Below are 57,671 nucleotides of genomic sequence, written 5' to 3' on the forward strand. Positions count from 1 at the left end.
AGATGCTCTACCTCGCGATGGAGGACTTCCGCATCGACATCATGGTCGGCAAGGGTGCGGGGGCCACGAGCATCCCACTGGATCTGGCCCCGTTCACCCTCGTCGGTGCGACGACCAGATCAGGGATGCTGCCCAATCCGCTCCGCGACCGCTTCGGCTTCACGGCTCACCTGGAGTACTACGAACCGCGCGAGCTCGAAGACGTCATCGCGCGCTCGGCGACCGTCCTCGGCGTCGGGCTCCCCCCGCTTGCGCGCGCCGAGATCGCCCGGCGCTCGCGCGGCACGCCTCGCATCGCGAACCGCCTGCTCCGGCGTGTCCGCGACTACGTCATCGTGCACGGTGCGGCTGGTGCGGGGCGCGGGGGAGACGCAACAGAACGCGACGTGCAGGCGGCGCTCGAACTGTACGACGTCGATGCCATCGGTCTCGATCGTCTCGACCGAGCAGTTCTGGATGCCGTCGTCCGTCGTTTCCGGGGCGGACCCGTGGGGCTCAACACGCTCGCGGTGACCGTCGGTGAAGAAGCCGAGACGATCGAGTCGGTCGTCGAGCCCTACCTCGTGCGGATCGGATTTCTCGGACGCACGCCGCGCGGCCGAGTCGCGACGCCCGAGGCATACGCTCACCTTCGGGTGCCTCATCCGGACGGGTCGCTTCGGATCGATGACCTATAATCACTGAAGGCTCAACGGCCGATTTTCGCGCTCATCGTCTTCCGCGTCGAGCGCACTCCCCGAAAGGTGTTATCCGCATGGATTGGATTCTGCTCGTCGCCATGGCGGCACTGCTGGGCTTCATGTTCTGGAGTTCCCGTCGGCGCGCAGCACGCCTGAAGACGGAGCAGGAGAACAAGGCGCGGCAGATGGTGCCCGGTGTGAAGGTGCTTCTGCAGGGCGGGCTATACGGAACCCTCACCTCGTACGACCCCGAGGACCTGTCCGCGTCAGCCGAGGTCGAGCTGGCCCCCGGCGTGGTCGTCGAGGTGCACAGCCAGGCGATCGTGCGCGTCGTCGACCCCGAAGCCGAGGAGATCTCCGAGGAGGAGTTCGCCGAGGATCAGGAGGAGCAGGCCGAATACGAGGCCGACGTCGCGGAGGGGCTCATCGCTCCGGCGGAAGGTCGGCCCGTCGCCGGTGAAGAAGCACCCAAGGCCTGACCCGCGCGCCGTCCGCGCGTACGGACTACTCCAAGAAAGCTGACCCTCCGTGGCCACACCCACCCCTGTTCGCCACGCTCGGCGCGCACTGACCGGCCTTCTGATCGTCACTGCGGTGCTCTTCGGCGTCAACGCGCTGGGCGTGTACGGCTTCGGCAAGAGTTCGTGGACTCCTGCGCTTGCGCTCGACCTCCAGGGCGGCACGCAGATCATTCTGCAGGCGAAGACGCCGGACGGCTCGGCGCCCACGAGTGAGCAGATGGATCAGGCTGCGTCGATCATCCGCCAGCGCGTGGATGCTTCCGGTGTCGGCGAGACGGATATCACGACGCAATCGGGCAATCAGATCGTCGTGCAGATCCCGGGGCCGGCCGACGACGAGACGCGCGACCGAATCGCCTCGTCCGCACAGATGCAGTTGCGAGCGGTGCTGTACACCAGCGCCGCGAGCAACCAGTTCGTCGGCGAAGACGGGAATTCGACACCGTACCCGACGCCTGACCCCTCGCTGGAGACGACTCCCACGGCCGTGCCGACGAACGGCAGCGATCCCAGCTGGATCACACCGGCTCTGCAAGCGGAATTCCTGGCGTACGACTGCGCCGACCCCGCGAACGACCCTGCCAACGCCGCCAAAGACCTGCCGCTGATCGCGTGCGAAGGCAACGCGGCGAAGTACCTGCTCGGCCCCGTCGAGCTCGACGGTTCCTCGATTTCGGATGCCACCTTCGGCCTGAACTCCCAGAACAACCAGTGGGCGGTGAACCTGGTCTTCGACGGGGAGGGTACCCAGATCTTCGGCGAGATCAGCCAGCGTCTCTACGCTCTCACGACGCCGCAGAACCAGTTCGCATTCGTTCTCGACGGAGAGGTCATCTCTGCTCCATCGATGAACGGTGTGATTCTCAACGGACAGCCGCAGATCACCGGCAACTTCACGCAGGAGACGGCCAAGACCCTCGCCGATCAGCTGAAATACGGCGCACTGCCGCTCAGCTTCGAGGTGCAGAGCACGAATGCGATCTCGGCGACACTCGGTTCGCAGCAGCTGCAGATCGGGCTCATCGCGGGTCTGATCGGACTGGCGCTCGTCGCGCTCTACTCTCTGATCGTCTACCGTGCTCTCGGTTCCGTGATCATCACGTCGCTGCTCGTGATGGGGGTACTCACCTATATCGCCCTGACCATCCTGGCGTGGCGCATGGGCTTCCGCCTGTCACTGGCGGGCGTGGCCGGTCTCATCGTCACGATCGGATTCACCGCAGACTCCTTCATCGTGTACTTCGAACGCATTAGAGATGAGTTGCGCGACGGCAAGTCGATCACCGGAGCCGTCGAGGATGGCTGGGGGCGCGCGAAGCGCACGATCTACATCTCGAAGTCGATCAACATCCTGGCCGCCGTCGTGTTGTACATCCTGGCCGACGCGACCGTGAAGGGCTTCGCCTTCACACTGGGCCTGACAACGGTGATCGACATCGTGATCTTCATCCTGTTCACGCACCCGGTGCTGCAGCTTCTGGCCCGTACGAAATTCTTCGGCGGCGGACATCCGCTGTCGGGACTGGATCCCGACGCGCTCGGCGCCGTCTACCGAGGGCGCGCGCAGTTCCGCGCGCCCGTGGCTGCGGCCGGCGTGAAGGGCCCGGCCGCGCGCCGAGCGGGCCGCTCGCGGGGCGAAGCCGAACGTCGGCAGACCATTGCCGAGCGCAAGCAGGCCGAGAGCGCGGCCGGGAGCCGCTCGACCGCGGAGAGGGACGACTGATGCGCTCCATGAACCAGCTCGGCAACGACCTCTACACGGGAAAGACCTCGTTCCCGTTCGTCGGTCGCCGGCGCGTGTGGTTCATCATCGCCGCGGTCCTCGTGATCGGCGCCGCCCTGGTGCCGTTCATCCGCCCGGTGCAGTTCTCCATCGAATTCACCGGCGGCTCGCAGTTCACCGTCAACGCGGTCAGCAATCCCGACCAGGCAACGGCGACCGCGGCCGTGCAGGCCGTCGTGCCAGGGGCCACGACGAAGGTCACGACGATAGGCGCGGACGCCATTCGAGTGCAAACCGATCAGATGACCGAGACCGAGACCCGCGACGTCACCGCCGCCCTCGCGGAGCAGTTCGGTGTGACCATCGCGCAGGTGAGCTCATCGTTCATCGGACCCAGCTGGGGACAGGACGTCACGCGGCAGTCGCTGTGGGGTCTGGCAATCTTCCTCGCCCTGACCTTCGTCATCCTCGCGGTCTACTTCCGCACGTGGAAGATGTCGGTGGCCGCAATCATCGGTTTGGTAGATGTGCTTGTGATCACGGTCGGCGTATACGCGCTGTTCGGTTTCGAGATCTCCCCGGCGGCTGTGATCGGATTCCTCACGATCCTGTCCTACTCGCTCTACGACACGACCGTCGTCTTCGACAAGATCCGAGAAAACACTCACGAAGACGGTGAAGGATCAACGCGCACGTTCGCCGAGTCCGTCAACCTCGCCGTCAACCAGACCCTGATCCGATCGATCAACACGACCGTCGTCGCGGCGATTCCGACCGGCGCGATCCTCTTCATCGGCGCTCTCTGGCTCGGCGCGCAGACGCTCACCGACATTTCACTGTCGATCTTCGTCGGCACGATCGTCGCAGCCTATTCGACCTTGTTCGTCGCCGCGCCCCTGTACTCGCTGCTCCGCGAGAACGAGCCGGCGCTCAAGGAGCGCGACGCCCGTATCGTGGCCGCGCGCGCGGACGCGACGACTTCCGTCTGAAATCCCGGGGTTCGGCGCGGGCATAGGATTGGGAGATTCGACAAGGGTTCCGCACGGGGGTCCATGAGGCGGAGGTGATCGATTGACCGAAACGTCGTCGCCGCCCTCCCAGAACCCGCCCCAGAGCTCATCGCTGCGGCGCCTGGTTCCCCGGATCTTCTCGCGAGCGCCCGCGCGCGACGGTGTCGAACAGCTCATCCGCACCGTCCGCACGCACCACCCCAAGAGTGACGTCGCCATCATCGAGCAGGCCTACCAGGTTGCCGAGCGGGCGCACGCGTCCCAGAAGCGACAGAGTGGTGAGCCCTACATCACGCACCCGCTCGCAGTGGCGCATATCCTCGCCGACCTGGGGCTCGGGCCGCGTGCGATCGCCGCAGCGCTTCTTCACGACACCGTCGAAGACACCGACTACAGCCTGGAACAGCTGACGAGCGAATTCGGCGATGAAGTCGCCATGCTTGTTGACGGTGTCACCAAACTCGACAAGGTCAAGTACGGTGACGCGGCCCAGGCCGAGACGGTGCGCAAGATGATCATCGCGATGTCCAAGGACATCCGAGTCCTTCTCATCAAGCTGGCAGATCGTCTGCACAACGCGCGCACTTGGGGCTTCGTCCCGCCCGAGAAGGCCGCCAGGAAGGCGACCGAGACGCTCGAGATCTATGCGCCGCTGGCCAATCGTCTCGGCATCCAGGCGATCAAGAGCGAACTCGAAGAGCTGTCTTTCGCGGTGTTGCACCCCAAGCTCTACGCCGAGATCGACAGCCTCGTCACGCAGCGCACACCGCAACGTGAGCAATATGTGCAGACGGTCATCGACGCTGTCGAGCAGGATCTCCGAGACCTCCGAATCCGAGGCCGGATCATGGGTCGCCCCAAGCAGTTGTACTCGGTGTATCAGAAGATGGTCGTGCGCGGCCGCGAGTTCGACGACATCTACGACCTCATCGGCATCCGCGTGCTCGTCGGGACCGTCCGCGACTGCTACGCCGTGCTCGGATCGATCCATGCGCGCTGGACGCCCCTGCCCGGACGGTTCAAGGACTACATCGCCACGCCGAAGTTCAATCTCTACCAGTCGCTCCACACGACGGTCATCGGCCCGGGCGGTCGTACGGTCGAGATTCAGATTCGCACGAACGAGATGCATCAGCAGGCCGAGTACGGCGTCGCGGCCCACTGGAAGTACAAGGAGCGCGTCACGGGCGGCAAGACTGAGACGAAGTCGCTCGACACCGATATGGCCTGGCTCGCGCACATTTCGGACTGGCAGTCCGAGACAGCCGACCCGGGGGAGTTCCTCGATTCACTGCGCTTTGAAATCGGCGCAAAAGAGGTTTATGTCTTCACGCCGAAGGGACGCATCATCGGCCTGCCGGCCGGCGCGACCCCCGTGGACTTCGCCTACGCCGTGCACACCGAGGTCGGACATCGCACGATGGGTGCAAAGGTCAACGGACGCCTCGTGCCGCTGGAATCGTCGCTCAGCAGCGGTGACGTCGTGGAGGTCTTCACCTCGAAGAACCCGGATGCCGGGCCGAGCCAGGACTGGCTCGCGTTCGTCGCCAGTCCGCGCGCCCGCAGCAAGATCCGCGGCTGGTTCACAAAGGAGCGCCGCGAGGAAGCAGTCGAACAGGGCAAGGATGCCATCGCACGTGCGATGCGCCGCCAGAATCTGCCGCTGCAGCGGTTGATGAACCAGGGCTCGTTCACCGAAGTCGCCCACCAGCTGCGGTACGACGACGTCACGGCGCTCTATGCCGCGGTCGGCGAAGGGCATGTGTCGACGCAGTCGGTGATCGAAAAGGTGACCGCGCAGGTCGGCGCAGAAGAGAGCACCTCGACGGGGGCGATCGAGATCCCGCACGTGGGACGCTCGAAGGTGCCGCGTTCCGGCGATTCGGGTGTGCTGGTGCGCGGCGCGCCGGACATCCTCGTGAAGCTTGCGAAGTGCTGCACACCCGTGCCGGGCGACGAGATCGTCGGCTTCGTCACGCGTGGAAGCGGTGTATCTGTACATCGCGCGGACTGCACCAACGTGAAGTCATTGAAGCAAGACACCGAGCGATTGATCGAAGTCACGTGGGCCCCGACGACGAAGAGCATCTTCCTCGTTCAGATCCAGGTCGAGGCACTGGATCGTTCGGCGCTGCTCAGCGATGTCACCCGTGTGCTCAGTGAGCATCACGTCAACATCCTGTCCGCCTCGGTGTCGACCACCAACGACCGCCTCGCGCTCAGCCGGTTCGTGTTCGAGATGGGTGACATCGTCCACCTTGATCGGGTGCTGAATGCGGTCCGACGCATCGACGCTGTCTACGACGTCTACCGTGTGACGTCATCCTGAGATCGATTCTGCGCCGCGCGCCCGCAGGAAGGCGAGCGCGGGACGCTTGAAGTGCATGGGTGGTGCGCTCTCGAGCAGGGCCACGGCCTCGTCCACCAGTTCCGGTCGCCAGATGCGCATCGACTCGACGACCGTCCGGGCGCTCTCGTCACCGTGGCAGAGATCGCGGACCAGATCAGCGAGCGTGCGCGGCGGCGAAGTGACGGCGACCCCGGCGATGAAAACCACGTCACCGCTCGGGACCGGGCGGTCGCGATAGGCAAGGCGCGGGTCGCGCACATGCGCACGAGCGCTCGATAGTCGCTGGACCGTGTGACGCGCCGGCGGAGCGGAGACGGCACCGTGCACCCACGCTGCAGAGACCCGCGTGATCGCGAGGGTCCCGGGAATCAACCGGCCCAGCGACGCTGCTCGCAGGGTGTGGGTCTCAACGGCATCCGTCGGCATGAACGCCTCACCGACGTCGACGAGGTCGCCATCCAGCCGCGCCGCGGTCAACTCGGCGAGCGAGAGGCCCTCGTAGGAGAAGTACAGGAACGGCCAGCTCATGCTGGCAGTGTCTCGCACGCCCATCCGCGCACGGTTGATCGCGGTCTGATTGTGGAGAACCGGCCGCCTCCGTGGCCGGGGGAGAGGAAGTCAGCCGCCGAGAGCCTTCAACCACGCCTTACGCGCATCGAGGGCTTCGGTCGCCTGAGCGATTGCACCCCGGTCGTTCTTGGCCTTCGCGGTCGTCAGCTCTGCCTCGAGATCCGCTATGGACTCGCGCAGCTTCTGGGTCATGTCGTTCTGGCGCGCCTTGGTCTCGGGGTTGTTGCTCTTCCAGTCGGTTTCTTCGCGCTGCTTGATGCCCTGTTCGATCTTGCGCAGCTCGTCGTCGAGGCCGCGCTCGGCCTCGCGCGGGAAGACTCGACCGATCTCGTCCCAGCGACGCTGGATGCGGGTCAGCAGCTGACGCGCTTTGGCGGTGTCCCGTTCCTTCGACACCGCGGCCGCTTCGGCCAGGAGTCCCCGCTTCGCCTCGATCTTCTCCTTCGACGCTTCAGCGTCGGCTTCCTCGCGTCCGGCGCGGGCGGCGTAGAGCGCGTCGCCGGCGGCCTTGAATCGCGCCCACAGCGCGTCGTCGGCCTTCTTGCCCGCGCGACCGGCGCCTTTCCACTGGTCCAGCAGCAGCCGGTAGTCGGCGATACCGTCCTCGCCCTTGCTCACGAGCGCCTCTGCGCGCTCCACCAGCTTCGCCTTGCTGTCGCGCGAGGACTTGTGCTGCTCATCCAGATCGGAATAGAACTCGCGGCGATGCTTGTCGAGCGTCGCGCGCGCATCGCGGAAACGTTTCCACAGCTGCTGGCCGATGGTCTTGGGCAGACGCGGACCGGCGGCTTGGTGCTTCTGCCATTCTTCGAAAAGCTCCGTGACCTCGGTTGAGGTCTGCTTCCACTGGATCGACTTCGGATCGCGCGCAGCGATCGACTCGATCCGCTCGACGAGCACCGTCCGTTCGGCGATCGCGGTGTCGACGGCTTCACGCTGCGCTCTGCTCTGTTCCGCTGAGGCCCTGCTGAGCGCCGAATCCAAGCGCGTCAGGCGCGCATCCAGCGCGGCGAAATCACCGACCGCTGACGCGCCGATGACCTTCTCGCGGACGGTCTGAAGAGTACCGCGGAGCTCGGATGCCGATGCGCCGCCGCGGCGGTGGCGTGCCTCGAGCAGAGTCACCTCTCCGGCGAGTTCGAGGAATTTGCGCACGAAGTAGGCCAGCGCTTCCTCCGGCGTGCCGTCGGGGTACTGACCGACTTCGCGCCAGCCGTCGCCATCGCGCACCGAGACGGTCCCGTCGATCTCCACACGGCCGAAGGATGCCGCCGCCAACGCATCAGCTGCCGACGCCGCTGACACGGTGGGTGCAGCCGGCGCGACCGATCGGATCGCGGACGTGGGCTTGCCGGGTACCGCTCGGGGTTTCGGGGGAGTGGTCGGATCCGGTGAGGGCGCGGCTTCTTCGCCGTTCTCGGAGGGAACATCGCCATCAGCCCGCGCTGGGTCGGCCAAGGTCTGCTCGACACCACGGTCGGCGCCCTGATCGGGCACGGCCTCAACGACCGGATCGATCTCTGCGGATGGGGGAGTGGGGACGTCAGTCACGGATAGCACCTCGTCGCGGCGCACGCCGCATGGGGGTTTGGTCGGCTCACAGCCTAGTACGGTGGCCGATTCAGGGAGTGGGAGGGGGAGTCGGGAGGGGCGTCGTCAGGGGTGGCGCGGTGGGGATCGGCGTGGTGGGGATCGGCGTGGAAATGGGCTCTGGCGCGGCCCTCCCGGGACCCAGCGCGTAGTAGGCGACCTGCCCGCCGATGACCGCGAGGATGATCGCCCCGCCAGCGACCCCGGCGACGAGGTTGTCGTGTCGGCGACGGCGCACGATCCCGTCGTGGAACTCCGCCCGCGCCTGATAAAGGCGCGTCCGCTCCTTCGCGACACGCGATTCATTCTTCCCCGCACCCGTCGCCACGGGACCTCCCTCGTTCCCGGAGATCCGGGCTGCACAACGCCTGCCGTGAAGCCTACGTGTGAGCGAGCGCGCGCGACAAACGCGCCCCGTCGGTGGACGCGACTAACCTGGTCGGGTGGTATCGACATCCGCTCTGTTCCAGGGCCAGACCCCCTTGGCGGTGCGGATGAGGCCGGTTTCGCTTGATGAGGTCGCCGGTCAGGCTCATCTCTTGCACCCTGGCTCGCCGCTCGTCGCGCTCGCAGACCCGGAGGGCGCCTCCCGCACGGCCGTGTCGGTGATTCTCTGGGGCCCGCCGGGCACGGGGAAGACGACCCTGGCGCAAGCGATCGCCCGAACCTCCGGGCGCCGTTTCATCGAGCTCTCGGCGGTCACGGCAGGCGTGAAGGACGTCCGCGAGGTCATGCAGGAAGCCATGACTCAGCGCGACCTCTACGGCGCGTCGACGATCCTCTTCCTCGATGAGATTCATCGCTTCACAAAGGCCCAGCAGGACGCACTGCTGCCCGGAGTAGAGAACGGCTGGGTCATCCTCATCGCGGCGACCACCGAGAATCCATCCTTCTCGATCATCTCGCCACTGTTGTCGCGCTCACTCCTGTTGACGCTGCAGCCTCTGACCGATGAGGACCTGGGAGTTCTGATCGACCGCGCCGTGACCGATGCGCGCGGGCTCGCCGGTCACGTCAACCTGTCCGTCGAGGCGCGCGCGGCGCTGGTGCAACTCGCGTCGGGCGATGCGCGGCGGGCGCTCACGTCACTCGAAGCCGCGGCATCCATGGTCGATGCCGTTTCAGATCCGGAGGCCACCACCGGGAGGGTCGACGAGGCGGATGCCGTGCCCACCGTCACCAGGGACCACGTCGCACGGGCAGTCGATCGCGCCCTCCTGCGCTACGACCGTCAGGGCGACGAGCACTACGACGTGATCAGCGCGTTCATCAAATCGATTCGCGGATCCGACGCCGATGCCGCCGTGCACTACCTGGCACGCATGATCGAAGCGGGGGAGGACCCGCGATTCATCGCGCGGCGCCTCGTGATCTCAGCCTCCGAGGACATCGGTCTGGCCGATCCCCAGGCGCTGCAGATCGCCGTGGCCGCCGCCGACGCGGTCGCCTTCATCGGCATGCCGGAGGGGCGCATCCCCCTGGCCGAAGCGACTGTCTACCTCGCGACGACAGCGAAGTCCAACGCCGTCTACTCCGCGATCGACGCCGCGATCGCCGATGTGCGCACCGGTGGCTTCGGGCGCGTGCCCACCCATCTGCGTGACAGCCACTACCCGGGCTCGAAGCGTCTGGGGCACGGCGAGGGCTACGTCTACCCGCACGATCTGGAGATCGGCATCGCGGCGCAACAGTACCTGCCCGACGAACTGCGCGGCCGCCGCTACTACGAGCCCACGGCGCACGGGCTCGAGCGAGATATCTCCGCGCGGGTCGAGAAGATCCGGAAGATCCTGGGGGAGTGAGCCTCGAGACGGCGGAGGTGGCCTGTGCTCTCTCCAGTGACCGTCCCGCGCAGCGGTCGAGAGACCTCTGATACCCTGGGAGGGCTCGGAACCATGTTTTCGGGCATCCCCCTCTTCTGACACAGACCTCTCGGCGTGCCCCGGCGTGCAGTTTCGAGCAGGGCGAGGAGCGGGAGATACGTCCGCAGGCCGTGATGGTCACGGCCGCGTGAAGGAAGGAACACTTCGTGGCTACGAAGTCCCAGGACCGCCGCAAGGTGCGTCTGTCGCGATCCCTCGGCATCGCGTTGACCCCCAAGGCAGCCAAATACCTCGAGAAGCGGCCGTACGCTCCCGGCGAGCACGGCCGCTCGAAGCGCAAGCAGGACAGCGACTTCGCCGTCCGCCTCCGCGAGAAGCAGCGCCTGCGCGAGCAGTACGGCATCCGCGAGAAGCAGATGCGCAACACCTTCAACGAGGCCCGCCGCAAGGACGGCCTGACCGGTGAGAACCTGGTCGAGCTGCTCGAAATGCGCCTGGACGCCCTCGTCTTGCGTTCGGGCTTCGCCCGGACCACCGCGCAGGCGCGCCAGCTCGTCGTGCATCGCCACATCCTCGTGGACGGCCAGCTCGTCGACCGCCCGTCGTTCCGCGTGAAGCCGGGTCAGCTCATCCACGTCAAGCCCAAGAGCGAAGGCACCGAGCCCTTCCAGGTCGCAGCCGCCGGCGGTCACGCCGAGGTCCTGCCCCCGGTTCCCTCGTACCTCTCGGTCGAGCTCGACAAGCTCCAGGCGCGCCTCGAGCGTCGCCCGAAGCGCGCAGAGGTCCCCGTGACCTGCGACGTTCAACTCGTGGTGGAGTACTACGCGGCGCGGTGAGCGGCCCACGGCGCTGCTGGGCGGCGCGCCAACGCTTCCGCGTCACCACCGTCCTGCCGAAGGGCGCCGGTCCATCCGGCGCCCTTCGGCATTTCCGCATAACATGGATTCCATGCAAAAGATCGCGTGGTTCGTGCTGGGCATCGCCGGTGGTTTCATCGCCGCTCATCTGGTCAACAGGGATCCGCGCGGCCACGAGGTACTCGCCGACGTCGACGCCCGCATCAGCGAGTTCACCGACCGCATCGGCGAGGCGTACCGTGCGCAGGAGACGAAGATCGACGGCCTGGTCGCTGATGTGAAGGGCGCAGCGGCGGGCGCTGTGGACGCCGCGAAGAGCGTGGCGGCCGATGCGAAGGATGCCGCGGGCGACGCTGTCGAGACGGTTGCGGATGCCGTCCGCGACACCGCGGCCAAGCTCACCGACTGATCGCTCCCACCCGGACGCCCCGACGGCGACTGGTGCCGTACGCACGCCCGAGGACCCCATGAAGACCGCCGAGATCGCAGAGCGTTACCTGAACTACTTCGAAAAGAACGGGCACTCCATCGTGCCGTCCGCATCGCTGGTCACCGATGATCCCGCGCTCCTGTTCACGGTGGCGGGAATGGTTCCCTTCATCCCGTATCTGAGCGGCGACGTGCCGGCCCCGTATCGCCGTGTGGCCGACAATCAGAAGTGCATTCGCACCCTCGATATCGAAGAAGTCGGCAAGACGCCGCGGCACGGCACCTTCTTCCAGATGCTCGGCAACTGGTCCTTCGGCGACTACTTCAAGGAAGGCGCGATCCGCTATGCGTGGGAGCTGCTCACCGGTGCGGAGGACGAGGGTGGCCTCGCCTTCGATCCGAAGGACCTGTGGGTCACCGTCTACGAAGAGGACGACGAAGCACACGATCTTTGGCTGCGTCTGACCGACCTGCCCGAAGAGCGCATCCAGCGACTGGGCAAGGAGACCAATTACTGGTCCACCGGTCTTCCCGGGCCCGCCGGGCCCTGCTCCGAGATCTTCTTCGACCGCGGCCCTGCCTACGGTGTCGACGGCGGCCCGGCCACGGACGATGACCGCTACGTCGAGATCTGGAACCTCGTGTTCATGCAGTACCAGATCACCAACGTCCGTTCGAAGTACGACTTCGATGTCGTGGGCGAACTGCCCGCGAAGAACATCGACACCGGCATGGGTCTCGAGCGCATTGCGTTCATCAAGCAGGGTGTCGACAACATGTACGAGACCGACCAGGTCCGCCCGGTTCTGGATGCCGCCGTCCAGCTCTCCGGCAAGACCTATGGTGCACAGCACGAGGACGACGTCCGCTTCCGCGTCGTCGCCGACCACATCCGCTCCTCGCTCATGCTGCTTTCTGACGGCGTGACCCCCTCCAACGAGGGCCGTGGCTACATCCTGCGGCGGCTGATGCGCCGCGCAATCCGTGCGATGCGCCTCCTGGGAGTGGAGGGCCCGACCTTTGGTGTGCTGTTCGCGGCATCCCGCGATGCGATGAAGGGGGCGTACCCGGTCGTCGAGTCCGACTATGAACGCCTCGAGCAGTACGCCCTCGCCGAGGAGGCGACGTTCCTCCGCACACTCGCGGCCGGATCCGAGCTGCTCGATGAGTCGCTCATACAGGCGAAGGATGCCGGAGGCGCCCAGCTCTCCGGATCGCAGGCGTTCCTGCTCCACGACACCTACGGCTTCCCGATCGACCTGACACTGGAGATCGCCGAAGAAGCAGGGCTGTCGGTCGACCGGGCCGCGTTCGACGCGCTCATGCATGAGCAACGGGCTCGTGCGAAGGCCGATGCGCGCTCTCGCAAGCGTCAGCTCGCCGACACGAGCGTCTACCGTGCGTTCCGCGCACCGGGCGAGACGATCTTCACCGGATTCACCGAGCTCGAGACGCAGTCGAGCGTGCTGGGCCTGCTGGTGGATGGTCAGCCCGCTCAGCGGGCGAGCCAGGGACAGATCGCCGAAGTGATCCTCGCCGAGACAGCCCTCTACGCCGAGTCCGGCGGGCAGGTCGCCGATCGCGGAGTCATCGTCGGTCCCGGCTTCGAGCTCGAAGTCCTCGACGTGCAGAAGCCGGTTCCCGGCCTCATCAGCCACACCGTCGAGGTCATTTCCGGAGAAGTCGGTGTCGGTCAATCCGCTTCGACCGTCGTGGATGCCGTCAATCGCCGTGCCGCCCAGCAGGCGCATTCCGCGACTCACCTCGTGCACGCTGCCCTGCGCGACACGCTCGGGCGGAGTGCGACCCAGGCGGGATCGCTGAACCGTGCCGGCTACATGCGGTTCGACTTCTCCTGGGGTCAGGCACTCTCGGAGGCCACGAAGACCGAGATCGAGGAGATCGCCAACGCGGCGATCCGCGACAATCTCGCGGTGACCACGCGCATCCTGCCGCTGGCGGAAGCCAAAGAGCTCGGCGCAATGGCGCTGTTCGGAGAGAAGTACGGCGAGACGGTGCGCATGGTCGACATCGGCGGACCGTGGTCGCGTGAACTCTGCGGCGGCACGCACGTGGCATCGAGCGCCGAGATCAGTCTGATCAGCCTCGTGGGCGAGTCCTCCGTGGGCGCCTCGAACCGCCGTGTGGAAGCACTCGTCGGTCTCGACGCCTTCCGCGAGCTCGCCGCCGAACGAGCGCTTGTCTCCCATCTGTCGAGCGCGCTGAAGACGCCCAAGGACCAGCTGGCGGACCGTATTTCGGAGCTGGCGGCGAGCCTGAAGGCCGCTGAGAAGAAGATCGCGCAGTTCGAGGCGAAAGCCCTCGGCGAACGGCTTCCCGAGATCGTCGGGACTGCGCGGGATGTCGGCGGGTTCCGGGTCATCGCGCAGTCGATCGGCTCCGTTGCGTCGGCCGATGATCTTCGGGCTCTGGCGCTGCAGGCGCGTGAGCGCCTCGGGTCGCAGGCCGGTGTCGTCGTGCTCGGCGCCATCGTCGGTGAGCGGCCGGTGGTCATCGTCGCGACGAATGAGGCCGCGCGCGCGGCCGGCGCGAAGGCGGGCGTGCTGGCGAAGATCGCCGCATCCGTTCTCGGTGGTGGTGGCGGCGGCCGCGACGACGTCGCTCAGGGCGGTGGCACGGATGCAGCGGCGCTCCCGGCGGCGTTCTCCGCGGTCGTTCGGGACCTCCCGGCGACGGCCGCGTGAATGAATTCCGCCGCGGCGCGCGGCTGGGCATCGACGTGGGCAGAGCCCGCGTCGGCATAGCCCGTTGCGACCCCGACGGCCTGCTGGCGGTGCCGGTCGAGACGATAGCGCGCACAGAAGGCGCACCCGCGCGCATCGCGGAGCTGGCCGAAGAGCACGAGGCGCTCGAGATCCTCGTGGGACTTCCGATCGGCCTGTCCGGCCACGAGACGGCCTCCACGACGGACGCGCGGGACTTCGCCCGCGCGGTGCGCGATGCCAGCAACCGGCCGGTGCGGATGGTGGACGAGCGGTTGAGCACGGTCTCGGCGCACGCCGCGCTGCGTTCTTCCGGGCGCTCGCAGCGTTCGTCTCGTAGCATTGTCGATCAGGTCGCCGCGGTCGTCCTGCTTCAGCAGGCGATCGACGTCGAGAAGAGCACCGGGACCCCGACCGGTGAGCTGCTCTCCGATTCTCAGGAGTCCACCTGATGCCCGAAACCCCGTCGAGCGATGATCACTTCGCGGATCTGCGCAGCCAGCCGCCCGAGCCGGATCATCGGACCTCGGAGAGTCCCGCCATGGCTAGCCCTGCGGATGGAACGCCATCGACCCGCAGAGAGGCGCGTGCCGCCGCTCAGCGCGCGCACGACGCCGCCCGAGTCCCGGCCGCGAACGTCTCCCCGCACGCTGCCGGTCCTGCGACGATTGTGCCGCTGGAAGATCTGTTCGCCGCCGACGCAGGCGCACGTGCGCGCGACGAGCGCGACCGGCGCGACCGGCGCAAGAGCCGCACCGCAGCGTGGCTGGTGTTCGGCGCCATCCTCGCGCTCCTGGGCGGCCTCGCTGCCGCTGGCTTCCAGGTATGGAACACGTACGAAGACGACATCCGCGGCTTCATGGGATGGGAGGAACCGAAGGACTACGATGCCGGCACGGCAACCGGCGACGTCACCGTCACGATCGTCACCGGGGATACCGGCTCGTCGATCTCGCGCACACTGTTCGAGTCGGGCGTGACCAAAACCGCTGACGCGTTCTACGATTACCTCATCAGCTCGGCACAGGATCCCACCTTCCTCCCCGGCGTGTATTCGCTGCAGCAGCAGATGACCTCCGCTGCGGCGCTGGATGCATTGCTGGACCCCGCGAACAAGCGGGAGGACACCGCGCAGCTCCGTGAGGGACTTACCGTCGAGCAAAGCCTGCGCCTGCTCGCGGATGGCATCGGCCTCCCACTGGGTGACCTCGAGGCCGCCGTCGCCGACCCTTCGGCGTACGGTGTCCCGGCGGACTCGCTCGAAGGCTGGCTGTTCCCGGCGACGTACACGTTCGACCCCGAAGTGACGGCCTCGCAGGTCATCCGAACGCTCGTCGACCGCACCCGTACGTCCCTGGACGCCGCGGGCGTGGCGGTCGCCGATCGGCAGCAGATCCTGACGGTCGCATCGATCATCCAGCGCGAGGCCCGGCTCGAGGACGACTTCTACAAAGTGTCGCGCGTCATCGGCAACCGTCTGGCCGACGGCATGAAACTGCAGATGGATTCCACCGCTCAGTTCGGCTTCGATGAGCTGCACGACGGCACCGCCAGTTCATCGGCGGAGGCGCTCGCAGACCAGAATCCGTGGAACACCTACGTCGTCGATGGTCTGCCCGCAGGGCCGATCTCCAACCCGGGTGACATCGCGATCGATGCGGCGATGCATCCGGCCGATGGCAACTGGCTGTACTTCGTCACCTGGAACATGGACACGGGCGAGACGATCTTCTCGGACACGTACGCGGAGCACGAGAAGGCGATCGCACAATGGGACCAGTGGTGCGCAGTCAACGACAATCGCGGATGCTGACGGCATGATACGCCTGGAGGTGTGGGGGGATCCGATCGATCACAGCCTGTCTCCGGTCCTCCACCGAGCCGCGTATGCACAGCTCGGCTGGGAGTGGCGGTACGACCGTCGCCGGGTCGACGCGGCGGGGTTCCGGACGATGCTGAATGACGTTCAGCTTCGAGGAGCGTCGATCACCTTCCCCCTGAAGAACCTGGCGTGGGCGGCGGCCGCCACCCGTGACCGGCGCGCGGAGCTCACCGGCGCCGTGAACACTCTGCTCCTCGATGCGGCGCTCACCGGCGGCGATGGACCGTACGGGTTCAACACGGATGTCGGTGGAATTGTTCGAGACCTTCACGCTCACGGCATCTCCGATGCGGACGCCGCCCGGCTGATCGGCGCCGGTGCGACGGCCACATCCGCCCTGGTGGCACTCGGCGAGCTCGGCATCGAGCACGTCGACGTGCTCGCACGGCGCCCGGACGCCGCGGAACCTCTCCGGGCGCTGGGAGCACGTCTGGGCATGACGGTGACCGTCGCTCCGCTGGAGGCGCCCTCACATCCGTCTCGGCCGCTGACGATCTCGACGCTGCCCGGCGGCACGGTGTTGCCGGATTCCGTCTCGGACGCCGTCGCAGCGGGAGGCGGCGTGCTCTACGACGTCGTCTACGGTCAGTGGCCGACCGCGCTCGCCGCGGCGTGGGAGCGCATGGGGGGCCGCGCGGTCAATGGGCTCGGCATGCTTCTGCACCAGGCTGTGCTGCAGATCCGCATCTTCGCGACCGGGGATCCGGACGAGCCGCTGCCCGACGAGCCATCGGTCGTGGCCGTCATGCGTCGTGCGCTCGTGAAAGACTAGACGGATGCTCCGCGTGCTCACGGCCGGCGAATCGCACGGCCCCGAACTCGTCGCCCTCATGGAGGGACTGCCGGCGGGCGTGCCCATCTCCCGCGCGGCGATCCAGGCCGACCTCGCCCGCCGCAAGCTCGGCGATGGCAGGGGATCGCGAATGAAATTCGAGGAGGACGAGCTCACGATCTCCTCGGGTGTGCGGCACGGGGTGAGCATGGGCAGCCCCATCGCCCTCCGCATCGGAAACACCGAGTGGCCGAAATGGGTCGAGGTCATGGGCGCCGAGCCCGTCGAACTCACCGAGAGGTCGCGCGGGCGCAGCGCTGCGCTCACCCGGCCGCGGCCCGGGCATGCGGATCTCGTCGGTATGCAGAAGTACGGATTCGATGAGGCGCGTCCGATCCTCGAGCGCGCGAGCGCTCGTGAAACCGCCGCTCGCGTCGCGCTCGGGGCAATCGCGCGCGCGTTCCTGGGGGAACTCGGCATCGGACTCGTGAGCCATACCCTGTCGATCGGCACGGTACAGGTGCCCGCGGGAGCCGCGCTGCCCACGCCGGGAGACGTCGAGGTCCTCGACGCCGATCCACTCCGGTGCTTCGACCCCGCCACGTCGGTCGCGATGGTCGAGGAGGTGGACGCCGCTCGTCACGACGGCGACACTCTGGGCGGCATCGTCGAGGTGCTCGCGTACGGCCTGCCGCCGGGCCTCGGCTCGCACGTGCAGTGGGATCGTCGCCTCGACGGCAAGCTCGCGCAGGCGATCATGAGCATACAAGCGATCAAGGGCGTCGAGATCGGCGACGGCTTCGAGACGACGCGCCGCCGGGGATCGGCGGCGCACGACGAGCTGTTCGGGGCGATCGGAGGAATCACGCGATCCACCGACAGGGCTGGTGGCACGGAAGGCGGCATGTCCACCGGGACCGTGCTCCGTGTGCGCGCCGGAATGAAGCCGATCGCGACGGTGCCGCACGCGCTGCGGACGATCGACGTCGCGACGGGGGAAGCTGCCACGGCCCATCATCAGCGATCGGATGTCTGCGCCGTTCCGGCGGCGGGGGTCGTCGCCGAGGCGATGGTGGCGATCGTTCTGGCTCAGGCGATGCTGGAGAAATTCGGCGGCGACTCGGTGCCGGAGACCCGACGAAACCTTGAGTCCTATCTCGCCGCGATCCCGGACGGGCTTCGCAGCGCCCCCGGCAGCGACGCCACACTCGGATGAGGGAACCTGCGATCGTCCTCGTCGGCCCGATGGGCGCCGGGAAGACGAGCGTCGGCCGTCGCGTGGCCCGCGCCCTGCAGCTCCCGTTCGCCGACACCGACAGGATCGTCGTGCGCGACAACGGTCCGATCGCCGCGCTGTTCCAGAGCCATGGAGAAGAGCACTTCCGCGCCGCCGAGCGGGCGGCCGTGCGCGAGGCCCTCGCGGCCGGCGGCGTCGTCGCACTCGGGGGCGGTGCGGTGCTCGATGCCGACACGCGCGCCGACCTGACCCATCACCGCGTCGTCCTTCTGACCGTCCGGCCGCGCATCGTCGCCGCGCGTATCGGCGGGGACGCGCGCCCACTCCTGAGCGGTGAAGATCCCGTTGGCCGCTGGACCCGGATCTTCGACGAGCGCAGACCGATCTACGAGAGCATCGCCGATGTCACCTTCGACACCTCAAGCGGGCCGCTCGCAGACATCGTCACGAAGATCACGGACTGGGTGCGCGAGGACTCGGGCATCGTGAGCGGTGACCCGGAGGAAGACGAATGACCGAGACGACCACGATCCGCGTGAGCGGCGACAGCGAGTACGACATCCGGATCGGCCGCGGCATCCTCGGCGACGTCGCCGGTTCGCTCGCCCCCACAGTCCGGAAGGTCCTCATCGTCCACCCACCGACGCTCACCGAAGCCGCCGGTCGGCTTCGCGAGAGCCTCCAGTCGACAGGTGAGCGGCAGGTGCTGCTCGCCGAGATCCCCGATGCAGAACAGGGCAAACGGGTCGAGGTCGCTGCCTTCTGCTGGCAGGTGATGGGTCAGGCCGACTTCACCCGCACCGACGCCGTCGTCGGGTTCGGCGGCGGAGCGGTCACCGACCTCGCCGGATTCGTCGCAGCCACCTGGCTGCGCGGCGTCCAGATCGTGCAGGTGCCGACGACCATCCTCGCGATGGTGGATGCTGCCGTCGGCGGGAAGACCGGCATCAATACGGCGGAAGGAAAGAACCTCGTCGGTGCCTTCTGGGCTCCGCGGGCGGTGATCTGCGATCTCGACCTGCTCGATTCGTTGAGTGAGCACGAGCGCGTCGCGGGATTCGCCGAAGTCGTCAAGGCCGGATTCATCTGGTATCCCGAGATCCTGGATCTCATCGAGACGGATCCGAACGCGGTCGTCGACCCGCGCAGCGACGCGTTCCGGCGCTGCATCGAGCTGGCGATCGAGATGAAGGCTCGGGTCGTCGGCGACGACCTCCGTGAGGCCGGGCTGCGCGAGATCCTCAACTACGGCCACACGCTGGGCCACGCGATCGAACACGCCGAGCGGTATCGCTGGCGGCACGGCGCCGCCATCTCGGTCGGCATGCTCTTCGCCGCCGAGCTCTCGCGATTGGCCGGGAGACTGCCGGATGCCGCCGCGCAACGCCACCGGGACATCCTCGAGCTCCTGGGCCTTCCGACGACCTATCGCGCCGGTGCATGGCAGCAGCTCCTGGCAACGATGCAGCGCGACAAGAAGAGCAGGGGTGGGATGCTGCGCTTCATCGTGCTCGACGACATCGGCAAGCCCACCGTCCTGCAGGCGCCCGACGAGTCACTGCTGTTCGCCGCTTACCAGGAAGTCACCGAATGAGACGCGCCGTCACGGTGCCCCGCTGCCGGTAGGGTGCTGACGTGTCCACACCTCGACGTCTACTGCTGGTCAACGGGCCGAACCTCAACCTCCTCGGCACGCGAGAGCCGCAGATCTACGGCACCGGCACCCTTGCCGATGTCGAACAGATCGTCACGCACGCCGCCTCAGCCCTCGGCTTCGCGGTACGCGCGATCCAATCCAACCACGAGGGCGTACTGCTCGATGCGATCCATGCCGCGCGCGATGACTGCGCGGGCATCGTGATCAATCCCGGCGGACTCACCCACACGTCGATCGTGCTGCGCGACGCCCTCACGGGCGTCGCCCTCCCGATCGCCGAGGTCCATATCTCGGACGTGCGCGCGCGCGAGGAGTTCCGGCACTTCTCCTACGTACGCGACATCGCCGCCGTGCGCGTCGTAGGCGAGGGAGTCCCCGGCTACGGTCGCGCCACGCGCCTGCTCATCGAGACCATCACCGGTCGCGCCGAGGGCTGAGCCCTCCCAGATCATTCGCCTCCGATGGCGTCGGCGCCCATCCCGTAGAATCGACTGTCGGCCCGCCCCCGACCTCCGGGGCGTTGCGCCTCGCACCCTTCAGAACGGAAGAACGCTCATGGCATCCACCGCAGACATCAAGAACGGCGTCGTCCTCTCGATCGACGGACAGTTGTGGAACGTGATCGAGTTCCAGCACGTCAAGCCGGGCAAGGGCGGTGCGTTCGTGCGCACGAAGCTCAAGAACGTCGTGAGCGGCAAGGTCGTCGATCGTACCTACAACGCAGGCGCCAAGATCGACATCGAGAACGTCGACCGCCGCGACTTCACGTACCTCTACAACGACGGCGACGGTTTCGTGTTCATGGACGTCGACAACTACGACCAGCTCACCGTGGGAGCGGCGACCGTGGGCGATGCGAAGAACTTCATGCTGGAGAATCAGCAGGTCCAGATCGCACTGAACAACGACAACCCGCTGTACGTCGAGCTGCCGGCCTCCGTGATCCTCGAGATCACCTACACCGAGCCCGGACTGCAGGGCGACCGGTCGTCGGCCGGCACCAAGCCTGCCACGGTCGAGACCGGGTACGAGATCCAGGTTCCCCTGTTCGTCGAGCAGGGCACGAAAGTCAAGGTCGACACCCGGACGGGTGAATACCTCGGCCGCGTCAACTGACTTGAGCGCCCGCAGCAAGGCGCGCAAACGCGCCCTCGACATCCTGTATCAGTCCGATGTCCGAGGCGACGACCTCCGCGCGACGCTCGTGGTCGAGGCGGAGCGCGCGGCGAATGAGCCGGCACGTGAGGCGTCGTGGCTCTACGCTCGTGAGATCGTGGACGGGGTGATCGACAACCGCGACGAGATCGACGAGCAGATCATCACTCACGCGCGGGATTGGAAGCTCGAGCGGATGCCGGCCGTCGACCGTGCGATCCTCCGCATGGGCGTGTGGGAGCTCCTGTACAACGGTGAAGTGCCCGCCGCCGTTGCGATCGACGAGGCGGTGGAGCTCGCGAAGGAGTACTCCACCGACGATTCCGGAGCTTTCGTGCACGGTGTGCTGGCCCGCATCACACGCGCCAACTGATCTCTCCGCCGCCAGACAGACCCCGTGAGGAGGGAAAACGTGTCCGCCCCGCCCGTCCCCGACGCCGAGATCCGTCGTGCGGTCGGGGCGGGCGCATACGCGCGGGGTCTCGACTACGCGCGGAGCGCCGCAGTGCGTCGGATCAGCTGGGATGACGTGGATTCCACGCTCCGCGGGCTCGTCGCGGGCAGCGCATCCGCGCTGTATCGCTGCACGATCCGGCTCGATGCGACCGGTGTGACGCCGCGCATCATGACCGCATACTGCTCGTGCCCGGTCGGCGAGAACTGCAAGCACACCGTCGCCACGCTGGTGCGCAGCAACGCCGGCGCGAGCGCCGGCGTGCACGCGGATGTCGGCGCCGCTCAACCGGTTTCTCCGCCACCCTCGAGCTGGCGGGCCCTGTTGCCGCCCGATGAGTCGGCCGTCGCGGTTCGTCCCCTGGCCCTGGGCGTGGAAGTGCGCCTGCGCGAGCCGCGCGAGACTGCTCACTGGGGCGCGCGCCGGGTGCAGACTGCCACTCCCCGCGCCCTCGCTGCAGCGTTTGCCCGCGGGCGCACCGAGGACGTCTCGGTGGGGCTTCGGCCGTTGACTCGCAGCGCCGCCACGGGCGCATGGGTGCGAGCCGAGGTGTCCTGGGAGATTCTGCGCCGCAACGTCCACCAGGCGTCCCCGAACCGACACCCGCACGTCCAAGCGCGCTGGTTCACGGAGCTGTACGGCATCGCGCATGAGGCCCGACTGCTCGCCGGCGTCCACGACGATTCCACCTGGGTGACGCTCGACGCGGTCGAATCGGGGTTGCTCTGGCCGCACCTGCGATCGGCGGAGGGACTCGGAATCGCGATCGTGGCTACGGCGAAGAGCCAGACGGTCACGACCGCGGACACAGCCGACGTGGCGGTTTCCGTCGAGCGGACGGCCGCCGGGGGGTTGGCGCTGATCCCGCACGTGACGATCGACGGTGAAATCGTCGATCCTGCTGCGGTGCGCCCTGTCGGTCACGTGGGCGTGTACGCCGTTGCGGCCACCGGTTCAGGCATCCGCCTCACGCTGGCGGCGCTCGCGCTCGGCGAGATCCAGCACGCACTCCTCACCTCGCGCGCACGCGTCGTGGTTCCCTCGGAGGACACCGACGAGTTTCTCAGCCGGGTCTACCCGCGCATCGCGCGCGACGCCGATGTGATCGCGGGGGAGGGGGTGCACCTGCCCGAGCCTGAGCGCACCAGCGCCGTGGCCTCGGTGCACTTCGGTCCGTCCTCGACCGTGCGCTACACCCTGGAGTGGCACCGTCCCGGGGTCGGCCGCGCCCCCTTCGACACGACCGACGGTTCCGAAGCGGAATCAGACCTGCGCGTCGCGATCGCACGCTCGTGGAGCGACCGAGGTCTCAGTTTCATCGCCGGAGCCGCTCTCGCCGACGTGGATGCGGCTGAGTTCACCGAGCACGTGCTGCCCGCGCTCGAGGCGATCGTCGGCGTCCGGGTCGAAGTCCGCGGTCGGCGACGCGTGTTCCGTGAGCTGACGGGCGATCCGCGCATCACCGTGAAGACCGTCGAGAGCGACGACCCGGATTGGTTCGACCTCGGCGTGCTCGTGGAGATCGACGGCCACCGCATCCCCTTTCGCCCGTTGTTCTCTGCGCTCGCGACGCGGCGAAAGAACCTCCTGCTCGCCGATGGACACTACTTCTCCCTGGCGCATCCGGCGCTCGATCGCCTGCGGGACCTCATCGATGAAGCCGGCGAACTGTCGGAGTGGGAGTCGGGCCCCCGGATCAGCCGCTATCAGCTGCCGCTCTGGGACGACCTCGAAGACCTCGCCGACGAGGCACTTCCGGCTCCCCGCTGGAACACCGCCGTCCAGGCGTTCCGCGGCGCCGATGTCCAACCTGTCGACCTGCCCACGGGCCTGCGCGCCGAGCTGCGACCGTACCAGAAGGAGGGGTTCCAGCGGCTCGCGCTGTGGTGGCGACATCACCTGGGCGGGATCCTCGCTGACGATATGGGGCTCGGGAAGACCATGCAGGTGCTGGCGCTGATCCTGCACGCCCTCGAGAGCGGTGAGCGCCGACCCTTCCTGATCGTCGCTCCCACGTCGGTACTGACGACCTGGCAGACGGAGGCCGCACGATTCGCTCCGGGACTGCGCGTGCGACTCGCCGGGTCCACGGCCGCGGGGCGCGGCTTCGCGCCGGACACGAACGAAGCCGACGTGGTCGTCACTTCCTATACGGTCCTCCGGCTCGACGAAGAACGCTTTGCCGCAGCCACCTGGGCGGGTGTGATCCTCGATGAAGCGCAGTTCGTGAAGAACCCGCGCACCCGCCTGTATCACGCCGTCCAGCGCTTGCAGGCGGACACGGTTCTGGCGGTGACGGGGACCCCGCTGGAAAACTCGCTCGTCGAGCTGTGGGCGCTCCTGTCGCTCGCGTGCCCAGGTCTGTTCCCGTCGGCGCGGAGGTTCCGTGAGGAGTATGTGCGACCCATCGAACAGGGCAGAGTGCCAGAGAATCAGGAGGGCACGCCGTACCGAGAGGATCGTCTCCGCCGACTGCGCCTGCGTGTACGGCCGTTCCTGCTGCGCCGGTCCAAAGAACTGGTCGCCCCGGAGCTGCCTGCACGCCAAGAGCAGGAGCTGCACGTCGAACTGAGTCCGGCCCACCGGACCCTCTACGACACCGTGCTCCAGCGCGAGCGACAGAAGGTGCTGGGCCTGCTGGCAGACCTCGACCGCAACCGATTCATCGTGTTCCGTTCGCTGACGTTGCTGCGGCGCCTCGCCCTGGCCCCGGCGCTCGTCGGCATGGGCGGTGCGGGGATCCGCTCCAGCAAGCTCGACGCGTTGGGGGAGCGCCTGGGCGAGGTCGTGACCGAGGGCCATCGCGCGCTCGTGTTCAGCCAGTTCACGTCGTACCTGGCTCTCGTCCGCGACGAACTGGATGCCCACGGCATCCGCTACGAGTACCTCGACGGTTCGACGCGCCGCCGCGCCGACGTCGTCGACTCGTTCCGCACGGGCGACGCGCCTGTGTTCCTCATCAGCTTGAAGGCCGGCGGATTCGGATTGACACTCACCGAGGCTGACTATGTGTTCCTGCTCGACCCGTGGTGGAACCCCGCTGCCGAGGCGCAGGCCGTGGACCGCGCTCATCGGATCGGACAGAGCCGGCCGGTCAATGTGTATCGCCTCATCGCGAGCGGCACGATCGAGGAAAAGGTCCTCGCGTTGCAGCAGCGCAAGGCGCGCCTGTTCCAATCGGTCATGGGCGACGATGACATGCTGGCGCGATCGCTGACCGCCGAAGACATCCGCGGCCTCTTCGACGCGTGAGGCGCGCGCTTTGCACGGCCCGCGCGCCCGGTGCCGGCATCCGCTCCGCGTAGACTCGTCGTCGCTCGACCAGGAGGTTCCCCCCATGCGCATCACAGGACTCGGCCACGCCGGCATGTTCATCGAAACGACCGGGGGCAGCATCCTCTGCGACCCGGTCGTCGGACCAAGCTTCTTCGGATCGTGGTTCCCTTTTCCCGACAACCGAGGCTTGGACTGGCCGCGCTTCGGCGCCGCGGACTTCCTGTACATCTCGCACCGCCACCGTGATCACTTCGATCCGGCGCTGCTCCAGAGCCACGTGCGCCGCGACATCCCCGTTCTCCTGCCCGACTACCCGACCGAGGATCTTGAGAGCGATCTTCGCGCGCTCGGATTCGACAACATCGTTTACACGCAGGCCGGCGTGCCGCAGCTCTTCGGTGATCTGAGGGTCATGATCACCCCGCTTCGCGCCCCCAGCGACGGCCCGATCGGAGACTCGTCGCTGTCGGTCGACGACGGCACCGCCAGCATCCTGAATCAGAACGATTCGCACCCGCTGGATCTCGAGACGCTGCTGAGCTTCGGGACTCCGGATGCGTACTTCACCCAGACCTCCGGTGCGATCTGGTGGCCCATGGTCTACGACCTGCCCCAGGACGCGAAGCAGAATTTCGCGCACCTCAAACGCGATGCGCAGAACAAGCGCGCGCTCTACTACATCGAGAAGGTCGATGCCGCGCACGTCTTCCCGATGGCCGGTCCGCCGATGTTTCTGCGCGAGGATCTCTTCGGCTACAACGGGTGGGGCAGCGAGGAGGATTCGATCTTCACCGATCAGGCGCAGTTCCTCGCGCATATGGCGGAGGTCCGCCCTGCCCAGCAGGGGCACTTGTTCCTCCCGGGCACGCAGGTCGATCTGAACGGCAGCGCGGCACAGATCACCCAGACGCTGTACACCGAGGCGGAGATCGAGCGCGTCTTCCACGACAAGTGGAACTACCTCGCGCAACAGCGGGATGGCCGCCAGAGCGAGATCGCCGCCGAACAGGCCTCGCGTGCCCCCGTCCTGCCGCCGGCCGAGATGCTTTCCGCGCTCAAAGACTGGTGGGAGCCGCTCCTGCGCCGGGCGCGGACGATCCGCGCGGGCGTCGGCGGAAATGTCCGCTTCCGCATCGGCGAGCTGGACATGGTCGTCGACTTCCCCCGCGCAAAGGTCCGTGAGTACGCCGGGGAGGAGTGCCTCTACTGGTACACGATCCCCGCCGACCTCGTCTCGACCAACATCGCCGACCACGAAATCGACTGGTCCAACTCGATCTTCCTGTCGATGCAGTTCCAGGTCGGCCGAAGTGGAAAGTTCAACGAGTTCCTGACGACCTTTCTCAAGTGCCTGTCGCGCGACCGCATCGAGTACGTCGAGAACTGGTACGCCGAGCAGTCCGATCAGACCGAGGACACCGAACTGGGCGAGTGGACCGTCCAGCGGCGATGCCCGCACCTGCGCGCCGACCTCACCAAGACCGGCACGATCGAGGACGGCGTTCTCACGTGCTCGTTGCACGACTGGAAGTGGGACCTCGCCACCGGCCGGTGCTTGACGACACAGGGCCACCCGATCCGGGCGAGCGTCTCCGTCGACGGGGGACTCACCGAAGCCGCGACGCAGCCGACGCCGTGAACGCTCCCCGCATGGCAGCGGCGAAGAACCTGCGGCGGTTCCGTCCGGTAGTGTGGGTGACGTAAGCACAGCAACCTTTAACACCGTCCCGTGAGGCGGAGAAGGGAGCGGCCGATGAGCACCAGCGAGAACGCGCGCACCGTGCTTGAACAAGCCGACATCGCGCGCGCCCTGACTCGGATCTCTCACGAGATCCTCGAGTCGAACAAGGGTCCCGACGACCTGATGGTCCTCGGCATCCCGACCCGTGGCGTCACTCTCGCCGAGCGCATCGGGGCGCAGCTGGCCGAGATCTCCGGCCGGCCGGTTCCGGTGGGCGCCCTCGACGTCACGATGTACCGCGATGACCTGCACCGTCATCCGACGCGCACGCCCCACGCGACGCAGATCCCGCCGGGTGGGATCGATGGCAAGACGGTCATCCTCGCCGACGATGTCCTGTTCTCGGGTCGATCGATTCGCGCCGCGCTCGATGCGTTGAGCGACATCGGCAGGCCTGCGGCCGTCCGCCTCGCGATCCTCGTTGATCGCGGGCACCGCGAGCTGCCGATCCGGCCCGACTTCGTGGGCAAGAACCTGCCGAGCGCCCGACACGAACGCGTGCAGGTCCGGCTGGTCGAGGTGGACGGTGTCGACGAGGTGACGATCGCGTCATGAGGCACCTTCTGGACACCCGCACGCTCTCCCTGATCGAGGCCCTCCGTCTCCTCGATGTCTCCGAGGAGATGCGCGACACGCAGTCGCGCGAGATCCGCAAACTGCCGACACTGCGGGGGAAGACGGTCGTCAACCTCTTCTTCGAAGACTCCACCCGCACTCGCATCTCGTTCGAGGCGGCGGCCAAGCGTCTCTCCGCCGACGTCATCAATTTCGCGGCGAAGGGGTCATCGATTTCCAAGGGCGAGTCCCTGCAGGACACCGCTCAGACCCTTCAGGCGATGGGGGCGGATGCCGTTGTGATCCGCCATGGCGCCTCCGGTGCACCGCGGACCCTCGCCGCCAGCGGGTGGATCTCAGCCGGCGTCGTCAACGCCGGTGACGGCACGCACGAGCATCCGACGCAGGCTCTGCTGGACGCCTTCACGATTCGCAAGCGATTCTTCGGCGCCGACAGCCGCGGGCATGACCTGGCAGGCTTGCAGGTGACGATCGTGGGCGATGTCCTGCACTCCCGCGTCGCCCGCTCGAACGTCTGGCTGCTGACCACGCTCGGCGCCGACGTGACTCTCGTCGCGCCGCCCACCCTTGTGCCGCAGGATGTCTCGTCGTGGCCGGTGCGCATCGTCTACGACCTCGACGAGGCCATCGACGCCGGTCCCGATGCGATCATGATGCTCCGCGTCCAGCTGGAACGCATGAAGGCTGCATATTTCCCCAGTGAACGGGAGTATTCCCGCCAATGGGGGTTGGATGCGGCGCGACTGGCGCGACTGCCCGCAGATAGCATTGTGATGCACCCGGGTCCGATGAATCGGGGCATGGAGATCTCCGCCGACGCGGCCGATTCGCCGCGCTCGACCGTGCTGGAGCAGGTCGCCAACGGCGTGTCGGTGCGCATGGCGGCGCTGTACCTGCTGTTGGCAGGGGAGCGCGAGACGACGCACGAAAAGGAGGATGCCCGATGACCGCAACCACTGTGATCCGCGGGGCGCGACTGCACTCCGGCGTCTCGGTGGACATGATCGTCGAAGGCGGACGCATCGCCGAGATCGGCTCGGGCCTCTCGCGCGCGGGTGCGGACGTCGTGGATGCAGCGGGCCTGATCGCTCTTCCCGGGCTCGTCGACCTGCACACGCACCTGCGCGAGCCAGGATTCGAAGCGTCGGAGACGATCCTCAGCGGCTCGCGTGCCGCGGCCGCGGGCGGCTACACGACCGTCTTCGCGATGCCCAATACGTCGCCGGTCGCCGACACGGCCGGTGTCGTGGAGCAGGAGCTTGCCCTGGGCGAGGCCGCCGGGTACGTCCACGTGCAGCCGATCGGCGCCGTGACCGTCGGCCAGAAGGGCGAGCGGCTGGCGGAACTCGGCGCGATGGCATCGTCGAGGGCACGCGTGCGCCTCTTCAGCGACGACGGCTCCTGCGTCTTCGACCCTCTCATCATGCGCCGCGCGCTCGAGTATGTGAAGGTGTTCGACGGTGTCATCGCCCAGCACGCGCAGGATCCGCGCCTGACCGAGGGCGCTCAGATGAACGAGGGCACGGTCTCAGCCGAGCTGGGCCTGACCGGGTGGCCCGCCGTCGCGGAGGAGTCGATCATCGCCCGCGACGTTCTGCTGGCCGAGCACGTCGGCTCGCGGTTGCACGTCTGTCACCTGTCCACGGCCGGTTCGGTCGACATCATCCGCTGGGCGAAGAAGCGCGGCGTGAATGTGACCGCGGAGGTCACGCCGCATCACCTGCTGCTGACGGAAGAACTCGTGCGCGACTATGACGCACGCTTCAAGGTCAATCCGCCGCTTCGGCGCGAAGAGGACGTCCTCGCCGTCCGTGAGGGCCTCGCCGACGGCACGATCGACATCGTCGCGACCGACCATGCCCCGCACCCTGCCGAGAGCAAGTCGTGTGAGTGGCAGGCTGCCGCGAACGGAATGGTGGGGCTGGAGACGGCCCTGCGGGTCGTGCAGCAGTCCGTGGTCGACACAGGATTGCTCTCCTGGGATGACGTAGCCCGCGTGATGTCGAGCGCCCCGGCCCGCATCGGTCATCTGGAGCCGGGCACGCTCATCGCGGGAGCCGCGGCATCCCTCACGCTCTACGATCCGTCTCCGTCCCGGCCGTTCACCCGAGAGGACCTGCGGGGTCGTAGCGCGAATTCGCCCTACCTGGGTCGTGAGCTTCCGGGAGACGTGCGCTGGACGTTCTTCCGCGGGGTGGCGACGGTCGCCGACGGCCTCCTGCGCCAGGAGGTCGTCGCATGACCCGCGAGGTCGCTCTCGGGCTCGTGGTCGTCCTGGCCCTGGTCTTGGTGGGACTGGGCGTATGGGCTTGGACGAGCCGGACCCGACGCGACAGGGGGCTCACGGCCCCGGTCGGAGAGATTCCCGACGGTGCGGTGGTGGCGGGCAGCTTCGACGCCTTCTATGTCGCGACGACCGCACACGACGAGCCGCTGGAGCGTCTCGCGATCCGCGGGCTCGGGTTCCGCTCACGCGCCACGATCACCGTGACCAGCGCGGGGGTCGCGCTGGACCTCACCGGTCAGCGACGGATGTTCGTGCCCGTTTCAGCCATCGCGGGGGTCGATCTCGCGACCGTGGCGATCGACCGCGTCGTCGAGCCGGGCGGCCTCGTCCGGTTGGCTTGGCGCATCGGTGAGGCGACCGTCGACACCTTCCTTCGGGCGCAGGATGCGCACGCACGCACGCTCGAGGGCGCGATCGCCGAGATCCTGCCGCGCACCCTCGAATCGTCCACTCCGACCACCCCGACGGGAACCGACGTATGACCCCCTCCGCTTTCTCGCTCACGCTCGACCCCGCCGTGCTCGTCCTCGAAGACGGAAGCCGCCACCTCGGCCGCGCCTATGGCGCCCGCGGCAGGGCACTCGGCGAGGTCGTCTTCGCGACCGGGATGACGGGGTACCAGGAAACGCTCACCGACCCCTCGTATGCCGGCCAGATCGTCCTTCAAACGGCGCCGCACATCGGCAACACGGGGATGAACGAAGAAGACCCCGAGTCGCGGCGCATCTGGGTCGCCGGATACATCGTGCGCGACCCCTCGCGCGTGGTCTCGAGCTGGCGCGCTGTGGAATCTCTCGACGATGCGCTCGTGCGCGACGGCATCGTCGGCATCTCCGGCGTCGACACTCGTGCGATCACGCGCGTTCTGCGCTCGGCAGGCTCGATGCGCGGGGGAGTGTTCTCCGGCGACGCGGCGCATCTCGATGCGGAGGAGCAGCTCCGCATCGTCCGGGATGCACCGATCATGGCGGGTCGGAACCTGTCCGCGCAGGTGTCGGTCGCCGCCGCCGAAGTGACCCGGGCTGTCGCCGATCGGATCGGCAATCTCGCCGTCCTCGACCTTGGTGTGAAGAAAGCGACGATCGACAACCTCGCCGCGCGCGGGTTCGACGTGCACGTCCTGCCGCAGAACGTCTCGATCGAACAGATCCGCGCTATCGGACCGGTCGGAGTCTTCTACTCCAACGGCCCCGGCGACCCGGCCGCGTCCGGCGACCACGTGGCACTCTTGCGCGAAGTGCTCGATGACGGGCTGCCGTTCTTCGGCATCTGCTTCGGCAACCAGTTGCTCGGGCGCGCTCTGGGATTCGATACCTACAAACTGCCCTTCGGACACCGCGGCATCAATCAGCCCGTCCTCGATAAGCAGACCGGCCGCGTGGAGATCACGGCCCATAACCACGGCTTCGCCGTCGACGCTCCGCTCGAGGGGGAGACGCTCAGCCCGACCGGCTACGGCCGCGTCGAGGTGAGTCATGTCGGTCTCAACGACAACGTGGTGGAAGGCCTGCGAGCGCTCGACATCCCGGCCTTCAGCGTGCAGTATCACCCCGAGGCGGCCGCCGGTCCACACGACGCCAACTATCTGTTCGACCGGTTCGCCGACCTCGTCCGCACCACTCTGGAGAACAAGAACTGATGCCCAAGCGCACCGACATCAACTCCGTCCTCGTGATCGGCTCCGGCCCGATCGTCATCGGTCAGGCGTGCGAGTTCGACTACTCCGGAACTCAGGCGTGCCGCGTGCTTCGCGAGGAGGGAGTGAGGGTCATCCTCGTCAACTCCAACCCGGCGACGATCATGACCGATCCCGACTTCGCCGACGCGACCTACATCGAACCCATCACTTGGCAGGTCATCGAGACCATCATCGCCAAAGAGAAGCCCGACGCGATCCTGCCGACGCTCGGCGGGCAGACCGCTCTCAACGCTGCGATCGACCTGCACAACCACGGCGTCCTCGACAAGTATGACGTCGAGCTCATCGGCGCCGACTTCGAAGCGATCAACAAGGGCGAGGATCGCCAGATCTTCAAGCAGCTCGTGCTCGACGCGGGCGCGGAGGTCGCGGCGTCGCGCATCGCGCACACGATGGACGAGGTTCTTGCCGGTGCCGCCGAGCTCGGCTACCCGCTCGTCGTGCGCCCATCCTTCACCATGGGTGGGCTGGGCTCGGGCTTCGCCTACGGAGAGGATGACCTCCGTCGCATCGCAGGCGCCGGACTTCGCGACTCTCCCACCACCGAGGTGCTCCTCGAGGAGTCGATCCTCGGATGGAAAGAGTACGAACTCGAACTCATGCGCGACACGGCGGACAACACCGTGGTCGTCTGCTCGATCGAGAATGTCGACCCGGTAGGCGTGCATACCGGCGACTCGATCACGGTGGCGCCGGCTCTGACCCTCACCGATCGCGAGTATCAGAAGCTGCGCGACATCGGCATCGACATCATCCGTGCCGTCGGCGTCGACACGGGCGGATGCAACATCCAGTTCGCGGTGGACCCGGCATCCGGCCGCATCATCGTCATCGAGATGAACCCGCGTGTCTCCCGGTCCTCGGCACTGGCCTCCAAGGCCACCGGCTTCCCGATCGCCAAACTCGCCGCCAAACTGGCGATCGGCTATCGGCTCGACGAGGTGCCCAATGACATCACCGGGGCGACCCCAGCGAGTTTCGAGCCGACGCTCGACTACGTCGTGGTGAAGGTGCCGCGGTTCAATTTCGAGAAGTTCCCGAACGCCGACACGACGCTCACGACCACGATGAAGTCAGTCGGCGAGGCGATGGCCATCGGGCGCAACTTCACGACGGCTCTGCAGAAGGCGCTGCGTTCGCTGGAGAAGCGCGGCTCGAGCTTCCATTGGGGCGTGGATGCGCGTTCCGCCGAGGAACTGCTCGAAATCGCAGAGAAGCCCACCGACGGCCGGATCGTGGTGCTGCAGCAGGCGATGCGCAAGGGCGCCACCGCTGAGCAAGCCTTCGAGGCGACCAAGATCGACCCCTGGTTCCTCGACCAGATCGCCCTCATCAACGAAGTCGCCGAGTTCATCCGGACGGCGCCTGCGCTCGACACGGCCACTCTCCGCCTCGCGAAGGAGCACGGCTTCAGCGACGCGCAACTGGCCCAGCTCCGCGGTGACTCAGAGGCCGAGATCCGTGGCCTGCGCTGGACGCTCGGTGTTCGACCGGTCTACAAGACGGTTGACACCTGCGCGGGGGAGTTCCCGGCCCTGACGCCCTACCACTACTCCAGCTACGATCGTGAAACCGAAGTGACCGCGTCCGAACGGACCAAGGTCGTCATCATCGGCTCGGGTCCCAACCGGATCGGTCAGGGTGTCGAGTTCGACTACTCGTGCGTGCACGCCTCGTTCGCGCTGTCGGATGCCGGTTTCGAAACCATCATGGTCAACTGCAACCCCGAAACCGTCTCGACCGACTACGACACCAGCGATCGCCTGTATTTCGAGCCGCTCACCCTCGAAGACGTCCTCGAGGTGCTCCATGCCGAAGCGCAGTCCGGCGAGATTCTCGGCGTCGTGTGTCAGCTGGGAGGTCAGACGCCGCTCGGACTCGCCAAGGGCATCGAGGACGCGGGTTATACGATCCTGGGCACTTCGCCCGCCGCGATCGACATCGCGGAGGAACGTGAGCTGTTCTCTCAGCTGCTCGATCGGGCCGGGCTGATCGCTCCCCGCCACGGCACCGCGATCAACGAAGCGGGTGCCGTCGCGATCGCCGAGGAGATCGGCTATCCCGTGCTGGTACGGCCGAGCTTCGTGCTCGGGGGGCGCGGCATGGAGATCGTCTACGACACGGCGAGCCTGCGCGACTATTTCGTGCGCACTGCTGGAGAGGTCGTGATCGAAGACGGCAAGCCTCTGCTGGTCGACCGCTTCCTCGACGACGCCGTGGAACTCGATGTCGACGCGCTGTACGACGGGCAGGAGCTCTACATCGGCGGCGTCATGGAACACCTCGAAGAAGCCGGGATCCACTCCGGCGACTCCTCGTGCACGCTGCCACCCGTCTCGCTCGGACGCACCGAGATCGACCGCGTGCGGACGGCGACCCTCGCCATCGCCGAGGGCGTGGGTGTGCGGGGTCTCCTGAACGTGCAGTTCGCCGTGTCGGCGGGCGTCCTCTACGTCATCGAGGCGAACCCGCGCGCGTCGCGGACCGTGCCGTTCGTGTCGAAGGCACTGGGAATTCCGCTCGCCAAAGCTGCGGCGCGCATCATGGCGGGCGCGACGATCGACGAGCTGAAGGCGGAAGGGATGCTCCCGGCACAGGACGGTTCGCGCGTCCCGCTGGATTCGCCCGTGGCCGTCAAGGAAGCCGTGCTGCCGTTCAAGCGATTCCGCACCGCCGACGGTCACACGGTCGACTCCGTGCTCGGGCCTGAGATGAGATCGACCGGAGAAGTCATGGGCATCGACCGCGACTTCCCCACGGCGTTCGCCAAGAGCCAGGCGGCCGCATACGGCGGCATGCCGACCGAGGGCACCGTCTTCCTCTCGGTTGCCGACGACGACAAGCGCGCCGTCATCCTTCCTGCGCACCGGCTGCAGGAACTCGGCTTCCGGCTCACTGCGACGGAAGGCACCGCCGAGATCCTCGCGCGCAACGGCATCCGGGTCGAGGTCGTGAACAAGTACTCCGCGACACAGGTGACGGGCGAGCGCAATGTCGTCGACCTGATCAATGCCGGCGAGATCGACATCGTCGTGAACACCCCTTCCGGCGGCGTCGCGCGCGCCGACGGCTATGAGATCCGCGCGGCGGCCGTCGCCGCCGACAAGGCGCTTTTCACCACGATGGCCGTCCTCGGTGCCGCCGTCAGCGCTCTCCCGGTGCTGCGCACAGGCTTCGCGGTCAAGAGCCTGCAGGAGTACGCGATCGACCGCCAGAATCGGGCGGCGACGGCGTGAGCCTCCCGATTGCTCCGCGTCAGACGGAAGAGCAGACGTGAGCACGTTCGGCGCGCGTCTGCGCGCCCAGCTGGCGGCGCGGGGGCCCCTGTGCGTCGGAATCGATCCGCATGAAGCGCTCCTGCGCGACTGGGGACTTTCGGTCGATGCCACCGGCGTACGCGAGTTCGGGCTGCGCGTCGTCGATGCCGCTGCCGGTCGGGTCGCCGTCATCAAGCCCCAGGTGTCGTTCTTCGAGCGGTTCGGTGCGGCCGGATTCGCCGCTCTGGAGGAGGTGCTTGCGGCGGCACGCGCGGCGGAGCTCCTCGTGATCGCCGACGCCAAGCGCGGCGACATCGGCACGACGATGGACGCCTACGCGGCCGCATGGCTCACACCCGGCGCCCCGCTGGAGGCCGACGCACTCACGGTGAATCCCTACCTCGGCGTCGGTGCGCTGGCCTCGACTTTCGACCTCGCGCTCGCCCACGGGAAGGGCGTGTTCGTCCTCGCCGCCACGAGCAACCCCGAGGGCGAGATCCTGCAGTCCGCACAGACCGTCAGCGGCACCGTCGCCGGCTCGATCGCGGCCGCCGTCGCCGGTTACGACGCGGCCCGTTCCGTGGGCGAGTGGTCTTCGCTCGGCCTTGTGGTCGGCGCCACCGTCGATCTCGGGAAACGCGGACTGGAGGCTCCTTCCGAGGGCACCCTGGCTGTCCTGGCGCCCGGATTCGGCACCCAGGGTGCGGACCCGGAGGATCTCGATCGCATCTTCGGGCGCTTCGCACCCGGCGTCATCGCCAGTGAGAGTCGCAGCATCCTCTCCGCCGGACCCCACGCCTTGGCCGACCGTATCGAGGCCCGCTCCGCCCTGTACCGTGGAGGCTCGCATGGCTGATTCCCGCACTCCTCCCGAGGTCGATCGCGCGGCCGCATCGCGTCGCGCCGTCGCCGCGCGCCGCGAACGTGCCTCCCTCAAGCGTGACGTGGCCACCCGCGTCATCACTCCGCAGGAGCTACTTCGGCGTGCGCAGGCCGCGCCCGACTCGCCTGCAGGTGCGATGCGCGTCACCGAGTTCCTCACGGCGATTCCCGCGATCGGCGAGGGAAAGCGGGATCGCATCCTCGCCACCCTCGGGATCTCACCGGTCAAGCGGCTCGGCGGCCTCGGCGTTCGCCAGCGGTCGCTTCTTGCCGCGTTCCTGGATGAGCGATGGCCCGAGCCGCGGCCGCGCGGCGGACGCAGTCGGCTCGTCGTGCTCGCCGGTCCGACCGCGGTCGGCAAGGGCACTGTCGCCGCGCACATCAAGGAGCACCACCCCGAGCTCGTGCTGTCGGTGTCGGCGACGACCCGGCGTCCCCGCGCCGGCGAGATCGACGGAGAGCACTATTTCTTCGTCGACGATGCCGAGTTCGACCGCCTCATCGCCGCGGGCGAGCTGCTCGAGCACGCGACCGTTCACAACCAGTTCCGCTACGGCACGCCGAAGGCACCGATCGAGCAGGCTCTCGCCGACGGGCGCTCCGTCCTGCTGGAAATCGATCTGCAGGGCGCGCGGCAGGTACGGGCGGCCGCTCCGGATGCGACGCTCGTCTTCCTGCTCCCACCGAGCTGGGACGAACTGGTGAGCCGACTCGTCGACCGCGGGACCGAGGATGCCGAGGAGCGCGCTCGGCGCCTCAAGACAGCGAAAGTCGAACTGGCCTCACAGGGCGAGTTCGACTTCCGCGTCGTCAACGACGACGTCGCACGCGCCGCCGCCGAAGTGGTCTCGCTCACCGGCTGATGCCGGGCACCGGTGTCATTGACGAGGTACAATGGTCGGATGCCGCGGCTTCAGAGCCGCGCGACAGATTTCCCCGCCACCAGATCGCAGGAGGTTCCCCGTGGCCGCACGTGACCAGGGCATCATCGACCCGCCCATCGACTCACTCCTCGAGAAGGTCGACTCGAAGTACCAGCTCGTCATTTTCGCGTCCAAGCGTGCGCGTCAGATCAACGACTACTACTCCGACCTGCACGAGGGAAACCTCTTCGACAATGTCGGCCCGCTCGTGGACTCGCACGTCGAGGACAAGCCACTGACGATCGCCATGCACGAGATCCACGAGGACAAGTTGCGCCTTCGCGCCGCCGAGTGACCCGATGACGCCGTATGGCGTCATGATGCCCGTGTGCTCCGCCATGTCGGAGCGCGCGGGCATGATGATGTATACCCCCGACACCCTGGAGTATCGATGAGCGCCCTGCGTCTGTTCACGTCCGAGTCAGTGACCGAAGGCCACCCGGACAAGATCTGCGACCAGATCTCCGACAGCATCCTCGATGCACTCATCGCGGTCGACCCCGGCAGCCGCGTCGCCGTCGAAACCCTTGTGACGACGGGGCTCGTCCATGTGGCCGGTGAAGTGCGCAGCGAGGCGTACGCAGACATTCCGGGCATCGTGCGCCGTGTCGTCAATCACATCGGCTACACATCGAGCGAGACCGGGTTCGACGGCGACTCGTGCGGCGTGACGGTCTCCATCGGTGAACAGTCCGGCGATATCGCGGCCGGCGTCGACCGGGCCATCGAGCACCGCGAAGGCGGATCGGCCGACCCGATCGACGCGCTCGGCGCAGGCGATCAGGGAATCATGTTCGGGTACGCGACGAACGAGACACCCCAGCTCATGCCACTTGCGATCTGGACGGCTCACCGCCTCGCAGAGCGGCTGACCGAGGCGCGGCGCTCTGGGGCGCTCGGGTTCCTGCGGCCGGACGGCAAGACGCAGGTCACTCTCGGCTACGAGGGCGCCGTCCCACGCTCGGTCGAGACGGTTGTGCTGTCGACACAGCACCACCCCGACATCTCGATCCCGGCATTGCGCGCCGCTGTGCAGGCCGAGGTGATCGATCCCGTCCTCGCCCAGACCGGGCTCGACCTGTCGCACGTGCAGTACGTCATCAACCCCGCCGGGGCCTTCGTCACGGGCGGGCCCAAGGGCGATGCGGGCGTCACGGGTCGCAAGATCATCATCGACACCTATGGCGGCGCCGCGCGCCACGGCGGCGGCGCGTTCAGCGGAAAGGACCCGTCCAAGGTCGACCGTTCCGCCGCCTATGCCATGCGCTGGGTTGCGAAGAACGCCGTCGCGGCGGGCCTCGCCGATCGGCTGGAGGTGCAGGTCGCCTACGCGATCGGCCGCGCGGCCCCGGTCGGACTCTACGTAGAGACTTTCGGCTCGGGTCACGTCGCCGACGAGGTCATCGCCGACGCGATTCGCGATGTCTTCGATCTGCGCCCGCAGGCGATCATCGACGACCTCGACTTGCTGCGCCCGATCTACGCACAGACCGCCGCGTATGGTCATTTCGGCCGCGAGCTGCCTGACTTCACCTGGGAGCAGACCTCCCGCATCGAGGAGCTGCGCGTCGCTGCCGGCCTCTGACAGAGCCGTGGTGACCGTCGCGCGGGTGCTGATCGACTCGCCGCTGCCGCAGCTGGACCGCCTGTTCGACTACACCATCCCGGCCGAGCTTGCCGCCGACGCCGTTCCCGGGGTCCGGGTCAGGGTGCCGCTGCGGACGGCAGGCCGAGTCGTCGACGGGTATCTCGTCGAACTGGGCGAGGCTGAGCCATCCGAACGCCCGCTGTCCGAGCTCGACAGCGTCGTGTCCCCGGTCCCGGTCCTGAGACGCTCGCTCTACATCCTCGCCCGTCGGGCCGCCGACCGCGCCGCAGGAGGCGCCGGTGACATCCTCCGCTTGGCGATCCCCAAGCGCATGGTCCGGGCCGAGAAGGCCTGGCTTGCCGCTCCGGCAGCAGAGACTCCACGGGTGTCCGCGGATGCTTTGCGTTGGGTCGACGACACACTCGCGTCGTACCCGGGATTGACGCAAGGCATCAGCTCCGGTGCGCGACTCGCTCTGGACGCGCCTCCGCATCCGAGCGCGGACCGTGTGCTGGGCGCATGGGCCGAACTTCTCGGCGCCGTCGCGCTCAGGACGCTTGCCGCCGGCCGGAGCGCGCTGATCGTGGTTCCCGATCAGCGCGACCAGGATCAGGTGCTCGCCGCGCTGGCCGGGCGTGCTCCCGAGGGGGCCGTCATCCGCGACGATGCGCGCCGATCGGGGCCGGAGAGGTATTCGAGCTTCCTCCGGCTGCTCTCGTCGGTGCCAGCGATCGTGATCGGCAACCGCTCGACCGTCTATGCGCCCGCGCACGACGTCGGCTGCGTCATGCTGTGGGATGACGGCGACCCGCTCCTCGCCGAGCCGCTGAGCCCGGGGGTGCACGCACGCGACGCGGCTCTCGTGAGGCAGGAGCTCGAGGGAAGCGCACTCGTGTTTGCGGGGCACACCCGCACCACCGATGTGGAGCGGCTCGTCCAACTCGGTTGGGTCCGCGACCTTTCCGCGCAGCGGCGCGAGAGCCCCACGGTCGTGCTCTCAGCCACGCACGAAGGCGAGTCTCGCGGCGCCCGCGTCCCGTCCGCCGCTTTCGCCGCCGCCCGCGAAGCACTCCGCCACGGCCCCGTTCTTGTCCAGGTCGCGCGTCCGGGCTATGCACCCGTCTTGGTGTGTGCCGACTGCCGTACCCCAGCGCGTTGCGCCAGCTGCACCGGGCCTCTCCGCGCGAAGCGTCCGGGCGCGACACCGGACTGCGGGTGGTGTGGCCGAGCGGAACCCGTGTGGACGTGTCTGAACTGCCGTTCCACGAAGCTGCGCATGGCTTCGTCGGGCAGCGAGCGAACGGCCGAGGAACTGGGCCGAGCGTTCCCCGGCATCCGCGTCGTCCTCGCCGACGGGGGCCACCCGCTCGCCGAAGTCGACGGCCGAGCCGCGCTCGTGATCGCCACCCGCGGCGCCGAGCCGCACGCCGCGGGTGGGTATCACGCCGTCATCCTGCTCGACGGCGATCGGATGCTGATGGCCGAGCAGCTGCGCATCGGTGAGTCCTGCCTGCGGTGGTGGTCGGACGCGGCCGCCCTGGCCGCGCCCGGTGCCCCGGTCCATTTGGTCGGCGTCTCCGGTCCGGTCGCCCGGGCCCTTGCCACGTGGACGCAGCCCGCATACGCGCGCGCCGAGCTCGCCGACCGCGAGCCCCTCTCGATGCCACCGACCGTTCGCGTGGCCGCCGTGGAAGGCGCCTCGGCGACCGTGACGGCGACGGTGGAGGGTTTGCGCACCGCGGTGCCGCAGCTCGGCCCGGCCGCGGTGCTCGGACCCGTACCGCTCGAGGAGGGGGGAGTGCGTGCGCTCGTCCGCTTCGACTACGCGCACGGTGCCGCCGTTGCCGAGCACCTGCGCGCAGCGGTCGTGGCGGACGCCCTGCGGGCCCGACGCTCCACGAGGGACCGTGGGCCTCGAACTACACTCAGGGTGCGGCTCGACGTGCCCGAGCTGGATCTGTGAGGAGCCCCATGCGCATCGTCTTTGCGGGGACGCCGGCGCCTGCGACCCCGTCGCTCCGCGCCATCGCGGCGTCCGGTCACAACCTGGTCGGCGTTGTGACCCGGACCGACGCGGCAATCGGCCGCAAACGCGTCATGACGCCGTCGCCGGTCGCTGACCTCGCCGCCGGCCTCGGGATCACCACGATCAAAACCGACCATCTGGACGACGCGGCCACGCGCGCCATCGCCGATCTGGCGCCCGATCTCGGTGTGATCGTCGCCTACGGCGCTCTGGTGCGGGAGCCCCTGCTCACGACCCCACCGCTCGGCTGGATCAATCTTCACTTCTCGCTGCTTCCGCGCTGGCGCGGAGCTGCTCCTGTCCAGCGCGCGCTCATCGCGGGCGACAGGGTGACGGGCGCGAGCGTGTTCCAGCTCGTCGCCGAGCTGGATGCCGGAGACGTGTTCGATGAGGTGCGTTACACCGTTCCACACGATGCGACAGCGGGCGAGGTCCTCCACGCACTGGCGGACCTCGGCGCAGCGCTGCTGGTCGACGTCGTCGATGGGATCGAGGCGGGCACCGCTTCGCCCGAGCCGCAGTCGGGGGAGCCGAGCCTCGCCCCGAAGCTCTCGATCGGCGACGGCGCGCTGGATTTCACCGTTCCCGCTGACGAGGTCATCGACCGCTTCCGCGGCACGACGCCCGAGCCCGGGGCGCACACCTCGGTGGCCGGCCAGCGGCTGAAGGTCCTCGCTGTGCGCCGCGGACCGGACATCGACCTGGCCCCGGGTGCCCTCACCATGGGGGAGCACGACGTCGTTATCGGAACCGGCTCGGGCACGGTGCTCCTGCTCGTCGTGCAGCCTGCCGGGAAGAGCGCCATGGCCGGCTCAGACTGGTGGCGCGGACTCCGGCTCGACGACCCACGCGTCGACAGCTTCCCGGCGGACATCGCATGACCGGCTCGGCGCGCGGAGTCGCCTACGACACGCTCCGTGCCGTCAGCGAGTCGGACGCCTACGCGAACCTGCTGCTGCCGCGCGAGCTGCGGCGCGCCGGCCTGTCGGGTCCTGACGCAGCTCTGGCGACCGAACTGACGTACGGCACGCTTCGCCGTCAGGGCACCTACGATGCGATCATCTCGGATGCCGCCGGACGCCCGCCGACCGAGATCGACCCGCCGGTGCTCGACGCGCTCCGTCTCGGCGTGCATCAGCTGCTCGCGATGCGCACACCCACCCACGCGGCCGTGAACGAGACGGTCCGCCAGGTGCGCCAGGCGGCGGGCGCTTCCGCTGCAGGGTTCGCGAACGCGGTCCTGCGCCGCGTCTCCGAACGCACCGCCGAGGAGTGGGAGGAACGCCTCGAACGAGACGCTCGCTCAGACGACGAACGGCTGGGTGTGCGCCACGCGCATCCCGTGTGGATCATCCGAGCCTTCCGACGGGCACTCTCCGCCGAAGGGCGCGCCGACGAGCTCGAGGCGCTGCTCGCGGCAGACAATGCTGCCCCCTCGGTGACGATGACCGCGCTGCCCGCACTCGCCGCGCGTCCCGATGGGGCGACCGCTACGCCGTATTCGCCGATCGGCTTCCGCCTCGGCGGAGGCGACCCCGGGCCCGTGATCGCCGCGGCCGAAGGCCGTGTCCGTGTGCAGGACGAAGGCTCGCAGCTCGCGGCCCTCGCGCTCACTCGCGCCACCCCGGTGCGCCGCGGCGAGCGGTGGCTGGACCTGTGTGCAGCCCCCGGCGGGAAGACCGCCGTGCTCGCGGCCGAGGCCCTCGCCGGTGGCGCTGTCGTGGAAGCGAACGAACCTTCGGCGGCGCGGGCGAAACTCGTGCGCGATTCGGTCGTCGGCATCCCGCTGAAGGTACCCGTCTCCGAGGAGGACGGCCGCACGCGCGCCGGGCGTGGACGATACGACCGCATCCTGGTCGATGCCCCCTGCACGGGCCTCGGCGCGCTCCGCCGCCGCCCCGAGGCGCGCTGGCGCAAGAGCCCCGCCGATGTGCCCGATCTCACCGAGCTTCAGGGCGGGCTGCTGACCGCCGCAATCGAAGCGCTGGCCCCCGGCGGGATCGTGGCCTACGTCACGTGCTCGCCGCACCTGGCCGAGACCTCCGGGATCATCGCCGAAGCCCGCCGTCGGTTCGGCGGAGCGATCGAGGAGCTCGACACACGGGCAGTGCTGCAATCCATCGTGGACACGCCGATCGACCTGCCCGAACCGATCGACGGCTCCGGCCGCGCACAACTGTGGCCGCATCGGCACGGCACCGATGCCATGTCCATTTCGCTGCTGCGCCGCAGCTGACGGGTTTTCTGGAGCCGCCGATAGGGTGGATGCCGTGCCCGACAGCGTTCGCATCAACCCCAGCATCCTCGCCGCCGACTTCGTGAACATGCAGGCTGAGCTCGCGCGCATCGCCGCCGCCGACTTCGTCCACGTGGATGTCATGGACAACCATTTCGTGCCTAACCTCACATTCGGACCCCAGATGGTCGAGCGCATCCAGGCGACGAGCCCGGTTCCGCTCGACGTGCACCTCATGATCAGCGAGCCGGAACGATGGGCGCCCGCTTACGCGGAACTCGGCGCGGCCTCGGTGACCTTCCATCTCGAGGCTGCGACCGAGCCCCTCACTCTCGCGCGGCGTCTTCGCGAGATCGGTGCCCGCGCCGGCGTGGCCGTCAAGCCCGCCACATCGGTTGAGAGCCTGTTCGACATGCTCGACGGGTTCGACCAGATCCTGGTCATGACCGTTGAACCCGGATTCGGCGGTCAGAGCTTCATGGCCGACCAGATGCCCAAGCTGGCCCTGCTGCGCCAGGAGGCTCGCCGACGCGGCTCACAGGTGTGGCTGCAGGTCGACGGGGGAATCAGCGAGTCGACGATCGCCCAGGCAGCCGAAGCGGGGGCCGACACATTCGTGGCCGGCTCGGCGGTCTTCGGCGCGGCCGACCCCGCTCAGGCGATAGCGGCCCTCCGCGCCGAGGCATCCCGTCACCACCGTCACTGAACGTGCCTCAGCGGTGGCCGCCGTCGCGGTCGGTTCGGCGACGGCCACCGAGCCGGCACACTGCCGGGCGTATGCCGCCGACAGCGGCCGATGGGATTCATCGCGCGACCCGAGCGGCGGCGTGGCGCACCGCAATGCCGGTAGCCTGGGGGGGTGAAGACCTTCGATGCCCTCTTCGCGGAGCTCACCGCGATCGCCGTGGAGCGTCCCGAGGGATCCGGCACGGTTGCTCAGCTGGATCGCGGAATCCACGCCATCGGCAAGAAGATCGTCGAGGAAGCCGCCGAGGTCTGGATGGCGGCCGAGTATCAGTCCGACGACGAGACGGCCGAGGAGATCTCCCAACTCCTGTACCACCTGCAGGTGCTGATGATCTCCAAGGGCCTCACACTCGAGGACGTCGGCCGACATCTCTGAGCGCGACACCCACCGTCCGCTCCCACTCCGAAAGCCCCGCAACATGCTGCGAATCGCTGTGCCGAACAAGGGCTCGCTCGCCGAGACCTCCGCCGAAATGCTCGCCGAGGCCGGATACACCGGTCGGCGCGACCCGAAAGACCTGCACGTCATCGACCCGGTCAACGAGGTGGAGTTCTTCTACCTGCGTCCCAAGGACATCGCAACCTATGTCGGCTCCGGCGCGCTGGATGTCGGTATCACCGGGCGCGATCTGCTTCTGGATGCACGGATGCCGGGGGCGCGCGAGATCGAGGCGCTCGGCTTCGGCGCCTCGACGTTTCGTTTCGCCGGTCCGCCCGGAAAATATGCCCGGATCGCCGATCTCGAAGGCCTGCGGGTGGCAACCGCCTACCCGGGACTCGTCGACGGATTCCTCGATGAGCAGGGCGTGGCCGTCGATCTCGTTCCCCTCGACGGTGCGGTGGAGTCCGCCGTCCGGCTGGGTGTCGCCGACGCCGTCGCCGACGTCGTATCCACCGGCACGACGCTCAAGCAGGCCGGCCTGGAGATCTTCGGTCCGATCCTCCTGCAGTCCGAGGCTGTCCTCATCGGGGCTCCCGAGGAAGCGGCCGCGACCGAGACGCTGCTCCGCCGACTGCGGGGAGTGCTCGTCGCGCGGAGGTTCGTCCTCATCGACTACGATCTCCCGGCACATCTGATCGATGAGGCCACCGCCCTTGCGCCCGGCATCGAGTCCCCGACAATCTCTCCGCTGCGCGACCCCGCGTGGGTTGCGGTTCGGGTCATGAGCCCGCGCTCGAGTGTGAACCAGGTGATGGACGCCCTGTACGCGATCGGAGCGCGAGCGATCCTGGTCACTCCCATTCACAATGCGAGACTGTGATGACGCTCGCCTGCCGAGTCATCCCCTGCCTCGATGTGGCTGCGGGCCGAGTGGTCAAGGGTGTGAACTTCGCCAATCTGCGTGACATGGGCGATCCGGTCGAGCTCGCTGCGATGTACTACGCGCAGGGGGCCGACGAGCTCACATTCCTCGACGTGACCGCGACGGTCGATGACCGCTCGACGACGTACGATGTCGTCCGCCGCACCGCCGAACAGGTCTTCATACCTCTGACGGTCGGCGGCGGGGTACGCTCTGCCGACGATGTGGCACGCCTACTCGGCGTCGGCGCCGACAAGATCGGCGTCAACTCCGCCGCGATCGCGCGTCCCGGTCTCGTCGGCGAGATCGCCGATCGCTTCGGCGCGCAGGTGCTCGTTCTGAGTCTTGACGTCAAACGCTCAGATACGACACACTCCGGGTTCGTCGTGACGACTCACGGCGGCCGGACGGCCACGACGCTGGACGCCGTCGACTGGGCAAGCGAGGCGATCGATCGCGGCGCGGGCGAACTGCTCGTCAATTCGATCGATGCCGACGGCACGAAGGACGGTTTCGACCTGGAACTCATTTCCCTCATGCGCGAGCTCGCGAGCGTCCCCGTGATCGCCTCGGGAGGCGCCGGGAAGGCATCCGATTTCGCGCCCGCCGTCCACGCGGGCGCCGATGCCGTGCTCGCGGCATCCGTCTTCCACTCGGGATCGCTCACGATCGGCGACGTGAAGCGCCACCTCGCCGAGGAAGGGATTCAGGTGCGCATATGACCGACACCCGGCTGGAACGCGTGCAGTTCAACCGCGAGGGGCTCATACCCGCGATCATCCAGCAGCATGACACCCGCGAGGTCCTCATGCTGGGATGGATGGATGCCGAGGCCCTGCGCCGGACTCTGACGGAGGGTCGCGTCACATTCTGGTCCCGATCCCGCCAGGAGTACTGGCGCAAGGGAGATACGTCCGGTCACGCCCAGTTCGTGAAAGGTGCACGCCTGGACTGTGACGGAGACACCCTGCTCATCGAGGTCGACCAGGTTGGTGCGGCCTGCCACACGGGTGATCGCACCTGCTTCGATGCGGACGCCCTCTCCCCGACAGTCGGAGTGGGATGACACAGCGTGGACGCCTGCTCGCGGTCCTGGCGATCGTCATCGGCGGCGCGATCGCCATCATCTCCTCGACTCAGACCTGGGTGGAGGTGACCCTGAGCGCCGTCGCCACCGAACCCGTGCCTGTGCCCGGGGCTGCGGCGGTGAGCCTGCTCGCTCCACTGAGCCTCGCGGCGCTGGCCCTCGGGCTCGCGCTGACGATCGTCGGCCACGTCCTCCGCTACGCCTTCGGCGCGATCGCTGTGCTCATCGGATCGGCCTTGGCCTTTCTGTCGCTGAGAGTCGGATCGGCGCTCCCTCTGGACGCGATCGCCGCAACGGTGACGGCCACGACCGGGCTCGCGGGCGACGACGCCGTCTCCAGCCTCGTCGCCGTGACCGTCGCCACAGCATGGCCGTTCTTCGCGGCGCTCGCTGGTGCCCTGATCGTCGCGGGCGGCCTCCTCACTCTCACGACCGCACACCGCTGGGCAGAGGGCGGACGTCGTTACCAGACCGATGCGGGCGTCGCCGCGGCGACGCCCACATCGCGGCCCCATGACGCGATCGACTCATGGGACGATCTTTCGCGCGGCGACGACCCGACCTCCCGCTAGACTCTGAGGGAGAGTACGAGCTACCGAAGGAGAACCATGAGCGACTCGATCGACGACCCGGGCGACGGACACTCGCCGGCCGCCTGGACAGCCGTGGTGATCATGCTTCTCGCGGTGGCCCTCGGCACGCTGTTCTTCTTCCTCGACATGCCCGCACTGGTCTGGGCTTCCGTGGGGCTCCTCGTGATCGGCACCATCGTCGGCTGGGTGATGGCGCGTGCCGGCTACGGGGTGAACGGACCCAAGTACACCCCGAAGCAGCACTGACGTGCTCGACGGCCTGCTGGCCGGCGCGGTGGCAGATGCCGAGGCGCGCGCTCAGGCGCGGCCGCTCGAAATCGTCGAGAGTGCTGCGCTTGCTCAGCCGCCCGCGCGCGACGCCCTGGCGGCCCTCGCGCCTGCTGCGCGCGTGAAGATCATCGCCGAGGTGAAGCGCGCGAGCCCCTCTCGAGGCGATCTGGCTGCGATCCCTGATCCGGCCCTGCAAGCGGCGTTGTACGAACAGGGCGGCGCTTCGGCAATCTCGGTGCTCACCGAGGGCAGGAAGTTCAAGGGATCGCTCGCCGACCTCGAGGCGGTCAAGCACCGGGTGTCGCTGCCGATCCTGCGAAAGGACTTCATCGCCACGCCGTACCAGGTGCTCGAGGCGCGGGCATCCGGCGCCGATCTCGTGCTCTTGATCGTCGCGGCACTTGAGAAGGCGCTTCTCGCCGAGCTGCACGACCTGGTGCTTCAGCTCGGAATGACTCCTCTCGTCGAAACCCACTCGCGCCAGGAGCTGGACCGGGCTGCGGATCTCGGCACGAAGCTCATCGGCGTCAATGCGCGCAACCTCAGCACGTTCGAACTGGACCGCGATCTGTTCGGCTCGCTGGCGGAGCATTTCCCCGCGGATGCCGTGAGGATCGCCGAGTCGGCGGTCCTCTCCCCGGCAGACGTCCAGCACTACCGCGCGGACGGTGCCGACGTCGTTCTGGTCGGCGAGGCTCTTGTCACGAACGACCCCGTCACCACCCTGACCGCATTTCTGGAGGCCGGCACGTGAGTCTGCGCGATCAGCACGGCCCGTTCTTCGGCGAATTCGGCGGGCGGTTCATGCCCGAGTCGCTCATCGCGGCGATCGATGAGCTGACGGTGGTCTACGAGGCCGCAATGGCGGACCCCGACTTCCAGGGGGAACTGAGCGCGCTGCTGAACTCCTACGCGGGACGACCTTCGGCACTGACCGAGGTGCCGCGGTTCGCCGCTCACGCGGGGGGAGCGCGGATCTTCCTGAAGCGCGAAGACCTCAACCACACCGGTTCGCACAAGATCAACAACGTGCTCGGCCAGGCTCTGCTGACCAAGCGCCTCGGCAAGACGCGGGTCATCGCCGAGACGGGCGCGGGTCAGCACGGTGTCGCGACCGCGACAGCCGCCGCCCTGTTCGGCTTCGACTGCACGGTGTACATGGGCGAAGTCGACACCGAACGCCAAGCGCTGAACGTCGCGCGCATGCGCCTGCTCGGCGCCGATGTCGTCCCGGTGACAACCGGATCTCGGACCCTGAAGGATGCGATCAACGAGGCCAACCGGGATTGGGTTGCCACGGTCGCGACCACCAACTACATCTTCGGCACCGCCGCCGGGCCCCATCCGTTCCCGGCAATGGTGCGCGACTTCCAGAAGATCATCGGCGAGGAAGCCCGCAGGCAGCTGCTGGCCGAGACCGGCCGGCTCCCCGATGCGGTCGTGGCCTGCGTGGGCGGCGGGTCCAACGCGATCGGCATGTTCGACGCGTTCCTGGATGACGAGGACGTCCGCCTATACGGCGTCGAGGCTGCCGGCGAAGGCATCGACACGCCCAGGCACGCGGCATCCATCGAACGCGGGCGCACGGGCGTGCTCCACGGCGCACGGACCTACCTGCTGCAGGACGAGGACGGTCAGACCGTCGAATCTCACTCGATCTCGGCAGGATTGGACTATCCCGGCGTCGGACCGGAGCACGCGTGGCTCTCCGACATCGGTCGTGCCAGCTACATCCCCGCCACAGACACCGAGGCGATGGACGCCCTCCGCCTGCTCAGTCGGACGGAGGGGATCATTCCGGCGATCGAGTCGGCGCACGCGCTCGCCGGCGCATTGCGCATCGGCCGAGAACTCGGCCCCGACGCCATCATCGCCGTGAGCCTGTCCGGCCGTGGAGACAAGGATATGGACACCGCTGCGAAGTGGTTCGGGCTGTACGACGAAACCGCCGATCCGGAGCAAGCCGGCCCGATCGCCGCCACGGGTGAGGGGATCGATCTGTGAGCGCAGTCGCCGCGGCCATCGAGGCTGCCCGCACCGCAGGGCGAGGCGCCTTCGTCGGCTACCTCCCGCTCGGCTTTCCCGATCTGCAGACGAGCATCGATGCCGCCGTCGCGCTGGCCGAGAGCGGCGCCGACATCATCGAACTCGGCCCCCCCTACTCCGACCCGGTGATGGACGGCACCGTCATTCAGGAGGCGACGGTCGCGGCACTCGCCGGCGGATTCCGCGTTCGCGACACCTTCACCGCCATCCGCGAGATCACCGCGCGCGTCGATGTGCCGGTGCTCGTGATGACCTACTGGAACCCCGTCCTGCAGTATGGCGTCAACCGCTACGCGGACGATCTGCTCGCTGCGGGGGGTGCGGGCCTGATCACACCGGACATCACGCCGGACTCGGCCGGCGACTGGATCGCCGCGTCGGAGCGCACGGGCCTCGACCGCATCTTCCTCGCCGCGCCCACGTCCACGGATGAGCGCCTCGAGTTGATCGCGCGCGCCTCGACGGGCTTCGTCTACACAGTCTCGACGATGGGCATCACGGGGGAGCGCGCGGAAGTGGATGCCGCCGCACGCACGCTCGTGGCTCGGCTGCGCGCTCACGGGGTCGAACACGCCTGCGTGGGCATCGGCATTTCCACGCCCGAGCAGGTCGCCGGGGTGATCGGCTATGCCGACGGCGCAATCGTGGGCACCGCGCTGGTGCGTGCACTGCGCGACGGCGGCATCGCCGGGCTGACGGCCGAGGCTCGCGCGCTCGCCTCTGGAACCACCCGCTCCTGACGGGCCGGGGAACGGTCCCGTTTCCCGGCGAAGTAGACTGCCCTCGTGCTCTCCTCTGTCGCCGTCGTGACCTCCATCCCGAGCCCGGGCATCAGCTCCTTCCCGCTCGGTCCGTTCACCATCCACTTCTACGCCCTGTGCATCCTCGCCGGCATCGTCGTGGCCGCGATCATGACCAACCGGCGTCTGACCGCGCGCGGCGGGGAGCCGTGGGTGGTCATCGACATCTCCCTCCTGGCCGTTCCGCTCGCCATCATCGGTGCGCGCATCTTCCACGTGCTGACCCACGCGAGCTTCTACTTCGGTGAAGGCAAGAACATCTGGGCGATCTTCTTCATCTGGGAAGGCGGCATCGCGATCTTCGGCGCACTCATCGGCGGCGCAATCGGGGCGTGGCTCGGGTGCAGGTGGACCGGCATCCGGTTCTGGAGCTTCGCCGATGCCCTCGCCCCCGGGCTCCTGCTCGCCCAGGCCATGGGCCGCTTCGGCAACTGGTTCAACCAGGAGCTGTTCGGGTTGCCCACCGCGCTGCCGTGGGGTCTGCAGATCGACTACCCGAACCCCGCGTGGCCCGCCGGCCTGCCCGAGGGCACACTCTTCCACCCGACGTTCCTGTATGAAGTGATCTGGAACTCCCTCGGCGTCCTCTTCCTGTTGTGGGCCGGCAACCGGTTCCGTCTCCAGTGGGGCCGGCTGTTCGGTCTGTACCTCGCCTGGTACTCCGCCGGACGAATCGTCTGGGAGTCGATCCGCATCGATCCGAGTGAGGTGTTCTTCGGGCTTCGCACGAACGTATGGGCAGCGATCTTCGGACTCGTCATCGGACTCACGATCTTTTTCGTACAACGGCGCCGGCACCCCGGTCTCGAGCCGTCCCCTTACGAGCGCGGACGCGAATGGTCGCCCGAGGGGGCGGTACACTCACAGAACATCGATGACTTCGTGGACGTCAGCCCACCCCCCGCGTCCGTGGTCAGCGAAGGCACCGCCACAAGCGCCGCCACGTAACGCACCTGGGCCGACGTCGTCCCGACTTGACACAAGAGTGAGGACGGTTGCCATGCAAGCGAGCCCGCGCAGCAGTGCCGACATCGCCGGAGGGGCGTTCCCCGCCAAGCAGGGCATGTACAACCCGGCCTTCGAAAAGGACGCCTGCGGACTGGCGATGGTCGCGACCCTTCGCGGCCATGCGGGTCATGACATCGTTGAGCTGGCGCTGGAGGCCCTCCGCAATCTGGAACACCGCGGAGCGATCGGCTCGGATGCCGGAACCGGTGACGGAGCAGGCATCCTCACGCAGATGCCGGATGCGTTCCTCCGTCGGGTCGTCGATTTCGAACTTCCTCCGGTTGGCGAATACGCAGCCGGGATGGCCTTCCTCCCGCTCGATGAGACTGCGCGCGGCAAGATCAAGGCCGGTGTCGAGGAGATCGCGCTCGCCGAGGGCCTGACGGTTCTCGGCTGGCGCGTCGTGCCGACCGAGCAGCAGCACCTCGGCAAGCTCGCCTACAACGCGCGTCCCGCGTTCGAACAGCTGTTCGTCTCGCGTCCTCCGGTCGGAGACGCCCCCGCCCTCAGCGGGATCGAACTCGACCGGCGGGTGTACCGACTGCGCAAACGTGCGCGCCGCGAACACGACGCGTACTTCGTTTCGCTGTCCGCCCGGACACTGGGCTACAAGGGCATGGTCACGACACTGCAGCTCGAGCCGTTCTACCCCGATCTTCAGGACGAGCGCTTCGAGAGCGAGCTGGCCGTCGTGCACTCGCGGTACTCGACGAACACGTTCCCGTCATGGCCGCTCGCTCAACCGCTGCGGATGCTGGCGCACAACGGAGAGATCAACACGGTGGGCGGCAACCGCAACTGGATGCGCGCCCGGCAGTCGCAGCTCGAGTCCGAGTTGATCGGCGACATCCACCCCCTGTTGCCGATCTGCACGGTCGGCGCGAGCGACTCGGCCTCGTTCGACGAGGTACTGGAGCTTTTGACCCTCACGGGGCGGAGCCTGCCTCACGCGATCATGATGATGGTTCCGGAGGCGTACGAGAAGCAATCGGACATCACCCCCGAGTTGCGCGCGTTCTACGACTATCACTCGATGCAGATGGAGCCGTGGGACGGTCCGGCCGCGCTCATCTTCACCGACGGCACGCTCGTCGGTGCGACCCTGGACCGCAACGGATTGCGACCGGGACGGTGGACCGAGACCACGGACGGGCTCGTGGTCATCGGCAGCGAGACCGGGGTGCTCGATTTCGAGCCCGCGCGCATCAAGCGGCGAGGGCGCCTGCGGCCGGGCCGCATGTTCCTCGTCGACACGGCGCAGCAGCGCATCATCGAGGACCACGAGATCAAGGCGCAACTCGCGGGGCAGGAGCCGTGGCAGGAATGGCTCGATGCCGGCCGGGTGCGCCTGAAGGATCTTCCCGAACGTGAGCACATCGTGCACCCGATCGCCTCGATCACCCGTCGCCAGCGCACCTTCGGCTACACAGAAGAGGAAGTGCGCATCCTCCTCACGCCGATGGGGCAGAACGGAGCGGAGCCGCTGGGCGCGATGGGATCCGATGCACCGATTGCGGTGCTCAGTGAGCGTCCACGACTGCTCTTCGACTACTTCACGCAGCAGTTCGCGCAGGTCACCAACCCGCCGCTGGACTCGATCCGTGAAGAGGTCGTGACGTCCCTCGCGGTCGGCCTCGGACCTGAGCGGAATCTCCTGTCGTGGGGTCCGGATCACACGAAGACCATCACGCTGGACTTCCCCGTGATCGACAATGACGAACTCGCCAAGCTCCAGAACATCGACAAGGCGCTGCCAGACCGTCGCTCGGTGACCGTCCGCGGCCTGTATCACGCCGATCAAGGCCCGCACGCGCTGCAGACCCGCCTCGAGGAGATGTGTGCCGAGGTGGATGCCGCGATCGAGGACGGTACCGAGTTCATCGTCCTGAGCGACCGCGACTCGAACAAGGATCTCGTCCCGATTCCGTCGCTGCTCATGGTGTCGGCGGTGCACCACCACCTGATCCGGCAGGAGAACCGGATGAAGGTTGCGCTTGTGGTGGAAGCCGGCGACGTCCGCGAAGTCCACCATGTCGCCACTCTCATCGGTTACGGCGCATCGGCGGTCAACCCCTATCTCGCGATGGAGACCGTGGAGTATCTCGTGCGCGCCGGATTCATCACCGGAATCTCGCCCGAGAAGGCGGTGACGAACCTGATCTACGCGCTCGGCAAGGGCGTGCTGAAGATCATGTCGAAGATGGGCATCTCGACCGTTTCGTCGTACGCGGGCGCGCAGGCGTTCGAAGCGGTGGGTCTGTCAGAGGAGTTCGTCGCCCAGTATTTCACGGGCACCGAGACCAAGCTCGGTGGCATCGGCATCGCCGAGGTCGCATCCGAGAACCAGGCGCGCCACGCCTACGCGTATCCCGAGGATGGTGCCGCGCGCGCACACGAACGGCTCTGGACTGGCGGAGAGTATCAATGGCGCCGCGACGGTGCGCCGCACCTCTTCACACCAGAAACGGTCTTCCGCCTACAGCATTCGACACGCGAGCGTCGCTACGACGTGTTCCGCGAGTATACGAAGCTCGTCGACGATCAGTCCGCCGAGCTGAAGACGCTCCGCGGAATGTTCGCGCTCCGCACCGGCGCGCGAACCGCCCTGCCGATCGATGAGGTCGAGCCGGTGTCATCGATCGTCAAGCGTTTCTCGACCGGGGCGATGAGCTATGGCTCCATCTCGAAAGAGGCGCACGAGACGCTCGCGATCGCGATGAACCGGATCGGAGGCAAGTCGAACACCGGTGAAGGAGGCGAAGACGTCGACCGGCTCCTCGATCCCGAGCGCCGCAGCGCCATCAAGCAGGTGGCCTCTGGGCGCTTCGGTGTCACGAGTATGTACCTCACGCACGCCGACGACATCCAGATCAAGCTCGCACAGGGCGCCAAGCCCGGGGAGGGCGGCCAGCTCCCGCCCGCGAAGGTCTACCCGTGGATCGCGCGCACCCGCGGTGGCACACCCGGCGTGGGCCTGATCTCACCGCCACCGCACCATGACATCTATTCCATCGAGGATCTCAAACAGTTGATCTTCGACCTCAAACACGCCAATCCGGCGGCTCGTGTCCACGTGAAGCTCGTCAGCCAATCCGGCATCGGCGCCGTCGCAGCAGGGACGGCGAAGGCGCTCGCCGACGTGATCCTCGTTTCCGGACACGACGGCGGTACGGGCGCGAGCCCGCTCAACTCCCTCAAGCACGCGGGCACCCCGTGGGAACTCGGCCTTGCCGAAACCCAGCAGACACTCATGCTCAACGACATGCGGGACCGGGTCGTCGTGCAGGCCGACGGACAGCTCAAGACCGGCCGCGATGTCATCATCGCCGCCCTGCTGGGCGCGGAGGAGTTCGGCTTCGCCTCAACCGCACTCGTCGTGGAGGGATGCGTGATGATGCGCGTGTGCCACCTCGACACCTGCCCTGTGGGCGTCGCGACGCAGAACCCGGTGCTGCGCTCGAGGTTCTCCGGAAAGCCGGAGTTCGTCGTCAACTTCATGGAGTTCATCGCCCAGGAAGTGCGAGAGTACCTCGCGGAGCTCGGGTTCCGCAGCCTCGAGGAAGCGGTCGGTCACAACGAGCTGCTCGACGTGAACCACGCGGTCGAGCATTGGAAGGCCAGCGGGCTGGACCTTTCACCCGTCTTGCAAGGCCCGGTATTCGCTCCCGAGGCACCACGGCGCAACACCCGGCGCCAGGACCACGAACTCGAGAATCACTTCGACGTGCCGCTGATCGAGCAGGCTCAGGACGTCATCACCCACGGCGGCCACTTCGAGATCTCACTTCCGATCCGCAACACGGAGCGCGCGGTCGGAACAATGCTCGGGCATCATGTCACGATCGCTCATGGTGAGAACGGCCTGCCATCCGGCTCGATCGAAGTCAACCTCACGGGGTCGGCCGGCCAGTCCTTCGGAGCTTTTCTGCCCGCCGGGATCACTCTCCGTCTCGCGGGCGACTCCAACGACTACGTCGGCAAGGGTCTCTCCGGTGGCCGGATCGTGGTCCGTTCGCCCCACGCGGCTGCCTTCGATGCGTCGCAGAACGTCATTGCCGGCAACGTCATCGGCTACGGCGCGACACAGGGAAGCATGTTCCTGGGCGGTGTTGTGGGGGAGCGTTTCCTGGTTCGCAACTCCGGCGCGACAGCGGTCGTCGAGGGAGTCGGTGACCACGCACTCGAATACATGACGGGAGGGTTGGCCATCATCCTCGGCACGACCGGGCGAAATCTGGGCGCCGGGATGTCCGGCGGGACCGCCTACATCTACAAGCTTGACCGAAGCCTCGTCAACCGCGAGGCACTCGCCACGGGTGAGCTCGAACTCCTCGAACTCGGCTCGGGCGATGTCGAGATGCTCCGCGATCTGCTCGAGCAGCATGTCGCCGAGACCGGATCGGCGCTGGCTGCGCGGATCCTGGACGATTTCGAGGCCGAGACCGCGAACTTCGTCCGTGTCCTGCCGCGAGACTACGCCGCGGTGTTGCAGACCCGTCAGGATGCGGTCGCCGAGGGGCTCGACCCCGACGGTGATGTCGTCTGGACCCGCATTATGGAGGTGACCGGTGGCTGACCCCAAGGGATTTCTGAAAGTCACTCAGCGCGAGCTTCCCGCGCGCCGGCCCGTTCCGGTGCGCATCATGGACTGGAAAGAAGTGTACGAGCCGGGCGACAGTGCGGTTCTGCGTCGCCAGGCCGGGCGTTGTATGGACTGTGGAATCCCGTTCTGCCACAGGGGCTGCCCACTGGGCAATCTGATCCCGGAATGGAACGACCTCATCTGGCGGGGCGAGGGCCGCGCGGCGATCGAGCGCCTGCACGCGACGAACAACTTCCCCGAGTTCACCGGACGCTTGTGCCCGGCCCCCTGCGAGAGTTCGTGCGTGCTGGGTATCAATCAGCCCGCAGTGACGATCAAGCAGATCGAGGTGTCGACGATCGACGAGGCGTTCGCGCACGGCTGGGTCGAGCCCGAACCGCCCGGGCGTCTCACGGGCAAGACCGTCGCGGTGGTCGGCTCGGGCCCGGCGGGGCTCGCTGCCGCACAGCAACTCACTCGAGCGGGGCACACGGTCGCCGTGTACGAGCGCGATGATCGCATCGGCGGCCTCCTGAGGTACGGGATCCCCGACTTCAAGATGGAGAAGCGCCACATCGATTCGCGCCTGCGCCAGATGCAGGACGAGGGCACTCGATTTCGCGCTGGGGTGGAGATCGGGGTCGACATCGCCTGGGGCGATCTGCGGACACGCTACGACGCCGTCGTGATCGCGACCGGGTCGACGCTTCCGCGGGATCTCGCGATCCCGGGTCGCGACCTCGCCGGGGTCCACTTCGCGATGGAGTTCCTGGTCGAATCGAACAAGGCGGTCGCCGGCGATCAGGTGCCGCACCAGATCCACGCCGAAGGCAAGCACGTGGTCGTGATCGGCGGCGGCGACACCGGTGCGGACTGCATCGGCACCGCGCACCGTCACGGCGCGCTCAGCGTCACGAACCTCGCGATCGGCACGCAGCCGCCCGACGAGCGCCCACCGCACCAGCCCTGGCCGATGGACCCGCACGTCTTCGAGATCTCGTCCGCGCACGAAGAGGGAGGCAAGCGCACCTACCTCGCCTCGACGGTCGAGTTCCTCTCCAACGACGCCGGCGAAGTACGCGCCGTTCGCGTAGCCGAGACGGAGTTCATCGACGGGCGCCGCGTTCCGAAGAGCGGCACCGAGCACGAGATCCCCGCGGACCTGGTCTTGATCGCAATGGGTTTCACCGGCCCCGAGCGCGCCGGCCTGGAGGATCAGCTCGGCACCGTGTTCAACGGCCGCGGCAACGTGGATCGTGGCGACGACTACCAGTCGGCGGCATCCGGCGTCTTCGTCGCGGGGGACGCCGGCCGTGGTCAATCCTTGATCGTCTGGGCGATCGCGGAGGGCCGCGCGGCCGCCGCAGCCGTCGACGAGTACCTGATGGGACGCACCACCCTGCCCTCGCCGGTCACTCCGCGCGACATGGCCATCGGCGTGCTCCCCGCGTAGGCTCGCACCATCCCCGAGACACTCTAAGAACGACCGATCGGAGTCAGTGAAGTGAGACGCGCGAAGATCGTCGCCACTCTGGGACCCGCCACCTCCACATACGAGATGGTTCGCGCCATCGTCGATGCGGGCGTCGACGTGGCGCGATTCAATCTGAGTCACGGCGACTACGCCGAGCACGATGCCCGCTGGGCCAACGTGCGCAAGGCCGCAGACGACGCGGGGCGTGCCATCGCCATCCTCGTCGACCTGCAGGGCCCCAAGATCCGCCTCGGCAAGTTCGCCGATGGGCCGCACGATCTCGCCGTCGATGATGTCTTCCGGATCACGACCGATGACATCGCCGGCACGAAGGAGATCGTCTCGACGACCTTCAAAGGTCTTCCGGGCGACGTCTCGCCCGGTGACCAGTTGCTGATCGACGACGGCAAGGTGCGCGTCGAGGTCACTGCCGTAGACGGCACCGTGGTCACGACGAAGGTTCTCGTCGCAGGCGCTGTCTCGAACAACAAGGGGATCAACCTGCCCGGAGTCGCGGTGAGCGTCCCGGCGCTCTCGGAGAAGGACGAGTCCGATCTGCGCTGGGGTCTCCGACGAGGCTGCGACCTCGTTGCGCTGTCGTTCGTCCGCGACGCCGCCGACGTCACCCGTGTCCACGAGATCATGACGGAGGAGGGTCGCAGGGTTCCCGTCATCGCAAAGATCGAGAAGCCGCAGGCGGTGGACAACCTCGAAGAGATCATCGACGCCTTCGACGGCATCATGGTCGCCCGCGGTGACCTGGGTGTGGAACTTCCGCTGGAAGCCGTACCCATCGTCCAGAAGCGCGCGGTCGACCTCTGCCGTCGCATGGCCAAGCCGGTGATCGTTGCGACCCAGATGCTCGAGACGATGATCGAGAATCCGGTGCCTACCCGCGCCGAGACCAGCGACGTCGCCAACGCCGTTCTGGACGGTGCGGACGCGGTCATGCTCTCGGGCGAGACCAGCGTCGGCAGGTACCCGGTCGTCGTCGTCGAAACCATGGCCCGCATCATCGCATCGACAGAAGAGCACGGCATGGACCGCATCCACCCGTTGACCGCGCGGCCCCGCACACAGGGTGGCATCATCACGCTTGCGGCCAACGAGGTGGCCGAATTCGTCGAGGCGAAGTTCATCTGCATCTTCACAGAGTCCGGCGACACGGCACGACGCATGTCTCGTCTGCGTCCCAGCATCCCCATGATGGCGTTCGCGACCGACCCAGCGATCCGCCGGCGCATGGCCCTCACCTGGGGTGTGCAATCCACACTCGTCGATCACGTCGCGCACACCGACCTGATGTTCCTTCAGGTGGACGACTTCTTCCTGAAGGGCGGCCTTGCTGCCGAGGGAGACAAGGTCGTCGTGATCTCCGGATCCCCTCCCGGCATCGAGGGCACGACCAACGACATCCGAATCCACCGGATCGGCGATGCCGTCCACGGCAAGGCGCCGATCTACAAAGCGGAACAGTAGCGCGACCGTGCCCAGACGGGGGGATGACAGGAGCCCCGGCATCCCCCGTCTTGCTCGTACCGGTGGTGGGAGTCGAACCCACACGACCTTGCGGTCAACCGAGTTTGAGTCGGTCGCGTCTGCCATTCCGCCACACCGGCGTGTGCCTGATCGACGATACCGTAGGATTCAGTGATGACTGAGCAGGAGCGGAACGCAGCACCCACGGCATCGGCCCCGCGGCGCGTCGTCGTCGCCGAGGACGAGTCGCTGATCCGGTTGGACATCGTCGAGATCCTCCGCGACAACGGGTTCGACGTCGTCGGCGAAGCGGGGGATGGCGAGACGGCCGTGCAGCTGGCAACAGAACTTCGCCCG

General features: G+C 67.6%; 51 protein-coding genes and 1 tRNA gene (1 of these 52 running past the window's edge). 48 read left to right on the forward strand and 4 right to left on the reverse strand.

What is annotated here, in order from left to right; all coding sequences use genetic code 11:
• The 5 genes from ruvB to QZV81_RS08555 form a co-directional block, all read left to right on the forward strand.
• The coding region (ruvB, locus tag QZV81_RS08535; RefSeq protein WP_292835743.1) for a Holliday junction branch migration DNA helicase RuvB at positions 1–677 on the forward strand (677 nt) is incomplete at its 5' end.
• A gap of 77 nt (positions 678–754) precedes the next feature.
• Positions 755–1,159 carry a preprotein translocase subunit YajC gene (locus tag QZV81_RS08540; RefSeq protein WP_292835746.1) on the forward strand — a complete coding sequence of 135 codons (405 nt, stop codon included), beginning with the start codon at positions 755–757 and terminating at the stop codon, positions 1,157–1,159.
• Positions 1,160–1,208: 49 nt separating this feature from the next.
• A complete protein-coding gene (secD, locus tag QZV81_RS08545; RefSeq protein ID WP_292835750.1) occupies positions 1,209–2,924 on the forward strand; it encodes a protein translocase subunit SecD in 1,716 nt (571 codons plus the stop codon).
• The gene (gene secF, locus QZV81_RS08550) at positions 2,924–3,913 is read left to right on the forward strand and encodes a protein translocase subunit SecF (RefSeq protein ID WP_292835753.1); all 990 of its coding nucleotides are present in this window, start codon (positions 2,924–2,926) and stop codon (positions 3,911–3,913) included. The genes secD and secF overlap by 1 nt, the downstream gene beginning before the upstream one ends.
• Before the next feature lie 82 nt (positions 3,914–3,995).
• Positions 3,996–6,263, forward strand: coding sequence for a bifunctional (p)ppGpp synthetase/guanosine-3',5'-bis(diphosphate) 3'-pyrophosphohydrolase (locus tag QZV81_RS08555; RefSeq protein ID WP_292835756.1), 2,268 nt, complete (start codon positions 3,996–3,998; stop codon positions 6,261–6,263).
• Here QZV81_RS08555 and QZV81_RS08560 read toward each other — a convergent pair.
• The 3 genes from QZV81_RS08560 to QZV81_RS08570 all read right to left on the reverse strand — a co-directional run bounded on the left by QZV81_RS08560 (position 6,255) and on the right by QZV81_RS08570 (position 8,772).
• Positions 6,255–6,812: an SAM-dependent methyltransferase gene (locus QZV81_RS08560; protein ID WP_292835759.1), complete on the reverse strand. Its 558-nt coding sequence runs from the start codon at positions 6,810–6,812 to the stop codon at positions 6,255–6,257. The genes QZV81_RS08555 and QZV81_RS08560 overlap by 9 nt on opposite strands.
• A gap of 90 nt (positions 6,813–6,902) precedes the next feature.
• Positions 6,903–8,405, reverse strand: a complete 1,503-nt coding sequence (locus QZV81_RS08565) for a DUF349 domain-containing protein (protein WP_292835762.1) — start codon at positions 8,403–8,405, stop codon at positions 6,903–6,905.
• 70 nt (positions 8,406–8,475) lie between these two features.
• Positions 8,476–8,772, reverse strand: coding sequence for a dioxygenase (locus tag QZV81_RS08570; RefSeq protein ID WP_292835765.1), 297 nt, complete (start codon positions 8,770–8,772; stop codon positions 8,476–8,478).
• Between the two features lie 115 nt (positions 8,773–8,887).
• Here QZV81_RS08570 and QZV81_RS08575 point away from each other — a divergent pair, with 115 nt between their 5' ends.
• From QZV81_RS08575 to pyk, 42 genes are all read left to right on the forward strand, one after another.
• Entirely contained in the window at positions 8,888–10,246 is a 1,359-nt protein-coding gene (locus tag QZV81_RS08575; protein ID WP_292835768.1) for a replication-associated recombination protein A, read from the forward strand.
• 227 nt (positions 10,247–10,473) lie between these two features.
• Complete coding sequence (rpsD, locus tag QZV81_RS08580; protein WP_292835771.1) at positions 10,474–11,103, forward strand: 30S ribosomal protein S4; 630 nt, start codon at positions 10,474–10,476, stop codon at positions 11,101–11,103.
• Positions 11,104–11,215: 112 nt separating this feature from the next.
• A complete protein-coding gene (locus QZV81_RS08585) occupies positions 11,216–11,533 on the forward strand; it encodes an ATPase (RefSeq protein ID WP_292835774.1) in 318 nt (105 codons plus the stop codon).
• Positions 11,534–11,591: 58 nt separating this feature from the next.
• Complete coding sequence (alaS, locus tag QZV81_RS08590) at positions 11,592–14,258, forward strand: alanine--tRNA ligase (RefSeq protein ID WP_292835777.1); 2,667 nt, start codon at positions 11,592–11,594, stop codon at positions 14,256–14,258.
• Positions 14,255–14,728: a Holliday junction resolvase RuvX gene (gene ruvX / locus QZV81_RS08595; RefSeq protein ID WP_292835780.1), complete on the forward strand. Its 474-nt coding sequence runs from the start codon at positions 14,255–14,257 to the stop codon at positions 14,726–14,728. The genes alaS and ruvX overlap by 4 nt, the downstream gene beginning before the upstream one ends.
• Positions 14,729–14,817: 89 nt before the next feature.
• Complete coding sequence (gene mltG / locus QZV81_RS08600) at positions 14,818–16,089, forward strand: endolytic transglycosylase MltG (protein WP_292835783.1); 1,272 nt, start codon at positions 14,818–14,820, stop codon at positions 16,087–16,089.
• Positions 16,090–16,093: 4 nt separating this feature from the next.
• Positions 16,094–16,930, forward strand: coding sequence for a shikimate dehydrogenase (locus tag QZV81_RS08605; RefSeq protein WP_292835786.1), 837 nt, complete (start codon positions 16,094–16,096; stop codon positions 16,928–16,930).
• Between the two features lie 4 nt (positions 16,931–16,934).
• Positions 16,935–18,146, forward strand: a complete 1,212-nt coding sequence (aroC, locus tag QZV81_RS08610; RefSeq protein WP_292835788.1) for a chorismate synthase — start codon at positions 16,935–16,937, stop codon at positions 18,144–18,146.
• Positions 18,143–18,682, forward strand: a complete 540-nt coding sequence (locus tag QZV81_RS08615; RefSeq protein WP_292835791.1) for a shikimate kinase — start codon at positions 18,143–18,145, stop codon at positions 18,680–18,682. The genes aroC and QZV81_RS08615 overlap by 4 nt, the downstream gene beginning before the upstream one ends.
• Positions 18,679–19,761 (forward strand): 3-dehydroquinate synthase, encoded by a 1,083-nt coding sequence (gene aroB / locus QZV81_RS08620; RefSeq protein WP_292835794.1) that lies wholly within the window; start codon positions 18,679–18,681, stop codon positions 19,759–19,761. The genes QZV81_RS08615 and aroB overlap by 4 nt, the downstream gene beginning before the upstream one ends.
• A gap of 41 nt (positions 19,762–19,802) precedes the next feature.
• Positions 19,803–20,261, forward strand: coding sequence for a type II 3-dehydroquinate dehydratase (locus QZV81_RS08625; RefSeq protein ID WP_292835797.1), 459 nt, complete (start codon positions 19,803–19,805; stop codon positions 20,259–20,261).
• 118 nt (positions 20,262–20,379) lie between these two features.
• Positions 20,380–20,940, forward strand: coding sequence for an elongation factor P (gene efp, locus QZV81_RS08630; RefSeq protein WP_292835800.1), 561 nt, complete (start codon positions 20,380–20,382; stop codon positions 20,938–20,940).
• Position 20,941: 1 nt separating this feature from the next.
• Positions 20,942–21,352, forward strand: a complete 411-nt coding sequence (nusB, locus tag QZV81_RS08635) for a transcription antitermination factor NusB (protein ID WP_292835803.1) — start codon at positions 20,942–20,944, stop codon at positions 21,350–21,352.
• Positions 21,353–21,391: 39 nt separating this feature from the next.
• The gene (locus QZV81_RS08640) at positions 21,392–24,685 is read left to right on the forward strand and encodes a DEAD/DEAH box helicase (RefSeq protein ID WP_292835806.1); all 3,294 of its coding nucleotides are present in this window, start codon (positions 21,392–21,394) and stop codon (positions 24,683–24,685) included.
• 85 nt (positions 24,686–24,770) lie between these two features.
• Positions 24,771–26,348 carry a Rieske 2Fe-2S domain-containing protein gene (locus QZV81_RS08645; RefSeq protein WP_292835810.1) on the forward strand — a complete coding sequence of 526 codons (1,578 nt, stop codon included), beginning with the start codon at positions 24,771–24,773 and terminating at the stop codon, positions 26,346–26,348.
• A gap of 114 nt (positions 26,349–26,462) precedes the next feature.
• Positions 26,463–27,005: a bifunctional pyr operon transcriptional regulator/uracil phosphoribosyltransferase PyrR gene (pyrR, locus tag QZV81_RS08650; protein WP_292835813.1), complete on the forward strand. Its 543-nt coding sequence runs from the start codon at positions 26,463–26,465 to the stop codon at positions 27,003–27,005.
• Positions 27,002–27,973, forward strand: a complete 972-nt coding sequence (locus QZV81_RS08655) for an aspartate carbamoyltransferase catalytic subunit (protein ID WP_292835816.1) — start codon at positions 27,002–27,004, stop codon at positions 27,971–27,973. Before pyrR ends, QZV81_RS08655 begins: the two co-directional genes overlap by 4 nt.
• On the forward strand, positions 27,970–29,268 hold the full coding sequence (locus QZV81_RS08660; protein ID WP_292835819.1) for a dihydroorotase: 1,299 nt from the start codon (positions 27,970–27,972) through the stop codon (positions 29,266–29,268). The genes QZV81_RS08655 and QZV81_RS08660 overlap by 4 nt, the downstream gene beginning before the upstream one ends.
• A complete protein-coding gene (locus QZV81_RS08665) occupies positions 29,265–29,795 on the forward strand; it encodes a hypothetical protein (protein ID WP_292835822.1) in 531 nt (176 codons plus the stop codon). Before QZV81_RS08660 ends, QZV81_RS08665 begins: the two co-directional genes overlap by 4 nt.
• On the forward strand, positions 29,792–30,952 hold the full coding sequence (carA, locus tag QZV81_RS08670) for a glutamine-hydrolyzing carbamoyl-phosphate synthase small subunit (RefSeq protein ID WP_292835825.1): 1,161 nt from the start codon (positions 29,792–29,794) through the stop codon (positions 30,950–30,952). The genes QZV81_RS08665 and carA overlap by 4 nt, the downstream gene beginning before the upstream one ends.
• Positions 30,952–34,248 carry a carbamoyl-phosphate synthase large subunit gene (gene carB / locus QZV81_RS08675; protein ID WP_292835828.1) on the forward strand — a complete coding sequence of 1,099 codons (3,297 nt, stop codon included), beginning with the start codon at positions 30,952–30,954 and terminating at the stop codon, positions 34,246–34,248. Before carA ends, carB begins: the two co-directional genes overlap by 1 nt.
• A 37-nt stretch (positions 34,249–34,285) precedes the next feature.
• Positions 34,286–35,125, forward strand: a complete 840-nt coding sequence (gene pyrF / locus QZV81_RS08680) for an orotidine-5'-phosphate decarboxylase (RefSeq protein ID WP_292835832.1) — start codon at positions 34,286–34,288, stop codon at positions 35,123–35,125.
• Complete coding sequence (gmk, locus tag QZV81_RS08685; protein WP_292835835.1) at positions 35,118–36,014, forward strand: guanylate kinase; 897 nt, start codon at positions 35,118–35,120, stop codon at positions 36,012–36,014. The genes pyrF and gmk overlap by 8 nt, the downstream gene beginning before the upstream one ends.
• Positions 36,015–36,114: 100 nt before the next feature.
• Entirely contained in the window at positions 36,115–36,369 is a 255-nt protein-coding gene (rpoZ, locus tag QZV81_RS08690; RefSeq protein WP_292835838.1) for a DNA-directed RNA polymerase subunit omega, read from the forward strand.
• Positions 36,370–36,465: 96 nt separating this feature from the next.
• Positions 36,466–37,659, forward strand: a complete 1,194-nt coding sequence (gene metK, locus QZV81_RS08695; RefSeq protein WP_292835841.1) for a methionine adenosyltransferase — start codon at positions 36,466–36,468, stop codon at positions 37,657–37,659.
• Between the two features lie 7 nt (positions 37,660–37,666).
• Positions 37,667–39,625, forward strand: coding sequence for a primosomal protein N' (locus QZV81_RS08700; protein WP_292835844.1), 1,959 nt, complete (start codon positions 37,667–37,669; stop codon positions 39,623–39,625).
• An 8-nt stretch (positions 39,626–39,633) separates the two neighbouring features.
• On the forward strand, positions 39,634–40,569 hold the full coding sequence (gene fmt, locus QZV81_RS08705; protein ID WP_292835847.1) for a methionyl-tRNA formyltransferase: 936 nt from the start codon (positions 39,634–39,636) through the stop codon (positions 40,567–40,569).
• Entirely contained in the window at positions 40,566–41,924 is a 1,359-nt protein-coding gene (locus QZV81_RS08710; RefSeq protein ID WP_292835850.1) for a transcription antitermination factor NusB, read from the forward strand. Before fmt ends, QZV81_RS08710 begins: the two co-directional genes overlap by 4 nt.
• Before the next feature lie 34 nt (positions 41,925–41,958).
• Entirely contained in the window at positions 41,959–42,630 is a 672-nt protein-coding gene (gene rpe / locus QZV81_RS08715) for a ribulose-phosphate 3-epimerase (protein ID WP_292835853.1), read from the forward strand.
• 153 nt (positions 42,631–42,783) lie between these two features.
• The gene (locus tag QZV81_RS08720; RefSeq protein WP_292835856.1) at positions 42,784–43,047 is read left to right on the forward strand and encodes a phosphoribosyl-ATP diphosphatase; all 264 of its coding nucleotides are present in this window, start codon (positions 42,784–42,786) and stop codon (positions 43,045–43,047) included.
• 43 nt (positions 43,048–43,090) lie between these two features.
• On the forward strand, positions 43,091–43,933 hold the full coding sequence (gene hisG / locus QZV81_RS08725; RefSeq protein ID WP_292835859.1) for an ATP phosphoribosyltransferase: 843 nt from the start codon (positions 43,091–43,093) through the stop codon (positions 43,931–43,933).
• Entirely contained in the window at positions 43,933–44,697 is a 765-nt protein-coding gene (gene hisF / locus QZV81_RS08730) for an imidazole glycerol phosphate synthase subunit HisF (RefSeq protein WP_292835862.1), read from the forward strand. The genes hisG and hisF overlap by 1 nt, the downstream gene beginning before the upstream one ends.
• Positions 44,694–45,041, forward strand: a complete 348-nt coding sequence (gene hisI, locus QZV81_RS08735) for a phosphoribosyl-AMP cyclohydrolase (RefSeq protein WP_292835865.1) — start codon at positions 44,694–44,696, stop codon at positions 45,039–45,041. Before hisF ends, hisI begins: the two co-directional genes overlap by 4 nt.
• Entirely contained in the window at positions 45,038–45,634 is a 597-nt protein-coding gene (locus tag QZV81_RS08740; RefSeq protein ID WP_292835868.1) for a Trp biosynthesis-associated membrane protein, read from the forward strand. Before hisI ends, QZV81_RS08740 begins: the two co-directional genes overlap by 4 nt.
• Before the next feature lie 36 nt (positions 45,635–45,670).
• The gene (locus QZV81_RS08745) at positions 45,671–45,901 is read left to right on the forward strand and encodes a DUF6704 family protein (protein WP_292835871.1); all 231 of its coding nucleotides are present in this window, start codon (positions 45,671–45,673) and stop codon (positions 45,899–45,901) included.
• 1 nt (position 45,902) lies between these two features.
• Complete coding sequence (gene trpC / locus QZV81_RS08750; protein ID WP_292835873.1) at positions 45,903–46,679, forward strand: indole-3-glycerol phosphate synthase TrpC; 777 nt, start codon at positions 45,903–45,905, stop codon at positions 46,677–46,679.
• Positions 46,676–47,929: a tryptophan synthase subunit beta gene (gene trpB / locus QZV81_RS08755; protein ID WP_292835876.1), complete on the forward strand. Its 1,254-nt coding sequence runs from the start codon at positions 46,676–46,678 to the stop codon at positions 47,927–47,929. Before trpC ends, trpB begins: the two co-directional genes overlap by 4 nt.
• Complete coding sequence (gene trpA, locus QZV81_RS08760; RefSeq protein WP_292835879.1) at positions 47,926–48,711, forward strand: tryptophan synthase subunit alpha; 786 nt, start codon at positions 47,926–47,928, stop codon at positions 48,709–48,711. The genes trpB and trpA overlap by 4 nt, the downstream gene beginning before the upstream one ends.
• A gap of 45 nt (positions 48,712–48,756) precedes the next feature.
• On the forward strand, positions 48,757–49,719 hold the full coding sequence (gene lgt / locus QZV81_RS08765; protein WP_292835882.1) for a prolipoprotein diacylglyceryl transferase: 963 nt from the start codon (positions 48,757–48,759) through the stop codon (positions 49,717–49,719).
• A gap of 52 nt (positions 49,720–49,771) precedes the next feature.
• Positions 49,772–54,355, forward strand: coding sequence for a glutamate synthase large subunit (gltB, locus tag QZV81_RS08770; RefSeq protein ID WP_292835885.1), 4,584 nt, complete (start codon positions 49,772–49,774; stop codon positions 54,353–54,355).
• A complete protein-coding gene (locus QZV81_RS08775; RefSeq protein WP_292835888.1) occupies positions 54,348–55,814 on the forward strand; it encodes a glutamate synthase subunit beta in 1,467 nt (488 codons plus the stop codon). The genes gltB and QZV81_RS08775 overlap by 8 nt, the downstream gene beginning before the upstream one ends.
• A gap of 51 nt (positions 55,815–55,865) precedes the next feature.
• Positions 55,866–57,314: a pyruvate kinase gene (gene pyk, locus QZV81_RS08780; protein WP_292835891.1), complete on the forward strand. Its 1,449-nt coding sequence runs from the start codon at positions 55,866–55,868 to the stop codon at positions 57,312–57,314.
• Positions 57,315–57,371: 57 nt separating this feature from the next.
• Here the strand turns inward: pyk and QZV81_RS08785 are convergent.
• Positions 57,372–57,454, reverse strand: a tRNA-Leu gene (locus QZV81_RS08785).
• A 34-nt stretch (positions 57,455–57,488) separates the two neighbouring features.
• Between QZV81_RS08785 and QZV81_RS08790 the strand changes: the two genes are divergently transcribed.
• A protein-coding gene (locus QZV81_RS08790) for a response regulator (protein WP_292835894.1) crosses the window boundary here: on the forward strand, positions 57,489–57,671 show its 5' end (the start). It continues 438 nt past the right edge of the window; only the first 183 of its 621 coding nucleotides appear in the window; the start codon lies at positions 57,489–57,491; its stop codon lies off the right edge, out of view.

The organism is Microbacterium sp. (genome assembly GCF_011620665.1).
Lineage (GTDB): Bacteria > Actinomycetota > Actinomycetes > Actinomycetales > Microbacteriaceae > Microbacterium.

Bases quoted from the DNA above. Each gene is read 5' to 3' on its own strand.
- QZV81_RS08540 (WP_292835746.1), top strand. From the start codon at position 755: ATGGATTGGATTCTGCTCGTCGCCATGGCGGCACTGCTGGGCTTCATG.
- secF (WP_292835753.1), top strand. From the start codon at position 2,924: ATGCGCTCCATGAACCAGCTCGGCAACGACCTCTACACGGGAAAGACC.
- QZV81_RS08560 (WP_292835759.1), bottom strand. From the start codon at position 6,812: ATGAGCTGGCCGTTCCTGTACTTCTCCTACGAGGGCCTCTCGCTCGCC.
- QZV81_RS08585 (WP_292835774.1), top strand. From the start codon at position 11,216: ATGCAAAAGATCGCGTGGTTCGTGCTGGGCATCGCCGGTGGTTTCATC.
- alaS (WP_292835777.1), top strand. From the start codon at position 11,592: ATGAAGACCGCCGAGATCGCAGAGCGTTACCTGAACTACTTCGAAAAG.
- mltG (WP_292835783.1), top strand. From the start codon at position 14,818: ATGGCTAGCCCTGCGGATGGAACGCCATCGACCCGCAGAGAGGCGCGT.
- QZV81_RS08605 (WP_292835786.1), top strand. From the start codon at position 16,094: ATGATACGCCTGGAGGTGTGGGGGGATCCGATCGATCACAGCCTGTCT.
- aroC (WP_292835788.1), top strand. From the start codon at position 16,935: ATGCTCCGCGTGCTCACGGCCGGCGAATCGCACGGCCCCGAACTCGTC.
- QZV81_RS08615 (WP_292835791.1), top strand. From the start codon at position 18,143: ATGAGGGAACCTGCGATCGTCCTCGTCGGCCCGATGGGCGCCGGGAAG.
- aroB (WP_292835794.1), top strand. From the start codon at position 18,679: ATGACCGAGACGACCACGATCCGCGTGAGCGGCGACAGCGAGTACGAC.
- efp (WP_292835800.1), top strand. From the start codon at position 20,380: ATGGCATCCACCGCAGACATCAAGAACGGCGTCGTCCTCTCGATCGAC.
- QZV81_RS08645 (WP_292835810.1), top strand. From the start codon at position 24,771: ATGCGCATCACAGGACTCGGCCACGCCGGCATGTTCATCGAAACGACC.
- pyrR (WP_292835813.1), top strand. From the start codon at position 26,463: ATGAGCACCAGCGAGAACGCGCGCACCGTGCTTGAACAAGCCGACATC.
- QZV81_RS08655 (WP_292835816.1), top strand. From the start codon at position 27,002: ATGAGGCACCTTCTGGACACCCGCACGCTCTCCCTGATCGAGGCCCTC.
- QZV81_RS08660 (WP_292835819.1), top strand. From the start codon at position 27,970: ATGACCGCAACCACTGTGATCCGCGGGGCGCGACTGCACTCCGGCGTC.
- QZV81_RS08665 (WP_292835822.1), top strand. From the start codon at position 29,265: ATGACCCGCGAGGTCGCTCTCGGGCTCGTGGTCGTCCTGGCCCTGGTC.
- carA (WP_292835825.1), top strand. From the start codon at position 29,792: ATGACCCCCTCCGCTTTCTCGCTCACGCTCGACCCCGCCGTGCTCGTC.
- carB (WP_292835828.1), top strand. From the start codon at position 30,952: ATGCCCAAGCGCACCGACATCAACTCCGTCCTCGTGATCGGCTCCGGC.
- gmk (WP_292835835.1), top strand. From the start codon at position 35,118: ATGGCTGATTCCCGCACTCCTCCCGAGGTCGATCGCGCGGCCGCATCG.
- metK (WP_292835841.1), top strand. From the start codon at position 36,466: ATGAGCGCCCTGCGTCTGTTCACGTCCGAGTCAGTGACCGAAGGCCAC.
- fmt (WP_292835847.1), top strand. From the start codon at position 39,634: ATGCGCATCGTCTTTGCGGGGACGCCGGCGCCTGCGACCCCGTCGCTC.
- QZV81_RS08710 (WP_292835850.1), top strand. From the start codon at position 40,566: ATGACCGGCTCGGCGCGCGGAGTCGCCTACGACACGCTCCGTGCCGTC.
- hisG (WP_292835859.1), top strand. From the start codon at position 43,091: ATGCTGCGAATCGCTGTGCCGAACAAGGGCTCGCTCGCCGAGACCTCC.
- hisF (WP_292835862.1), top strand. From the start codon at position 43,933: ATGACGCTCGCCTGCCGAGTCATCCCCTGCCTCGATGTGGCTGCGGGC.
- hisI (WP_292835865.1), top strand. From the start codon at position 44,694: ATGACCGACACCCGGCTGGAACGCGTGCAGTTCAACCGCGAGGGGCTC.
- QZV81_RS08740 (WP_292835868.1), top strand. From the start codon at position 45,038: ATGACACAGCGTGGACGCCTGCTCGCGGTCCTGGCGATCGTCATCGGC.
- QZV81_RS08745 (WP_292835871.1), top strand. From the start codon at position 45,671: ATGAGCGACTCGATCGACGACCCGGGCGACGGACACTCGCCGGCCGCC.
- gltB (WP_292835885.1), top strand. From the start codon at position 49,772: ATGCAAGCGAGCCCGCGCAGCAGTGCCGACATCGCCGGAGGGGCGTTC.